The organism is Paenibacillus vortex V453, assembly GCF_000193415.1.
GTDB lineage: Bacteria > Bacillota > Bacilli > Paenibacillales > Paenibacillaceae > Paenibacillus_AQ > Paenibacillus_AQ glucanolyticus.
This window is the reverse complement of the sequence record NZ_ADHJ01000025.1, coordinates 230,686-288,356: the sequence shown is the minus strand read 5'-3', so window position 1 is coordinate 288,356 and position 57,671 is coordinate 230,686. Positions and strand designations below refer to the sequence as shown.

The following is a 57,671-nucleotide window of genomic DNA, read 5'->3' as shown; positions in this document are numbered from 1 at the left end:
CAGCATCCATGAGTTTTGGCTTGTTTGCATCAACCTCAAGTGCAGCTACGGACTACTGGCAAAATTGGACGGATGGCGGCGGTACGGTCAATGCCGTTAATGGGTCCGGCGGCAATTACAGCGTGACCTGGCAAAATACCGGGAATTTCGTAGTCGGTAAAGGCTGGAATACCGGATCTTCAAACCGGACAATTAACTATAATGCCGGTGTCTGGGCGCCGTCCGGCAATGGGTATTTGACCCTTTACGGATGGACCCGGAACTCACTCATCGAATATTACGTTGTGGACAGCTGGGGGACGTATCGGCCTACGGGAACACATAAAGGCACGGTGACGAGTGATGGGGGCACATATGACATCTATACGACAATGAGATACAACGCTCCTTCCATTGACGGGACACAAACGTTTGCCCAGTACTGGAGTGTTCGGCAATCGAAGAGAGCGACCGGCGTCAACTCCAGTATTACGTTCAGCAATCATGTGAATGCATGGGCTAGCAAAGGAATGAATCTGGGAAGCAGCTGGGCCTATCAGGTGTTAGCGACAGAGGGCTATCAGAGCAGCGGCAGCTCCAACGTAACGGTATGGTAACGGGTGCATTGAAGGCAACACAACGAACGATCAGAATTGAAACCGCTTACTCATTCGGTGTTTCAAGCTACCGGTAATGAATTACGCGGATAAATTATGTCATACCAAAGTGGACTTCAACATTGGAGGGCGGCCGATTGGCCGTTCTCCTCCCGTTGTATCCATCGGTCCCGTTGCGCTGGGCAGGGCTAGCGGAATTAACGGGAACAGCGGCCCATGGCTTGCCGGAGCCGAGCAGCAGGCTATCATCGTTTATCATTTTTCCTATCAGGCTTAAAGGAGATATGTCAATGAGAAAGCTATTCATGTTTCTTTTAATAGCAGCAGTGGTTGTGATCAGCGCATGTTCGGAAGAAAAACCTGAATCGAAGAATGATCTTGTATTCGTGGAGGGCGGAACCTTTAAGAACAACAACTCCAATTACGCTGGAGAAGGCATGACCCTATCGAATTTTTATATCGGCAAATATGAGGTCACCCAAAAAGAATGGGCCGAAGTCATGGGCAGTAATCCCTCGGGATTCAAAGGCGACAATTTACCCGTAGAGATGGTGAGCTGGTATGACGCTGTGGAATACTGTAATCAAAGAAGTCTAAAAGAGGGTTTAAATCCGTTTTACAATATAGACAAGAACAAAAAGGACCCGAATAACAACAATGAGAACGATAATATAAAATGGATAGTCACGATCCATGAGGGGGCTAACGGTTACCGATTGCCAACCGAAGCGGAGTGGGAATATGCTGCAGGCGGAGGTCAGGCGAGCAAGGGTTACATATACAGCGGCAGCAATAATGCCGACGAGGTCGCATGGTATTGGAAAAACGCCGGGAACAAACCCTTAACCGGAAATTGGAACTGGCCAGCCATAGAGAACAACCGCAATCAAACCAAATCGATCGGTACCCGGAAACCCAATGAGTTAGGCATTTACGATATGTCTGGCAACGTAAGGGAATGGTGTTGGGAGTGGCATGGCGATTCGGACAGCCGGACCGGCTCCTACCGGCTTGTGAAGGGCGGCGGTTGGATGGGTGACGTCAGCAACAACGAGATATCCTTCCGAGGCAAGTTTGATGCGAATGGCTTCGGTCCTGATCAAGGCCTTCGTGTCGTTCGCGGAGAATAGTCGGAACAAGGCAGACAAAGCATCACTTTTATCTCCAGGAATAAGGGGAACAACGCGCTCAGCGAAGTCTCGTTGGACAAGAGCATATAGGTCTGGGAAGTCGCGCAATTCGCGGCTTTTTTTGTTTTGCGAATCGCAATATCTGCCCCTTTCCATCCTGTGATATAATCTCCTTACATTTTATGAGTTGGTGGGGATGGTGCAGATGATAGAGCAGCAAGTATATGTCCGATTTCCGGAGGAAGCGGACGCCGCAGAATTGACAGACATGTACAATCGCAATCGGGTCTTTTTTGAGAACTTCTCACCAAGCAACCCGGAAGCGTTCTATACAGAGGAGCATCAGCTCCAAATGATTAGGAAAAGTAAGACGGACAGGGAGGAGGACCGGAAATATGACTTCGTGATATGCCGCACCGAGGACGACCGGATTATTGGTAGTATAGGGCTGTCCTTCGTGGTACGGGACCCGCTTCAGAGCTGTATGATCGGATACAGCCTGGACCAGAATCATAACGGCAAGGGTTATATGACAGAAGCCGTAAAACAGGTGGTACGCTATGCCTTCGAGGAGCTTCGGTTTCACCGGATCGTAGGGGAGGCCTCTCCCCGGAATCCCGGCTCCATACGCGTGCTTGAGCATGCAGGGTTCCACAAAGAAGGCATAGCCCGAAGCAACGTGAAGATCAACGGGGTATGGGAGGATCATCAGGTTCTTGCACTTATCAATCCCTCCGAGAGCAGATAGATCAATTGTTTTTCAACGGGTCCGTTTTGAACAATAATTTAGAGGGGATGATGATCGTGGAAGCTAACCAGATGAGGGGTTGGGCTCATGAAGAGGTAATCCATTCATTAGCCAAAGCGTTAAATAATCATTATGTGTTTCCCGATGTTGCTGAAGAAATGGGAAATTACTTGGAGCATAAGTTAGTCGGAAAAGAATATGAAGCGATTAAAAACGCAGAAGCTTTTTGTGAACAAGTCACATATGACCTTCGGGAAATTAGTAAAGACAAGCATTTGAAATTACGATACACGGAACAAGAGAAGTCGGTTGATATGAAGATTAGTGAGAAGGAGCAAAGGGAGGAATATCTCCTGCATGCAAAGCTCGATAATTATGGTTTTCATAGAATTGAACGTCTTGCGGGGAACATTGGTTATATCCATTTGCGAGGTTTTCACGATCCAGAGTTTGCAGGCGAGGCTGCAGTAAATGCAATGAATTTGGTGGCTAACACGGACGCGCTTATCTTTGATTTACGGAATAACGGTGGCGGGAGCCCATCGATGGTTGCCTTTATCACAAGTTATTTGTTTGATTCCGAACCTTTTCACTTAAACAGTTTTTATTCGCGGGCAAACGATGTTATAAGTCAGTCTTGGACGTTATCGTATGTGCCCGGAAAACGGTATGGAAACAAACCTGTTTATGTATTAACGAGCCACAGAACATTCTCTGCTGCGGAAGAGTTTACATATAATCTGAAAAACTTAAAGCGGGCAACCATCATTGGAGAAGTTACCGCAGGAGGAGCCAATCCTGGAGCCGTTCATCAATTAACGAAACACTTTGGTATATTTATCCCGGATGGACGAGCGATTAATCCCGTTACCCAAACCAATTGGGAGGGAATAGGCGTGACGCCGGACGTTGAGACAACTCAACATGAGGCATATGAAACGGCGTATAAACTTGCTCTTAAACACGTAATATCTTTATATCAGGACAGAAACGAATATGGATTTATAGTAAAGGAAGCCGAGAACCAATTGAAGCAGCTGTAAGGAAAATGAATGATCGGCCGGTTATGATAAAAACCTATGCTCCAATTGTTCGGCTAAGGAACGCAGCAAGGGATATGAGGATAAAGTCGCGGAATTCGCGGCTTTTTTTGTTTTAAAGCGTGTTGCACTGATTCGTTCGCGTGACGGATCTAGTCGCGTTCATACGGCAGCACACCGTACAGGCGCAGTATTATATGAGGATTTGGGATTGCCTAATACATACATGACAAGTATAGATCCATAGAAATGCCGATTCAAAAGCGTAAACCAGACTCTATCAAGGTCTGGTTTACGTTTCTTCAGGATCTGTTCGTTTGAGCTTAAAAAAATTAGGGTTGCGATCAAGTGTAACCTCAAGTAAATTGGGAGATACACACCGATTGGAGGGCTGAGCCATAATCATGTTGACCAGATGGTTACGACGAATAACGCCTGAAACCTTTAAACACCGAATCTTGTTTTCCTTTCTGTTGTTTCTCCTCGCGCCGATTGCGCTATTATTCCTCTACAACTTCCGGGAAACGGAAACGATACTCCAGCGGAATGCTTCGGACAGCAACATCAAGCAGCTCGAAGGCATCAAATACGATCTTATCGATTTGATGAGCCTTGTGATGAAAACCGGGATGCTGCTGGAACAGGATTCCGTCCTCCGCCAAGTCATGCAGCAGCCGGAATTATATGATGCTATCCATCGAAAACGAATCGTTGAAAATAAATTTGCAGGTATTGAAAACAGCTTTTTCCTAACAGGAGCTACGGTTTTCTACACTTTAATCGATTTAAAAGGAAACGCTTACACCTCGTATACACCGGTGAGCTCCCTGAATTATGCCGCCATGAGCTCCGAGCCCTGGGTGCAGGAGCTGAAAAGGGCAGGGGGACAGCGTTACATCTGGACATCCGATGATCACACGACGGAGGTCCGAGAGAGGCAGGGCATTCGGATGCTGAGCCTTTACGCATTGCTGCGTGACGATGGATTGAAGCCATTTGCTTACGGACGTTTTAGTATCGATTATGAGGGCTGGTTCGAGGAAAAAACATTCGGCAGACATGGGGAAGGCGCCTATTTCCTGCTGGATGCAAACGGACATACGCTGCTTCAATCGGATTCGGAAGAGGACGTGCCGTCTACCGTGTCATCTACTATTGCAGCAGCCAGTCAGAGCGCGGGAGCGGATTCCTCCTCCCAATCCATTGTGAACAATCATACGATGTATACCTACAGCAAGATTCAAGAGCTGGACGGTTATCTCGTGAAGAAGGTGCCGCTGTCCTTGTTGTTTGAAGAAGTGAACAAACAGAAGCAGAGGTTTTATACCGTTTATGGGGCTATCCTGCTGCTGTTTGTACTCTTGACTTACCTCATTTCTTCAACGGTCACCGGGCCTTTGAAGCTGCTTCAGCGAAAAATGGAGACCACCGTAAAATTGAATTTGAAGACCAAGCTTCCGGAACAGGGTCGGGGTGAATTACTGGCGTTGACCCGAAGCTTCAATTATATGATTGCAGACATCAATAATCTGTTGGAGCGGTTAAAGCTTGAGGAGCGTCAAAAGCAATTTGTCCGGTTTCAGGTGCTGCTTAGTCAGATGAATCCTCATTTTCTGCTGAACACGCTGAACACTATCAAGAGTATCGCGCTGGATAAGGATGAGGATGAGATTTACGAGATTTGTGTTGCGCTTGGCAACATATTGGAAACGACGCTGAATTTGGAGGTTGACCTCATTCTTCTGAAGGACGAAATTGTACTGGTCGAATCCTATATGGATATCCAGCGGAAACGATTCGGGCACGGCATTGAGATTCAGTATGAAGTAAGCGAGGATCTGGAGTATGCGCTGATTCCGAAATTTTGCCTGCAGCCGCTGGTAGAAAATTCGCTGCTCCATGGGTTTGGACAATCCCATCATGAGGGGCAAATCGTCATTTGTGCATCAAGCCGCAATTCGCTGCTTTATTTGGAAGTTGTGGATAATGGCATGGGGATTAAGCGATCGCAGGAGAATCAGTCCAACCGGAAACGAAAAAGCATTGGCCTCCAAAATCTTCGGGAAAGCCTGGAGCTTATGTTTAAGAACCAGCCGACAGGACTTCTGATCGAGTCGACGGACGAAGGAACCAAGGTTGTCATGCATTTCCCGTTATTGCTATCCAAACCCTATTTGAAGGAGGGGAGCGCGCATGTGGCGCACGCTGATCGTTGAAGATGAACAGTACGCGAGAGCAAGCTTACGCAAATTGTTTGTAAAGGCGGATATTCCGTTCGAAATTGTAGGTGAAGCGGTAAACGGTGAGGAGGGTCTGCAATTGATTCGGGAGCTGCAGCCCGATGTTGTCATCTCCGACATTTTTATGCCGCGAATGGATGGCGTCCGATTATTGCAGCTGACGAGGGAGGAAGGTTTCCAGTGCCGGTTTGTCATGCTGACGGCAGTAAGTGAGTTCGAGTATGCCAGGCAAGCGGTGGAGTACGGGGCTTCTGGCTATTTGATGAAGCTTTCTCTGGATTTGAAGGGACTCAAGCAAGCCATGGACAAAGTGGCTGCAGAGCTGACGAGAATGGACAAGCTTCGCCTGGCAGATAAATGGTTCCCGGACAGGACTGCCCAAGAACCGACGGACCACCCGGAGCTGAACCGAATGATCAACTACATTGAAGAGCATTTTGCCGAGGAAGTGACATTAAAGAGACTGGCTGAATTTGTCCGCATGGATGCCAGTTATGTCAGTGATTTATTCAAGAAGAAGACCGGCACCACGCTGACGCACTTTATCCAGAACCGCCGCGTTCAAGCGGCGAAAATGCTGCTGTCCGAAACCGAGAAGACGGTTAGCGAAATCGGCAGAATGGTAGGCTTTGAGAACGACAATTATTTCATCAAAATATTCAAGCGCTGGTGCGGTGTGACCCCAAACGAATACCGGAAAGAACAAAAATTCGTTCTATGAATATCCAAACGCCGTTCATACCCCCAATGCCAGGCAGGTGATAAAGTTAAAGACGTAGGCAATAAGCTTATCATTTTGATGAGGGGGACCACGAGTGAAACGGAGAAAATGGTTGAAGTTAGTTCTAATGACCACTCTGGCAGCTTCGATGCTCAGCGCATGTGGAGGCATTAACAGCAGTAGCAGCAATGAAGGGGCGAATGCAGGATCGGCAAGTGAAGCTTCAGCAGGCAGTTCGGGTGAAAAAATCAACCTCAAGCTTTGGGGAGCGGTTCCTGCTGAAGCAGGTCCTCAAGAGGTGATTGACAACTGGAATAAAGAAAATCCGGACATTCAGGTGGAATACGTCCGCTACGTAAATGATGATCCGGGTAACCTGAAGCTGGATACGGCACTCATCACGGCCCAGGATGCAGACTTGTTCATCAACTATACGATTAACCGCCTGCAAAAACGCGTTGACGCAGGGGTCGCTTTGGACCTCAGCAGCAAAACGGATTACAACATCGATGAGCAAATGGGCCCGGATGCTGCTCAATGGAAAATCGGCGATAAATACTACGGGATTCCTACAAAGAAAAACATGCTGTTCATCTGGCTTAACAAAAACATGCTTGATGAAGCAGGACTTCCGGTTCCTTCCGTCGACTGGACATGGGACGATCTGAGAGAATACGCGAAGAAATTAACAAAAGAGAATGTGTATGGCCTTATGCAGCATGACGCCGCCTTTACCGCTACAATTGATGGCACTATTGCCGGTCTTGGCGTAACGAAGCCGGATGGCACATCCAACTTTGATAACGATCTTTGGAAGCAGCAGCTTCAAACCGTGCATGATATGATGTTCGTGGACAAATCGACACCGGAGTACGGTGAACAAGTAACTAGCAAAATGCCGGTAGATACAAATTTCTTAAAAGGCGAGGCAGCCATGCTGGCCGCAGGGGAATTTATTTTCCGCAATGCCAACAATCAGAAGGAATTTCCACATGATTTCAAGATCGCTTTCGCAACGATTCCGAAAGTAACCGCTGATCAGAAGGATTATAAATATGCTGGCGGACTCGGTGATATGCTCTCCGTCAATGCCAAATCCAAAAATCAGGATGCGGCATGGAAGTTCGCGAAATGGTATGCCGATGGCGGCATGCTGCCAATGGCTAGCGGTGGTCGGATTCCATCCTCGAAGAGTGTGGATAACCAACAGGCGATGGAGCTGCTACTCAAGGGGAATGAGGATAGTTACGATACAGCATCGCTGAATAACGTGGTGTTCGGTCAGTTCCCGTCGTTCCAGCTGAATGTTCCGCAGCAAGCGCTGGATGCCCGCAAGGAAGAATATGAGAAATACTTCCTAAATGAGCAGGATATCGATACAACACTTACAAATATGACCAAACGCCACCAGGACTATATCAAGTAATCGCATATGGTCAATACCCTTAAGAGAGAAGAAGGATCTTCCGCTTCCTTCTTCTCTCTTTGTTGTATCTAGAAAGCTCTAAACAAGAAGAAAGGCGGTGTTTTCTGTGACAAAGAACAGCTGGATTCGGAAACAGGGCTGGGTTGGCTATGCCTTTATTCTGCCTAATATGCTGGGGATTCTGGCATTTTTCATTCTGCCTGCCCTGTTTTCCTTCTTTATGATGTTCACGGACTATCAATTTGCCAATCCGAACTGGACGTTCACGGGATTGGATAATATCAAACGCCTTTTTGGTGATGATCAATTCTATGCCTCGATCAAATATACTGTGATTTTCCTGTTATCCGTTCCGGTTTCACTGGGACTGGCATTCCTTGTAGCGCTTGTGCTTAACCGCAGTGTGTATTTGAAGGGATTGCTCAGGGGTATGTTTTTCCTTCCGTATATCTCTAGCGGCGTTGCTGTTGCTTTTGTCTGGATGCTGTTGTTCCAGCCGTCGCAGGGACCGATCAATGAAGTACTGCGTTGGATCGGTGTCGCCTCTCCTCCAGGATGGTTTGCGGATTCAGGCTCAGCGATGTATGCGATCAACGTTGTACAGATTTGGTTCATGCTTGGCTACAATATGATTATTTACCTTGCGGCGCTGCAGGAAATCTCCACCGAGCAGCTGGAGGCGGCGCGAATCGATGGAGCGGGCGCGTCGACGATTACGTGGAAGATCGTATGGCCGCTCGTTAGTCCGACAACGTTTATGCTGCTGGTTACAGGACTGATCATGACGGTCAAATCCTTCTCCCTGATTCAAGCCATAACGGGCGGCGGACCAAGCGGAAGCACGACAATCCTGTCCTTATTCGTCTACAAAACGGCATTCAGCTACTATGAGATGGGTTATGCGTCAACGATATCCTGGTTTCTGTTCGCGGTTATTCTCGTAATTACCATCATCCAGTGGGTAGGCCAAAAACGCTGGGTTCATTACTAGAGAGGAGCAGGCAGTATGATTGAAATCAAAAAGAACCTCTCCATTAAGCTTTTTGTCACGACAATTCTTATGTTGATTGCCGGATTCTTTATGATTGTCCCTTTCCTATGGATGCTCAGCACCTCGTTCCAAACGCCGAGCGAAGTTTTTCGGCAATGGCTTCCTTCCAGGCTCGACTGGAGTAACCATATCCGAATATGGTCTGGGAACTATAATTTTCTTCCTTATTACTGGAATTCGATTAAAATCGCTGTTATCGGCACGGTTGGCGCCGTATTCATGTCAGCCCTTGCGGCCTACGGCTTCGCGCGTACGGAATTCAAAGGCCGGGATACATTGTTCATGATGTATTTGTCCATGATGATGATTCCCCCTCAAGTCGTATTCGTTCCGAAGTTCATTATGTTTAACTGGCTTCATATTTACAACACCCATTGGGCGCTCATCCTGCCCGCCATGTTCTCGATATTCGGAGTCTTCATGCTTCGCCAGTTTTTCCTCGGGATACCGAAGGAGATTACCGAATCCGCGTTTTTGGACGGAGCCGGCCATTTTCGGATATTCTTCAAGCTGATTCTGCCGTTAGCCAAGCCAGCGATTGCGACGTTTGCCATTATCGACTTCTCCTGGCAATGGAATGATTATGAGAATGCGCTCGTGTTTCTGACAAGTCCGGAGCTCTATACGATTCCGCTTGGCCTGCAAAATTTCGTTCTGGAAAACAACGTTGACTATAATGGCATGATGGCTGCTTCTTCAGCGGCAATCGTTCCTATGATTCTAATATTCCTGATAGGACAGAAATATATCATCCAAGGTATATCGAGTTCGGCAGTTAAAGGCTAATCGAAGGAGGTTCATACATTGAGACAAGAGACAGTAAATTCGCATATAATCGTCATTGGAGGAGGTCTGGCCGGAATTAGCGCCGCAATTGCAGCAGCAAGACTGGGGCAAAAGGTTGCGCTTGTCCATAATCGCCCTGTGCTTGGCGGCAACTCCAGCTCCGAGGTACGCGTATGGGTATGCGGGGCAACCGGGCACGGAGTGAACCGTTATGCCAGGGAGACCGGCATCATGGGAGAACTGTTTATAGAAAACCAATATCGTAACCCGGAAGGCAATCCCTATTTATGGGATGTCACGTTGTTGGATGCCGTCAGAGCCGAGCCGAACCTCACGCTGTTCCTGAATACGGATGTAAGAGAGGTTGAAGCTGTCGGAGAACTGGATAACCGTGTGATTCGCAGCGTCACAGGCTGGATGATGGGATCGGAGCGCGAAATTACGTTCGAAAGCGAGATTTTTCTCGACTGTACAGGCGACGGACTCATTGGTTTTCTTGCAGGAGCAGCATACCGCATCGGGCGTGAAGCCAGGCACGAGTTCTTAGAGGATTGGGCCCCGGAAGTGGCTGACGACATCACGCTCGGCAGCACCTTGCTGTTCTATACTAAAGAAACGGAGAAACCCGTGCGTTTCGTGGCCCCGTCTTTTGCAAAAGATATTACCACAACGTCGATTCCGATCAAACGCGTCATTCGAAGCGGTGACTCCGGCTGTCATTATTGGTGGATTGAATGGGGAGGCGAGCTGGATACGGTCCATGAGAACGAGCGGATCCGGGATGAGTTATGGTCAGTCATTTACGGCATATGGGACTATATCAAGAACTCGGGGGAGTTTGAAGCCGATCATATGACCTTGGAATGGGTCGGATCGATTCCGGGTAAACGCGAATACCGCCGTTTTCTGGGGGATTCCATATTGACGCAGAACGATGTTATTGCGCAGCGTTCGTTCGAAGATAGGGTAGCTTTTGGCGGGTGGTCTATCGATCTTCATCCGCCGCAAGGGATGTATGCAACTGAAAGCGGCTCGAAGCATTTGCATATGGACGGCATTTATCATATTCCATTCGGTTCGCTTTACTCGAGGAACGTAAGCAATCTGCTGTTCGCCGGACGGAATATTAGTGCAACACATGTGGCCTTCGGAACGACGCGCGTCATGGCGACCTGTGCGGTGATGGGCGAAGCAGCCGGCGTTGGTGCCGCATTGTCCGTTATGAAAAGGATCACGCCGCGCGAATTGCGCGAGCGGTACCTGTCTGAGCTCCAGCAAACGATGCTGCGCACCGATGCTTCGATCATCGGTCTGCGTAATGAGGATGTTCATGACTTGGCAAAGAAAGGAGTTGTCAGAGCGTCGAGCACAATGAAGGGCATATGGCTCGATAACGCTGCTCAAGAGTATCGACTCATATCGGACGTTGGATTGTTGTTCCCGGCTGATGGAGAGGTTGAAGGACTCCGTATCCTGGTTACCGCCAGGGAAACCACGCAGTTGAACATCGAGCTGTGGGATACGGGACGCGATGAGAACTATGTGCCTGCAAATCACAGGCAGACTTTGATCATTGAGGTTGCTGCCGGTGAGAAGCAGTGGCTGGATATTCCGGCGGACCGGATGCTGTTTGGCGATAAACCGTGCAATGGATTTGTTATTGTCCGCGCCAATGAGGCAGCAAGTCTCTTTACATCTGAGGTACCCCTCACCGGCGTGCTCGCATTCGAACGCGGGGCCAAGCCGGTAGTCAGCTCCGATCTGGAGGACCATCAGCCGGATCAGCTGGTGATCGAATGGTCGATGAGAGGCCTTGTCCGCAAGCCGTTCTGTTTTGCGGTTGAGACCAGCGCTTATTCGGCTGACAAAGTGGTTAGCGGTTATGTTCGTCCTTATGGAGGTCCGCAGATGTGGGTATCGGAGCCCCTCGTAAACGGCCGGGTAGAATGGGTGGAAGTTGAGCTCCCAGAACGAGCGGATATCCGGGAGATCCATCTTACCTTCAATGATGACGTCAATGAGGATTTGATCAATCTGCATCATCACGAGACGCCGTTCCTGATCATTCCGGAGCTGGTTAAGGCATATGAGCTGCAGGCATATATGGATGGGGAGTGGGTAACGGTTGCCGGTGATAACCATAATCGTACACGCAAAAAGATCCATCGATTTGAGGAGCCGATACCATCGAACCGAATCAGGGTCGTCATCAAGGAAACGAACGGCAGTGAACGAGCAGAAGTAATCGAGATTCGAATATATGAGGATCATAGTATCGAAATGAAGACCTCGTAAGAGCGATCAAGGGTCCGAGAAAGTGGAGCTCGGGTTTCTGTGCGTCCGGTTTAAGAAAATCATGGCCTCTTATCGAAACTCTTGATGAGCTTGCAGTGAAATACGATGCCTCACCGACACAGATTGCTTTGAATGGGATGATACACGCTCAAGGCGAGGGCATATTTGCGATTCCTGGAGCCACTAAAGTGAAACATGCCGAGGAGAATGTCAAAGCTATGAACTTTTCCTTGACGCGAAGTGAAATGGACGAAATTAGTGATGCTTCATGGGCAGTTCTTAAAAAGTAAACCTCGTGTTGCCGTGATCAAATCCTTCCAGAAACGAATAAAAATAACCAGTCGCTGATAAAGTCGAACTGGTTATTTTTGCTGTTATGGATTCATGGTTCATTCATGAAGGTCAGCTCTCGCTGTGGTTATCCGCTGCTTCTGTTAGTTTTGTTTCTAATCCATCGATTCAGCTGTATTATCCGTTGAGATACCAACGCAGGCAGATATGAGAGAATGTTGACGCGACACCAAAGGGTGGCCTATAATCAAAACGACACTAAATGGTGTCGATTGAGTACATTTGTTACATAAGCGCAAAGATCGAAGAGACTTGTAGTTTAATGGATGGGAAACTAACGCCTGTCCCTTGGCAATAATATTATAGGAGAGGGTGTTGTGACCGAGATCAATCAGTTGCGAGACGTGTTTGATGCGATTGCAGATCCAACCAGGCGTCATCTGATTCATCTGCTATCAGAGGCAGAGGAGCTGCCCCTGCATGAGTTGACGCCACAGTTTCAAATGGGCCGTACAGCGGTATCGAAGCATTTGACAATTCTTAAAGAGGCCGGACTGGTGGAGGACCGTAAAGTAGGCAGGGAAACGAGATACAGGCTAAATGCCTCTCCACTGCAAGAGGTTCAAGATTGGGTGGGCTTCTACAACAAGTACTGGAGCACGAATATGCTTCGATTGAAGCAGTTATTAGAGGAGGAAGAAGAATGAGTTTAACTTTATCTATGGATTTTCAGTACACGTCAACAATTGAAAAGGTATGGAGCGCTTTGACCGATCCCAACAAGCTTGCCCAGTGGATTACGGAAAATGATTTTAAACCTGTCGTAGGACATCGTTTTCAGTTTCGTCATCAGCCGTACAATGGATGGGATGGAATTGTTGAAGGAGAAGTAACGATCGTGGATGAACCCCATCGATTGTCTTATATTTGGGCAACCGGGGATGAGCAACACACGGTGAACTGGACCCTGCAGGATTTAGGGGATGGGAAGGTTAACCTTCATCTCGAGCAAATCGGATTCTCCAATGTCCATGGACTTGAAGGCGCTAAGTATGGTTGGAGCGCTTGGACTGTCGAGCTTGAAAAGGTGTTGGCACAATAACTTTGTTTCAGCAGTAGAAAAGAAAAAAACTTGGAGGATATGAAGCATGAACGGCATGAACGAATCTAATCAGGAATATATCGTTATCTCAGGTGCGAGGGAAAACAATCTCAAGAACGTATCCTTGCGTATTCCCAAACGGAAGATCACGATTTTTACCGGGGTATCCGGATCTGGCAAATCCTCGATCGTCTTTGATACGATTGCTGCGGAATCCACACGTTTGTTGAATGAGAACTTCAGCATGTTCATACGTACCTTCCTGCCCCGTGTTCCGCAGCCGGATACGGATGCAATCGAAAATCTGAGCATGGCGGTTATTGTAGATCAGAAGCGGTTGGGCGGGGGCTCCCATTCCACGATGGGCACGATTACCGATATATCTCCCATTCTCCGATTACTCTTTTCCCGAGTGGGTCAGCCCCATGTTGGAGGAGCGAACATGTTCTCCTTTAACGATCCGCAAGGCATGTGTCCAGAGTGTAACGGTATCGGCCGCAAATTAGGCGTAGATATGGGCAAGGCGGTGGACATGTCCAAGTCGCTGAATGAAGGAGCCATCATGCTGCCGGACTATTCAGTGAACGGCTGGGAGTGGAACATGCTTGTGCAGTCGGGAGACTTCGACCCTGGCAAGAAGCTGAGTGATTACTCGGATGAAGAGCTGGAACAGCTGCTGTATGGCAAGGCCAGGAAAGTGAAGATGGATTTCGCCGGTAAGGCAACGAATATAACGGTGGAAGGCGCCATCGAAAAGTTCACTAACAAATACATCAAGCAGGATGTCAAGACCAAGTCCGAGCGGACACAAAAAGCGGTTGCACCCTACATTTCCGAGGGGCCTTGCTCCAGCTGCCACGGTGCGAGACTCAGCCAGGACGCCTTAAGCTGCAGGATCAATGGATATAACATTGCGGAGTTGTCTTCCATGGAGGTCGGACAACTCGTTCGCGTCATTCGGGAGATTGACGATGCGGTCGCCGCACCGGTGGTTAAGTCACTGGGCGAGCGCTTGCAGCATCTGATCGATATCGGGCTTGATTATTTGACTCTGGACCGTGAGACGGATACATTGTCTGGCGGCGAATCACAGCGTGTCAAGATGGTGAAGCACTTAAGCGGCAGTCTCGTAGATGTCACTTACATCTTTGATGAGCCCAGCGTTGGTTTGCACCCTCGTGATGTACACCGCTTGAATGAACTGCTGCAGAAGCTGTGCGACAAAGGCAATACCGTCATTGTTGTTGAACATGATCCCGATGTGATCAAAATCGCGGACCATATCGTCGACGTTGGGCCTCACGCCGGTAGCCGCGGCGGTGCCATCGTGTACGAAGGAAGCTTCCAGGGTCTTCTGGAAGCAGGCACACTGACGGGAACCCATATGAAGCAAGCGCTTAAGCTGAAGCAGGACTGCAGGCAGCCATCCGGCAAGCTGTCCATTAAGGATGCCACACTGCACAACCTGCAGAACGTGAGTGTCGATATTCCTGCCGGGGTACTTACCGTCGTTACGGGTGTCGCCGGTTCAGGCAAAAGCACGCTGATCAACGAAGTATTCCTCAGCCAGCAATCGGATGCGATTGTCATCGACCAATCGGCGGTAGGCGTGTCTACACGCTCGAATCCAGCGACCTATACGGGCATTATGGATGATGTTCGCAAGGCGTTTGCATCCGCGAACAAAGTCAATCAAGGCCTCTTCAGCTTCAACTCCAAGGGGGCATGCGAGAACTGCCAAGGACTGGGTGTCGTGTATACGGATCTAGCGTTCCTTGACAGCGTGAAACTTCCATGTGATGTATGCGGGGGTAAGCGATTCAAGGAAGAGGTGCTGGAGTACAAGCTGAACGGGAAGTCCATTGCCGATGTATTGGAGATGACGGTAGAGCAGGCCTTGGAATTCTTTCAGCTAAAAGAGGTTGTGCGCAAGCTCCAGGCAATGAGTGATGTAGGGCTGAACTATATTACGCTCGGTCAGCCGCTAAGCACCCTTTCGGGCGGTGAATGCCAGCGTATTAAGCTGGCAAGCGAGCTGCATAAGAAGGGCAGTATCTACGTGATGGACGAGCCAACGACTGGGCTGCATATGTCAGATATCGGCCACCTGTTGGAGATCATGAACCGCCTGGTGGATGCCGGCAATACGGTCATTGTCATTGAGCATAACCTCGATGTGATTAGCCAGGCAGATTGGATCATCGACATGGGACCGGACGGAGGCAGCAAGGGTGGTCAGGTGGTATACGAAGGAACTCCTACGGAGATCATCCATGAAGAGCATTCCATTACGGGCAGGTATTTGAGGTAAGGGGGAATGCATAATGGCTTTTTTTAAAGACATGATCTCCGTATTCCGAAAGCGAGAATTGTTATTTATAGAAAGCCTTCGAGAATCGGAAGATGTATATACTTTTTCATTCAAAAAAGATGAGGATTTAACGTGGACGGCAGGGCAGTACGGTTTGTTTAGCATTACACACAAGAAAATCAAAAGCCCAACGAAGCCTTTCAGCATAGCTTCTGCTCCGACGGAGAACGTTGTTAAAATTACGACGCGAATTGGTGATAACCCCAGCGACTTCAAACAAGCGATGTTGGAATTAAAGCCTGGAATGAAAATCAAGATGGGCGGTCCTGTAGGGTCATTTCATTTGGATCAAGAACACCCATCGCTGCTAATTGCAGCCGGTATTGGCATTACGCCTTTTCGAGCAATCCTGCAGCAAATGGCTGCTGGAAGAGACAGAGAGGGTAAACCCGTGCGTGTGCTGTATCTGGACAGTCAGAAGTCACACCTCTTTCGGGATGAGCTCGATGCTCTGGCTAACTCGGCTGCCGTTCAAATATCCTATCTTGAATCCAAGGAAGCATTAGAGCAAGAAATCAATAGGTTTGTTAACCAATATCAGAACCAGGGCAAATACTTTATCGCGGGTCCAAAATCCATGGTTGAGTCGATAACGAATTTGCTGCAAAATAAAAATATCGCGAAGCAAAATATCAAAAAAGATGCGTTTTATGGATTATAACGAATATTTGCATACAGCCTATCGCTATGTATAGAAGATTGACAAAGGGTGACTTCATTGAAGTCACCCTTTTGCTTTAATGGTATTGAACTGATAGCTGCGTGTATCTTCTATTCCACGACGGCTACACTTGCCTTCAGAGGCAGCGTAGCGGACGCCGCGTATCACCTGCGATCAAAGCGGAGATACGTTAGATCACTCATGAGCAAACCTTGATTAGTGAATGACGTTACCTTTATTTACTCAACAGATGCTGCCTTTGCGGATTCCTTTTTTGCAATTCCTTTTGAGGGCGGCATGAAGAGTGTCATAACCAGCGCCAGAACAGCCAATATCATCATAAAATAATAGGCGTCACTCGAACCCAGCATGGTAGAGAGACTGGCGACTTGATCTGGTGATACAAGTTCATTTTGGCTTTTGATGTCTGCTGCATGCTTCAAAGCCTGCGACGTATATATCGTAATAACGACAGCTGTCCCAATGGCACCTGCAATTTGACGAACTGTGTTATTCACAGCCGAACCATGCGTGCCTAATTCTTTGGGTAGTGCGTTTAATCCTGCTGTATTCAGCGGCATCGTAATAAAACTTAAGCCTACTCGTAAAAAGACTGTTCGAATCATTAAATAGGAATAAGAGGTCGAAGCCGTTAAGTCCGTTACAGCCCACATCGAAGGTATAACAAACAATAATCCGATGATAAATAGTGGTTTTGCTCCAAATTTATCGTATAACCTGCCAGTTACCGGTGATAAAAATGCATTGATCACAGCACCCGGCAATAATAACAGGCCTGCCTCAAAAGCAGAATAGCCTCGACTGCTCTGAAGATACAGCGGCAGCAGGATCATGTCCGCGTACATCATCATGGTGACTAATATATTGATGAGTGAGGTTAAGGTAAAGATCTTATTTTTGAACACATCCAAATTCAGCAGCGGGTCCTTTGATTTCATTTGACGCATACAGAACCATGTCGTGAACATAACGCCGATAATTAAGGACAACAGGACTACAGGAGATGCCCATCCTTTGCTCCCGGCATTACTGAAGCCATAGAGGATGAAACCAAATCCGATTGTGGATAAGATGACACTGATGATATCAAGCTTGGCTTTTGCCGCTTGGGATACATTTACCAGATACTTTAATGCCAGTAAAATCACGATGAAGACTAGAGGGGCTAAACCGATAAACAGCCATCTCCAGGATACATATTCAATGATAAATCCAGCTAAGGTCGGGGCAATAGCAGGGGCGAAGATAATGGCAAAGCCGATTAGGCCCATGACGCTGCCCCTTTTTTCAATTGGAAAAACAATCAGTATGACACTCATCATAAGCGGGGTAATGATCGCCGCTCCGGCTGCCTGGATCATGCGTCCCATCAGTAAGACGCTGAAATTTGGTGATACAGCGCAAATCACTGTGCCAATCAATAAAAATAACATAGAGCTGACGAATAACTGCCTCGTCGTAAATCGTCTCATCAAATATGCCGTAACGGGGATTAACACGCCATTCACAAGCATAAAACCCGTTGCAAGCCATTGGACGGTCGTTGCTGAAACCTGAAATACATCCATAAGGTCATTCAGCGCAACATTTAATAATGTTTGGTTCAAGGTCGATAAGAAACAACCTAAAATCAGTATAAATAATAATATCCCTTTTTTTACATTCGGTTTCTTTTGCTGCATTATTGTACTCCTTCCAATCATTGCTTTCTCAACACCATATCGATAAAATAGATAATATCATACCGGAAAAAGAGTGCCTATTTGCAATTTCACTCAATATGTCGACTAATCAACGATGGATCTTGATTCGTTGATAAAATAGAAATTAATCGATAAAGGAGCAGAGAATGACAATCGAAAAAAAAGAAGATCCCAGGGCTGTCCGCTCAAAGAAGCTGTTTAAACAAGCTGCACTATCTCTCCTGATCGAACAACACTCCATCTCACAGCTAACCGTTCAGAAGGTAGCGGATCGCGCTGAATTGAACAGGGCCACGTTCTATCTGCATTTTGAAGACATCCACGATTTAATGTCGATTGTCACGAATGATATTTTTGACGAACTGTCAATAAAATTGGAGCCGTTGGTGAATTCCGAGATCCATGATAATCGGGAGGGCTTGACTGTGTTTTTGGATTATATCTATGAGAACCGGAAATTCTTTGCCGTATTGTTTGAGTATAAGCATTATGAAGGCAGACTGTTCGGCCTATTTAAACAGCTGATAGAAGCCCGAAGGGACAGAGCAAAAAACGAAGGCAGAATCTCAAAAGACTGGGTTTCCATTGAGATTCTCACGGCATCAATCATCGGCATCATCATGTGGTGGATTCGAGAAGGGATTCATTTCAGCTCCGAGCACATTGCAAACCAAATCACGCAATTGTATAAGAAATCGCCAATTACTTAATATGGAAAGAAGTCCCCACGGTAAGTATTTGCTGCTCTTGTAGAAGGAGCAGGCGCATGTCGATGACAGAGGAAATCCTGCTTCAACAGACGATCCAAAAGACCATGTTGATTCATCCTGGATCATTTGGTGTATACGTAGGTATAAATTCTTAACAAACAATTCATCGTGGCGGCGAATCCCGGTGCTGCTCTGGCATTCGTGGTGACCTATATCCCTAGACAGGGGCTGCATTTGGGATCGAAAAAGGGTGGCTTCTATGAGGTCACCCTTTTACTTGAGGTATCTACTTGCATTGCCGAGGGCTGCACTGTGCAGCAGCTTCTCTTTTGTACGAGGACCGGAGTATCATATTTGGATTGAGAGTACAAAATTATGTTATCATGGTAAAACAACGAAAAATAAAAAGCTGAGCTGATACTTGGAGGGAGTAGTCATTAATAACGTCGCATTGAATGAAGCAATGACCATGCTAAAGAAGACGAGCCGAACGTTTTATATACCCATAAGTTATTTGGAATTAGGCTTAAGGGAGGCTGTTGCCTCTGCCTATCTATGCATGCGGGCAATAGATGAAATCGAGGATCATCATGAGCTCTCGAATGAACTGAAGATCGAACTGCTTCGTGGCATTTATGAAACATTTAAATCCCAGGATGATAGAATGGGTGTACCGCAAGCACATATTGTACTATCACCCTATCGGACGGTATTACCGGATGTTACGATGCAGCTGGACGAATGGGCTGCTCTGTGTCCCCCCACCGCAGCTCCAATCGTATATCGTTACACTGCCAAGATGTCGTTACATATGGCTGACTGGGTTCAGCACGGATGGAACATTCATACCGAAGAGGATTTGGACAAATACACCTACAGCGTTGCCGGAATGGTTGGTGAAATGCTGTCAGAGCTCTGGTTATGGTATGATGGAACGCAATCCGATTTAACGAAGGCCATTGCTTTCGGAAGAGGGCTGCAAGCGGTGAATATTCTCCGAAATCGGGAGGAGGATCTTAAACGTGGCGTTGACTTTTATCCTGACGGATGGGGATTCAAGGAAATGCAGCAGTACACTCGGCGCAATTTGCAAACCGCAGACTCTTATGTTGCAGACCTGAAACATGGTCCAGCATTAAAATTTTGCAAGATTCCACTGGCGTTAGCTCACGCTACGGTGAACCTCATCTCCGCAGGTGGAAGCAAATTAACAAGAGATGCCGTTCTGAAAATTGTAAATCGTGTGACAGGATAACATCCCTTGTCGCATCTAGAGAACAAGAAGCCGGAAGCTATGGGTAACGGCTTCTTTTCAGTTTGTTCTGATAAAGAGCCGATGTATGCCGCAAGTGAACCAAAAATGTTATTATGGCTAACCGAGAACTATAGCTTAACGAACAGCGGCAGTCCAGGACGTTCTCGTCTTGACTGCCGCTGTTTTGGGTGGATTCACAGGGTCATCAACAATATCAAGCGGAACAATAGAAGGTAAGTTTGACATGAAGCCAAAAAGGGTCTGAACAAAATAGTTGACATTATTAAACTACAGATGTAGTATTGAATTGTAACTACAGCTGTAGTCTTATTTAAAAAATTATAGCAAAGGAGCATTACAAAAATGAAAGCACCAACAAAAGTGGCAATAGCCGCATTAAGTTGCATTCTATTGCTAGGTTCTTCCGTAAACCTTGGGGCAGAGGCGGCATCCACCAAAGGGGCCCCGAAAAACGTTGTTGGCAAAGCGGCCAAACCAGCCAAGTCCATACCTGCGGAGGACAAAAAGTTTATCGAAAATGAGATCAACCGCGTTAAGGAGTTAACTAAGAATTCAGATGATATGTATGTCTTATATCATAAATACAAGGAACTGAATAGCGGATTCGATCTTAGTTATTGGGGAGGGATTCATCAGTACACCTCATACGAAAACTATTTGAAAAAGGCATCTGCCCTGGAAGGCTCCATCTTGGTGCATCCTTCAAACCTGCCAAAAGGATATAAGTTTTCCAAGGCCAGGATTGAAGGGCCAACGAAAGGAAAGTTCAATGATGAAGTGAGAGCCGAGGGCAAGAAAAGCGGAAAACCTATCTACATGAAAAAGATAGATTGGAAAGAGGCTGTAACTATCCGCCTTGAGTATATAAAAGGGAAAGACACACTGGCCATTTCCAAACATGCATTGGACTCAGAAGGAAGTGCAAAAAAAGGATTTTTTGAAGATGACTTCCCGGCTCATATTTATCCCAAATACGTTTATTGGCATACCGACAAATTCGAATATAGTATTTCAACCTCAACGAATATGCCTAAGAAACAAAAGATCGAAATTCTGAAAGCTGCGGTTAAAGAATAACTTTTTGTGATCCAGTCTATAAGTTTTATGCACAGACTATACGGCTAGTTATTGCATGTAACAGAGAGATAACGTTATTCTCTGCCAAAACGTGTTGACATTACGAAACTACAGATGTAGTATTTATTTCAACTACACATGTAGTCTGAGTAAATTGATTTTGGAGGTTTCATGCATGAATCACATACCACCGATTACCGAAGCAGAACTGGAAATTATGCGCGTCCTATGGACAAACCCGAATTCTCCTTCCAGTCACGTCGTACAGCAGATGACCGAACGAATGGAATGGAGCCCCAATACAACCAGGACGCTCCTCAGTCGATTGGTACAGAAGGAAGCGGCTGGAGCGAAGCCGGGAACGAATTCGAAGCGCACCCAGCTGTTTTATCCTCTCATTAGCGAACAGGAATATCTGCGATCAGAAACCAAATCCTTTATGAAAAAGCTGTATGGCGGAGCTTTACATCCAATGCTGGCTAATTTCTTGAAAGATAAAAAGCTGAATGCGCAGGAAATCGAGGATCTGAAGGCTTTATTTGATGAAAACGGCAGCTGCGGTGAAGCAGAAAAGAGAGATACGTGATGAGTCCTTCCTTGCATGCAAGTCTTTTGTCTGTTTTTGGCTGGGTCCTGCGTGGATCATTCATGGCTGGCATCTTAATTGTTCTTATCCTGGCCCTGCAGTTTCTAATGAAAAACAAGCTTGAATCCAGATGGAAATACTTGCTTTGGATTCCTGTGGTGATCCGCTTGCTGCTTCCTTCGGCACCGGAATCTTCATTAAGCTTATACAATGTTTTTTCTCTGGAGGCTATAGCGCCCGGTATTCATCAGCAAACCCAAGGCTTGTCATTCTGGCATAAATGGTGGAAAGAATCAGGTACCGAGAGCGAAATAGCAGTTCAAGCGGAGCCAACTTTCGTTGCAGAGAGAAATGGCTTCATAAGAGAAGCTGCGGGAGCAACCGATCCGTCTCAACTATTGGTACACTCGCAGGATAGGCCAATGTGGTGGAGTGGGTTCAAGCAATTGAGCTTCACCAATATGCTAATGTTGGCTTGGTTATCCGGTGTTCTGATCCTAACCGTAAAAACAGTATGCGATCAGCTTCGACTAAAACAAGCTCTCCGCACAGGACGTCCTATTGAAACTCCTCGTTTATCATCATTGTTCGATGAAACGAAGCTGCTGTTGGGTGTGAAGCGTAAGGTGCGGTTTGTGGCATCGGAACACATTCCCGGGCCTGCGGTGGTCGGTTTTTATAAACCTGTGGTTGTTATTTCACCTCGTTTGCTTGTTACGTTGAAAAAGGAGCAGATTCAATATATTCTGGCGCATGAGTTCGCCCATATACGGCGCTGGGATGTGGCCATGAACTGGATCATGCACATCGTTCTGATCCTTCATTGGTTTAATCCATTAGTATGGCTCGCCGTACATAGAGCAAGGCAGGATCAGGAAATAGCCTGCGACGCATGTGCCCTGGACCGGCTGAGCCCGCAAAAAAACAATGCATACGGGCAAACGATCATTCATGTGCTGGAGCATTTTTCAGGCAGCCCTCATCAGCCTGGACTTGCTGCCCTGTCTGCGACGCATAAACAATTAAAAAGGAGACTTACCATGATCAAACAATTTCAGAAAAAATCTTATCATATGTCCATCCTCGGGATGACAATGATTCTCGCCCTTGGCAGCGTAACATTGGTTGATGCAAAAGAAAGCGATGCAAAAAGCACAGCGCAAACGGCTTCCGTTCAATCGGAACAGGATTCAAAAGCCGCCCTGAATAAACCATGGAATTATAATCTTCCCGAGCAAATTACGGCTTCTTCGGTGAATCTTGAGAGCTATACTAAAGAACAAGAAAAAGCCTTGAAAAAAGCAACGGAAGCAGCGAAGCTTATACCTGCAGAGGACATAAAGTTTATCGAAAATGAGATCAATCGAATTAAGGAGCTAACGCTGGAGTCCGATGATATGTACGTCTTGTTTCATAAATACAAAGACTTGAACAGCGGATTGGATTTAAGTTATTGGGGAGGGATCCAACAATACACAGCATACGAGGACTACTTGAACAAAGCTGCTGCGCTGGAAGGCTCCATCTTGAAGCACCCTTCAAATCTGCCAGCGGGGTATACATTTTCCAAAGCGAGAATTGAAGGTCCGATCGAAGGAAGATTCATCAATGAAGTCAGAGCCGAAGGTAAGAAGAGCGGTAAACCTATCTATGCAAAAAAGATAGATTGGAAAGAGGCGGCAACCATCCGTCTTGAGTATAGTAACGGGAAAGACGTATTGGCAATTTCCAAATCTACATTAGACTCTGAGGGAAGTACGAAAAAAGGATTCTTTGAAGATGACTTCCCCGCTCATATCTATCCAAAATACGTTTTTTGGCATACCGACAAATTCGAATACAGTATTTCAACCACAACGGATATGCCCAAGAAACAAAAAATTGAAATCCTGAAGGCAGCGGTAAAAGAATAACGATTTTGGTCCATCTATGTAATTCTATATTAGACCCATGCCATTCTGGAAACAGGATGGCATGGGTTCTTTAGACTGCCAAATTGTCCTGAACAAAACATGTTGACATTAGCAAACTAGAATTATAGCATGGATGTAACTACATGCGTAGTTTGAATTGAATTGACTTTGGAGGTTTCATATATGAACCCAATACCACCCATTACGGATGCAGAGCTGGAAATTATGCGCGTCTTGTGGGCAAATTCGGATTGCCCATCCAGTGAAGTCGTAAAACAAATGACGGATCGAATGGGGTGGAGCCCGAATACGACCCGGACGCTTCTCAGCCGTCTGGTGCAGAAGGAAGCAGCGGGTGCGAAGCTGGAAAAGGGCTCAAAACGTACCCAGTTATTTTACCCGATTATCACTGAAGAGGAGTACCTGCGGTCCGAAACCAAATCTTTTATGAAAAAACTGTATGGTGGATCATTAAAGCCGATGCTGGCCAACTTTTTGCAGGATAAAAAGCTAAGCGCACAGGAGATCGCGGATCTGAAAGTTTTATTTGACGAGAACGGGGGAGACGAGGAGACCCAAAAAAAAGGATAACACATAAGCAGGAATTAAAAATTGTGTGATAACGGGTGGGGATATCATGAAATTGGAAAGATTGATCTCGATGATCTACAAGCTGTTAAACCACGAGGTTTTATCCGCCTCCACCTTGGCCGAAGAGTTTCAGGTTTCCCCAAGAACCATCTATAGAGATATCGATGTGATCTGTGCAGCCGGCTTTCCGGTCATATCGTATCAGGGAAACAAAGGTGGATTCGGCATCATCGACGGATTTAAAATGGATAAAAGCTTGCTCGGTTCGTATGATGTCTCTACTTTGATCACGGTGCTCAGCAGCCTCTCCTCGGTATTTGAAGACGGCCGTGCGCAAGGAACCATTGAACGATTGCAAACGATTGAAACGGAGTATCGGTCTTCCAGTTTAGCGGTGGATTTTGAGACCCATCGTACGGATTTTGGAGCACTTCCTGTTTTGCGCACGGCCATTACGAAGCGTAATATCATCCGTTTTGATTACATTAATGGAAAGAATGAACTTACAACCCGTGAGATGGAGCCTGTGAGACTTCATTTTAAATATAGCAATTGGTATATCTATGGTTATTGCATGAAACGGCGAGATTATCGAGAATTCCGGCTATCCCGGATGATGAATTTGTTCTTAACAGAGGAAACCTTTCAGCCGCGTCACGATACGGACGAGATTGGTTTGTCTAATGGGGCAGGGCAAGATCAGGTGGAGGACGTAGTGATCCGAGTGGGAGCTGACGCTTTAGCAGAAGCGATGGATCAGTTTCACCAGGTGGAGAAGCAATTTCATGAAGACGGCAGCATGATCATGCGAATTCCTGTTAACAAGCCTTTGCAAGCACGCTGGCTTTGGTCTATACTGCTGGGTTTTGGCAGCGGCGTCGAAGTCCTTGAACCTTCTGTACTGCGAGAAATTTTAAGAGAAGAGCTCCAGAATACACTTAAACATTATGAAGTATGAAGTCGTATGACAAGCAGTTGACATGCGACTTTTTATATATGCTAAACCACACTATCATTCCATCGTCAAGGAATTCTGGACCGCATTGAATATAATTAACTGTGACCGCAATCCAGACGGCATAATCCAGTTTGATTTTATCAACAAGAGGATTATAATAGGTTTATATAGTTAAACGAATAAACGGAAGGCGGGAGCTATATGAGCCAGAAAACGGAGCATATTGTGCAACAATTCAAAGAATGCATTCCTTTGCTGGACGTGCTGACAGATGAAAAACGCCAAGCCATCATTTTACTGCTTGCGCAGCATAAAGCGGGGCTTAATGTCAATACAATAGCAGAGCACATCAATTTGTCCAGACCTGCCGTCTCTCATCATCTGAAGGTATTGAAGCAGTCGGGTTATGTAAGCTTTGAAAAAAAGAGTGTGGAAAATTACTATGTACTGACTGTTCGCAAACCACTGGATCAGCTCAAATCATTAATTGCGGCCATCGAAGAGTGCACGAGCCTTCCAGACAAGTAAGAGATATTAAGGGCAGCTTGTTTTATCGTCTGATTAGTCCATATGTTTAAACATAACAACATAATAGGAGTGATGTGTGATGAAAGCTATGACAATCGAGAAATACGGAAAAAATGTTCCCTTGCTACTGACAGAAATGCCTGTGCCTCATGTCGGGGAAGAGGATGTGCTGGTGGAAATTTATGCCGCAAGCTTAAATCCCATCGACATTAAAATCAAAGAAGGAAAGGCAAAATTTCTCCTGAACTATGAGTTTCCACTGATCTTGGGAAATGATTTTTCCGGAGTCGTCGTCAAGGTGGGCGAGAAGGTTAAAACATACAAACCTGGAGATGAAGTATACGGCAGACCCCGCAAAAACAGAATCGGGACACTAGCCGAATATATTGCGGTTCATGAAGAGGATATATCTCTGAAGCCACGGAATCTGAGTTTTGAACAGGCGGCTTCCATACCACTGGTCGGGCTTACGACTTACCAAGCCTTTTACGATATATTGAACCTTCAAAAAGGCCAGAAAATATTAATTCACGCAGGATCAGGGGGCGTAGGCACTTTTGCTATCCAGCTTGCTAAACAGATGGGAGCCTATGTTGCGACTACAGCTAGCGAGAAAGGTTACGATTTAGTCAAATCACTTGGTGCCGACCGGATCATTAATTATAGAGAAGAGAAATTCGAAGAACTGCTGTGGGGATATGACGCGGTGTATGATACATTAGGGGGTGAAGTGCTGGAAAAATCTTTTCGAGTCCTCAAACCCAATGGAAGAATCGTATCCATCTCCGGTTGGCCAAACGCAAGATTCGGTAAAGAAGCACAGTTAGGATGGATTAAGACGTTCCTGTTGTCCATGGTTAGTCGTAAGATCACGAGCCTGGAGAAGAAAAGTCACACGAGGTATGATTTTCTCTTTATGAAACCAAGCGGAGCGCAATTACAGCTGATCAGGGAATGGATTGAAGCAGGTCATCTTCATCCTGTGATAGATAAGGTATTTGAATTTAAGAATGCCGCTCAGGCGCTTCAGTATCTTGAAGGCGGAAGTGCCAAAGGAAAGGTTGTTGTTACTGTGAAGGAGTTATAATGGAACAATAGAGCCCTATGGTAATCTAAGTTGTCTTACACACTGTAGAGAACAAGGAGTGGTAGAAATTGGCACGTGTTTTGTTTATCAATGGCGGATCAGAAGGGCATGTCAATCCAACGATTGGAGTTGTGCAGGAGCTTGTGTCGCGCGGGGAAGAAGTTGTGTACTTTTGTGCAGAAGCTTTTCGGGAGCGTATTGAGAAAACGGGGGCTTCGACGCGAACATTCGACGACCAACAATTCATCAAAGCCTTTATCTCAGGTGGAAGAGATTATTTGCTTGAAAGGATCAACGGTCTCTTACTTACGGCGGATATCGTCATACCAAGCGTTCTTGAACAGATCAAGGGAGAACAGTATGACTACATCATTCATGATTCCATGTTTGGTTGCGGGCGTTTGTCTCTCTCAAATTACTTAGGCTTCCAGCCATCAATTCCTGCACCTCATTTGCACAAACCAAAGAATCCTTCGATCACACGCTGAAGCATTTTTTCGAACAGGTTCCTGCTGAAGTTGTTAAACCCATAGAAGATAAATATCAAAGCCTGACGGCAAGTGTGTGCAAAAAATACGGCGTAGAAATACATTCGCCATTTGAAGTGTTTTGTAATCCCGCTCCCCTTACCCTCGTATATACAACCCGAGAGTTTCAATATGAAGGAGAGGCATTCGACCCAACGTATCAATTTGTAGGACCCTCCATTTCTTCGCGATTGAATCAGGAGCCCTTTGACTTTACTGCAATCGAGGGAGGAGAACCCATTTACATTTCACTGGGTACGGTCTTTAACCAGGCGCTGGAATTTTACAAGCTTTGTTTAGAGGCATTTGGGAACACGCGTTACCCGATTGTCATGTCGATTGGACATCAGATCCGTTTATCCGATTTAGGGGAAATCCCGGAAAACTTCATCGTAAAACATTACGTTCCGCAAACTGATGTACTGCAGTACGCCAAATTGTTTATCACACATGGTGGAATGAATAGTGTCCACGAAGGTCTCTATAACGGAGTTCCGTTAATTGTAATTCCACAGAGCGCGGATCAGCCTGTAATCGCAAGGCAAGTGGCTAATGTCGGAGCAGGCATCACCTTATCCATGCAAAGCTTGACCGCAAATGAACTTCGTGAAGCTGCAGATCAAGTGTTAAACAACCTGTCTTTCAAGCAAGCTGCTGAACACATGAGGAACTCGTTTCTAGAATCAGGCGGGTATTATCAAGCAGTGGATGAGATATTCAAATATAAAAGTCAATACAATATCTAAGCTGCCGATGATGGCAGCTTTTTTTTGATTTCACGTGGGCGAATGATTGACGAAATTGTGTATAGTGTATATATTATATATATACGGTATGCATTCAACTTCGACTGTGAGGTGACAGAACATCAACATCATTATATCCAACGCATCCAGCGATCCGATTTACATACAGATTATCAATCAGATTCGACAAAGCATCCTCAGTGGAGAAATGCAGGCAGGGGACAGCCTTCCCTCGATTCGGCAGCTTGCGAAAGACTTGCAGGTTAGTGTAATTACAACGAAGCGCGCCTATGAAGAGCTGGAGAAAGAAGAGCTCATCGACTCCGTTGTAGGCAAGGGCTGCTTCGTATCAGGAGCCAATAAGGATTTTATCAGGGAACAGCGCATGAAGAGACTGGAAGAGAAGATGCTGGAGATCATTCGGGAAAGCAAGGAGTTAACCATGAGTCAACAAGATCTCATCGATCACTTGAACCTATTGTTTGAGGAGGACAACACCCCATGAATGCAATCGAATTGCGCAATTTAACCAAAAAATATCCACTGTTTTCCGTTGATCAGATATCTCTGGACGTGAAACAAGGCTACATTACCGGACTCATCGGTCCGAATGGCGTGGGTAAAAGCACTTTAATCAAGATGATACTCGGCATCGTTCGCCCGGATTCCGGCAGCGTCAAAATATTAGGCAATGATATGCCTGCACATGAGGTCGATATCAAACAGCGTATTGCCATTGTCTCGGATGATTGCTTCTATTATGAGCATCTCACGATATCCGACACCAAGAAAATGATTGCGCCCTTCTATAAGAAATGGAATGACAAGAAATTCAACAACTATCTGGAACAATTCGAGTTGTCACCCAAAAAGAAGATTGCCGACTTGTCCAAGGGGATGAAAATCAAGTTTGCTCTTGCTGTGGCATTATCTCACGCGGCTGAGCTGCTTATCATGGATGAGCCGACCTCTGGTCTGGATCCTGTATTTCGAAGGGAACTGCTGGATCTGCTTGCGGATATGATGCAGGACGAGAGAAACACAATCATCTTCTCGAGCCATATTACGACGGATTTGGATCGTATTGCCGACTATATAACGTTTATTAATCGGGGGAAGATTGTGTTTAACGAAACGAAAGAAGAAGTCATGGAGAGATACGTTATTGTGAAGGGCGACAAGCAGCTGCTGGATTCCGACATTCGAAATCACTTTATCGGGCTTCGTGAGACAGCGGTTAGTTTCGAAGGTTTAGTGGATGACAGGCAGGAGGCGGAACGATTGTTTGGAGGGTATGCTCTGTTGGAGAAGCCATCCTTAGAAGACATCATGTATTTTACCGCCAAAGGAGGACGAATCCATGCTTAATCTGCTTCGTAAAGACTTCATTGCAATCAAAAGCTCACTTTGGACGATCCTCATGTATCTCGCTGTATTCAGCCTCGCTTTTATACCAAGCAGCGAGATATCATTTCATTTCGTTGGAATCTATACAGCTTTCGGAGCGGTTATTCTCGTTACCATGATCGATATCAAAAACAATAACCATCATTTTCTGGTCACACTTCCGATTAGCCGCAAGCATATCGTGCAAGCGAAATACTTAACAGCCATTGTATATACGTTATTTGGAATTCTGGCCTCCTACGGAATTCACTGGATCGTTAGACTTGCTGTCCCACAGCTCAACAAACCGGATAATTCGATTGCAGCTATACTGGTGTCCATGGGAATCGTGCTTGTTCTCATTTCAATCTATATGCCGCTTTTTTATGCGCTGAACAAGAAAGGAGCCGGCATCATTAATGCGGTATTCATGATCGCCCTCATTGTTCTGGCGCAGCCCGCAGCTTTCCTCATGCAGCAGATCAGCGTAAATGGAGGCATTGGCGGTAGGGCATTGCTGTTAATCCCCGTTGGCCTCATCCTGTTATGCATCGGTTCCTATTACTTGACGGTGTATTTGTTTAACCGGAAGGACATATAAGCTCCACGGAAGGTGGCCGTTCAGCATGAATCGGCTGCCTTTTCTGTAGGAAAGAATAGACCGATCAATCCTATTCCAGCAAACAGAATAAAACTAAACGGGTAACTGGTCATCTCTATCAATCTTCCAGCAAAGAAAGAGCCGAGCGCTTGCCCAATGCCCAATGCTAGGAAAGATAAGCTTACTCCCAAAGCTGGTAGGACGCTAAATATTCTTGTTGCCCAAACGATAAACAAACCTGTTAGAAATATATAGGAACTCCCAAATAACGCTGCGGAAAAATAATGAGTCCAATTCAATGGAACCGTAAGAAGAACTATAGAAATAAACAATAAAAATAGAAGGAGGCGGTAAGACCAGGCTAACCCGAGTTTTTGGATAAATCCTCCTGCTGCTCCGCCTACAATACCAGCCACCCCCATTATGATCCAAAAGACCACACTTTCATTTGTTGTCATATTATATTCAACCGTTATATAGCTTCTTGAAAATGTCCAGTAAATGGATGAACTTATACCACTTATGAGGGAAGCTAATAATAAAAACTTCGATTTATTCATGACGGATAGCCAATTCATTTTTTGATCCATAGCTTGTTTCTGGTCATAACGAGATGGAATAGAATAATAATTCCAATACAACACGCCTATAGCGATAATAGCAAAGAAAATATACGATAGTCGCCAATGTTCCGCAAAAAGTAATACAATGGGACCTGTTAAAATGACGCCAAAACTTGTTCCACTGTTTATCCATGTGTTCCCCTGATCAAGCTCTTGTTTGGAGAGTGCACTTTGCGCCGCTTGACTTAATGCGGGGGAGGCCAAGCCACTGCCAATACCAGCGATAAACATGCTAATCACCAGGTGCAGATAAGATTGTGCAGAAGCAATTCCTGACAACCCCAAAACTGCCGTTAGACCCGCAATGACTATTACCTTGTGTTGTCCCAGCTTTTTAATTAAGGCTGCAGAAACAAGCAAAGCGATTGAATATGATAGGTAAGCAGTGGAGCCGACAAGCCCGCTGTCGCTTTCGCTTAATTCTAAAGAATTTGAAATATCGGGAAGAAACAACCCGAAACTTAAACGAGCTAAAGCATACGTTACAGCAATCATGGCCAAGCCCGGAAACACGATTTTCAACACGATACGATCACCTCATAATGTAGATTACCCAAAAATAGATAGAACGATCATTCTATTTTAGATCAAATAAATGACTTAACCACATTAAGAAAATAATTTCTCAACAGAGTAAGCTAATTCTTGAGCGACTGTTTCTACCTCAAATACTTCCGCCAATGCTGTAGCTCCTTCAAATAATAAGACTAGCCGAATAGCTTCTCTTATATCTAACCCTTTTTCTTGAAAAAAGGTTAACAAGTGATTTTTATGTGCTTCTGCAAAACCGACAATTTCACTATTCTCCGACTGCTCCAGAGAAAATTCTTCTTTTGCCCTTAAGAACATACATCCATTTGAATCGTAAGAACGTATCCAGTCCATGTGAGCTTTTGCTAATGCTTGTGCTAATTCAGCGTTTGTTTTTTTGTCCATGGCATCATTTAATGAGTTAAGATATCTTGTTTCTCTTCTTTTTAGTACTTCCAGGATCAAATCTTCTTTGGAATCAAAATGATTGTATAAGGTCATAAGAGCAACACCGGATTGTTTGATGATCTGCTTAAGACCTACAGTATGGAACCCATGTTTATCAAATAAACGTTCGGATTGTTCAAGCAACTGTTCTCGTTTTTTACTCATATGGTATCCCGTCCTTTGGATATAACGATCGCTCTATTTTATCCCAATGTCTTATGTTAAGCAACCATTACAAATGCATATCGAGTCCTTAATAGTAGATAACACCTAAGACGGGGGATTTAATGACAGATACGCTGCCCGTAACATGAGAATTAGAGTTCTCTATGAAACAATAGTTTACATAATAAATGTTATGATCCTATCTCATTCAGCAACCTATATTTCCATATTTATCAAATTCATTATCTGGTTCTACTGGGACCTATATCTTGTTTGCATCGGTCTACCATGAGATACTGTGTAATATAAGTTTCCAACTACAGTTATGATTATGAACGAAGAGGGATCAAGACCAAGACCATGGCAAACGGAAGTTCTGACGTTGTATAATGACGTCATCCAGGTCCGACCGCCGTACAAACCAAGTGAACATGTCATGAAGGGGGACGTATGAAAAAAGCTGACGCCAATCTAATGAAAGAAATCAACTTAAACAATGTTCGTCAAGCCATGAAGTTAGTCGAGACGGCTACCAAACCCCAATTGGCTTCGTTGACCAACCTGAGTGTCGTAACGGTGAATTCCTTGGTTAAAGAACTGCAGGAGCTTGGAGAACTGTTTGAAGACGACACGGTTCCGTCCAATGGAGGAAGACCTGCGTTAACTTATAAATACAATTATGATCATAGCCTTGCTCTTGTGATCTATATAAAGGAGAATGACGGTCAGGAACTGATTTCGGCTACCGTCGTGAACTTAAGAAACGAATCACTGGATAAAAAAGATGTCATCCTGTCCGTGTTCCAACGCAAACGAATGTATCAAATGATCGAGCAATTGGTGGGACTATATCCTTCAATCAAAGTCATCGGCATTGGCATACCCGGGCAGGCCGTGAATGGCGAGATTATGGTCAGCAGCCATCGCGAGCTGATGGGAGTCCGGTTGATCGAGGAGCTGGAAACGCAATTCAAGTTACCCATTATGGTCGAGAATGACGTAAATGCAGCTATTTTCGGATATGCCATGAATCAAGACTTGGAAGAAGACCAGTGCATGCTCGGAATCTACGTCCCCCAATCCTATCCTCCCGGTATGGGCATTTATCTGAACGGAAAGATATTTCGAGGCAAGAATGGCATGTCTGGCGAAGTGAAATATCTCCCGCTCGGCCTGGACTGGGCAGGGGAGATGGACCCAAAGCTATTTATAGACGGAATATGTCGGTTGATTCAAACCGTAAACATTGTATTGGCACCTGACAGAGTGGTGATTTATCAAGATATCGTTGATCCTGAAACCTTGCAAGCAGCGTGGATTGCATTCAACAGGGAACATTGGATGCCGTCGCATCCGGATCTGATCTGGGAACAAACCTTCCAACAGGATTTCGAATCGGGATTACGCAAGCTCACACTGCAAGAGTTAGAGCCAGCCCAGAATAGGAGTGCCAGCCACAGCCCCTGGAATTAGAATCCGGGGGTTTTTCGGAGATAAACGATTGACAAAGGTGCAAAGCTGCAGCATATTAATAAATATACTTTATAAAGATGCTTTATTATTGGAGTGAAAGAGGGTGTACGTTTGGCAACTTGGTTTTTGGTCATTATTTATTTGGCTTTTATTAGCTTGGGACTACCGGATTCCCTGCTGGGGTCGGCTTGGCCGGTTATCTGGCCGGATATCGGTTCTTCCGTAGGCTCTGCCGGCATCATCTCCATGATCATCGCAGGAGGAACCATCGTTTCGAGTCTTGCCAGCGGTTCCATGATTCAACGCTTCGGGACCGGCACCATCACATTGGTCAGTTGTTTTCTGACCGCCGGTGCTTTGCTCGGCTTCTCTATGGCGCCGTCCATGACCTGGTTCGTCGTGATGGCCATCCCTTTGGGTTTAGGCGCAGGTGCTGTGGATGCGGCCTTGAACCATTATGTAGCCGATAACTATAAGGCGCATCACATGAATTGGCTGCACTGTTTCTGGGGAGTCGGGGCCACGATGGGACCGATTATTATGTCCGCTTCCATTGCCGACCATAACTCTTGGAGACCGGGTTATACTGCCGTTGCAGTCATTCAGTTTGCGCTGGTTGTGATTCTCCTTGTTACGCTGCCGCTGTGGAAACGTGTGGCAGCCAAACGTGTTCATGTCGGTCAAAACGATGAGTCCCATGGACGCCTCGATCAGGATACGCCGGCGCCGTCAAGGCTAACACCGACTGCAAAAGCCAACTTGTTCGGCATCCGGGGCGTGAAACCCTCCCTGCTCGCATTTCTATTCTACTGCGGCGTGGAAACCACCGTGGGATTATGGGGAGCGAGTTACCTCGTCGGTACTGGAAATATCACGGCAGAGAAGGCCGCCCTCTGGATATCCCTGTATTACGGGGGCATAACGATAGGAAGGCTGGTCACCGGTTTCATCACGCTGAAAGTGTCCAACCGATGGCTGATTCGTTACGGACAACTTGTTACAATTGTCGGCGGTATCATCTTGCTGCTTCCATTGCCCATTTCCTCTTCGCTGGTCGGCATCATTCTGATCGGACTTGGACTTGCTCCGATTTATCCAGGCCTGCTGCATGAGACGCCAGCCCGATTCGGACGAGAGAATTCCGCCAGGTTGATGGGATTCCAGATGGCCTTTGCTTACACGGGAACAACAACGATACCCCCTTTGTTCGGACTGGTCACGACCCAATTCAGTATCGGATTATTTCCGTACATCGTGCTTGCTTTACTGGTCCTGATGTTCTTGAGTGCCGAGATTGTGAACCGGATTTTGGGTAAACAGGTGCTTGGTACCGGGTAGTTAGAAAGGTTCGAGATGGTTTATAAGCCATTTCGAACCTTTTTTTAAAGACGCTATCGCTGACGATCCGTGATGTGACCATGAAATTCTAATGCAATACATCTAAACCCGCCATTAAAGGCTGCCCAGCCAGGCGGGCTTTTTATCTTCTAGACATGAACAGCAAAGCATGGAATAAGGATAGGATTATAGGACCCGGCACCTAATCGAGAAGTTTTGCGTATTATTTTCCAAATAAGGGTAATAACTCGAAACCATCGAAAGGCGTGATCCAATCGTGAAACCAAGACGCTCCGTATTCTTGAAAATGTCGGTATTCGTCATAGCGTTATCGCTAACAGCGTGCTCAGGAAATGGAACAACGGAATCTGTCGCCACACCTGAAACACCACCACCGGTGAATGAAGAAGTTCCGGCACCTGAGACAGATAACGAACAATCCCCGAAAGAGACGCGTCCCGAGAGTGAAACTTTTGACATCATGACCGGCGAAGGCAACCAGCCGCATTCCGCCAGCTTGCAGCAAGGCGAAGGTTTTTCCTTATATGTGTTTGAGAATTTCGATTTCGATGCTGCGAAGGGACGTCTTTTTCTCACCAGCAATCCGGAATACTATGTAGATATCGAATTGCTGCCAGCCGATTATGATCTAACGGAACTTGAAACGGCAGGCCAGGAGGAATTGAAAGCGTTTGGGGAAGTATCCAATCACAGCGGTGAGCTTGTCGAGCATCCGCTCGGTTCCGCAGAGCTCTACCTTCAAACCTCAAGCGAGGAAGGAATCCGCGATTATATCGTATGGCAGTCAGAGACTGGCGATGCTTTCCTGTTCCGTCTTCGCAATCCAAAAGGCGAAGAGGCTTCGGATTTTGCCGGACCAGTTCTCGTCTCGTTATCTACGGTTCAAATCGATTCATAATGAATGAGGTCAGGCAGCAGGATCTTGGCCAAAGGGATATCCGTTTCTTTAGGAACGGATATCCCTTTTTTATGTTTTACAAAGTCCAAATCTGCAGCCTAGCTCATGCCAATTTGTGTTAAAATCGAAAAATAACAACTGTTCCGTGATGATCGGAGCATCGATATTACCCTTTCATGCTCAGGAGGATTTCAGATATGCAAAAGCGAATTTTGCTCGTTGAAGACGACCATGACATTCATCAGTTGATTGAAAGCCAGCTGCAGCAGGATCATTACCATGTAGATTCGGCACACGACGGGGAGGAAGCCGTTGCTCTTTTTCACAGCGGGAAGTTCGATCTTATATTGCTTGATTTGATGCTCCCCAAGATCAACGGGATGGATTTACTTCGGCATTTCCGGGAGAGCAGCAAGGTTCCCGTCTTAATCATATCTGCGAAAGGCAGCGATCTCGACAAGGCCATGGGCCTTGGATTCGGAGCGGATGATTATATCAGCAAGCCTTTTTCCATGATCGAATTGACCGCAAGGGTTCAGGCTGCTATCCGCAGGGCAACGCTATACGCCGAAACGGACAGTAAATCTGCCGAACCTCCTGTTATTTCGTTTAAGGATTTGATCCTGGATTTGCATTCGTTCTCTGTAAAAGTAAGGGGACACCATGTCCCGCTCACCTCGAAGGAATTTCATATTTTGAAGCTCCTTATGACGAATCACAGCAGGGTATTCACCAAGGAGCAGATCTATCAATTCATTTGGGAAGACGATTATTACGGGAATGAGAACGTGATTAATGTACATATTCGAAGGCTTCGGGAGAAAATCGAAGAGGATCCGTCCACGCCGCAATACATTCGGACGATTTGGGGAATCGGATACAAGATGGGGGACTAGGCCATGATTCTTCTTTTATCCCTCCTTATTGGAGTATTAGCTGCGATCATTGGCTGGCAATGGCATTCCACAAGAAAACGGAGCCATAGCATACTTGAAATTACAAGCACAATCTCCGATATTATGAAACATGATACCGCCGAGAAAGTGCTGGTGCCAACCGACGATGACCACATTAGGCAGCTGCTCATTCAGATCAACCGTCTTCTGGATAATAAACAGAAGATCTTTGCCGATTATGCCAGAACGAAGGACAGCCAAAGGAAAATGATCTCGAACATGTCCCATGATTTGAAGACACCCCTCACGGTCATTCTGGGTTATACGGAGAAGCTGAATCAGAAGCCTACGTTGACAGAGCAAGAGGAGGAGCGAGTCATTCTAAGACTGAACGAAAAAGTAAACAGTCTGATCGCATTGCTGAATCAATTTTTCGACCTGGTCAAAATCGAATCGGAGGACTATGATATCCCGTTAAGCAAAATATCACTTAGCGAGGTTAGCCGGAACAGCGTCCTTGAATTTTACGATCTGCTTGTATCCAGAAATCTTCGTGTTGAGATCGACATTCCCGAACTCCCCTTTTATTTCCTCGGTAACAAAGATGCGCTGCAGCGAATATTAAGCAATTTAATATCGAACTCCATTCGCTATGGAAGCGACGGAGGGGTGTTCGGTTTAACGGTTCGTGAAGAAGGGGAATTCGTAGCGCTTGACGTGTGGGATCATGGCAAAGGAATTGCCGAGATTCATCAGGAGCACGTATTTGAAAGACTCTATACGCTGGACGATGCCAGAAACCCGAATTTTCAAGGAAGTGGGCTGGGACTCAGCATTTCCAAACGTTTAACGGAGGAGATGAATGGATTGATTAGTCTAAGCAGCTCACAGGCTGAGAAAAAGACGACCTTTACTTGCAAGTTTAAGAAATTAACCTATTAAAATCATTCAAGAGATGTTGCTTCGTTGTTCAACGTCTCTTTTTTTATTCCAATCGCAACCGGCTGTTTCATTCTTAAGAAACATGTAAGGAATGGGAAAGGAATATCTTAATTCTTCAGTCTAAGATAAAGGTAACAAAGGAATACACATTGTAATCAAGGTGGTGCATCTTCCATGAATTTCATTATTCAAACTTCCGAACTAACCAAAACGGTGAAAGGAAAATCGATTGTATCCGGAGTTAACCTGAACGTGGGAAAGGGCGAGATTTATGGTCTGCTGGGTCCTAACGGCGCTGGCAAAACAACCATCATGAAAATGCTCACCGGACTCATTCTTCCGACCTCTGGAGCGATTATGTTGTTCGGTAAGCCATTTTCCGAAACTTCGAAAGAAGGATTGAAACGCGTAGGGAGCATCATTGAATACCCGATATTTTTCGAGCATATGACGGCTATGGAAAATCTTGAAATTCACTGCGAATACTTGGGTTATTATGATAAAAAGGCTATTCGTCAAGCGCTGGATTTGGTCCAATTAGCAGAAATCGAAGATAAAAAAGTGAAGGATTTCTCGCTTGGCATGAAGCAGCGCCTTGGCATTGCAAGGGCCGCCATCACCAAGCCGGAACTGATCGTGCTGGATGAACCTACAAACGGACTCGATCCCATCGGCATTAAAAACATGAGGGATTTGATTCGAACGCTGAATCAGGAATACGGCATCACATTTCTGTTGTCGAGCCATATCTTAGGGGAAATCGAGCAGGTTGCGGATCGGATTGGCGTCATACAAGACGGTCAAATGATCGACGAAGTGTCATTGTCGGACATTCGGATGCAGCGAACCGATTATATTGAGCTTCTAACCTCGAACGTGCAAAAATCCTCCTTTTTGTTAGAGCATGAGCTTCGAATTTCCAATATCAAAATCGTACAGGATCAGCGAATCCGAATCTATGATGGCGATATAACGCCAAGTCAAATTACAAAGCTCCTGATTGCGCATGAGATTGAGATCGAGGAGATCCAGAAGCATACCAGCACGCTGGAAGACTATTTCTATCATCAAATTCAAGGGAAGGGGTGAATCCCATATGATGAAGTTAATTGAGCTGGAATGGAAGAAGCTGGAGCGTAAGAAAGTGATAGGCGAAGCCATTACGTACTGGGTCATTCTCATGTTTTTGCCGATCTTTTTTCTCAAAGTGGTCTTTGCCGATATGCCGATGGTTCGTTTTGGCGAGAGTTATACAGCCGCGATGGATCTGATGCTGCCGATGCAGATGGGACTCCTCTTGTTCGGAGCGTCGCTGATCAATCATGTATTCATAGAAGAATATAAGAACAAGACGATAGCCCTATCATTCGGATATCCGCTCAGTCGAAAAAGACTCGTGGTAGCTAAAGTTCTATTTATCGTATTGGGGGTTTTCTTCGGCACGCTGGTATCCTTTGTGCTTAGCGGCATAACGACCTATGCGCTTAATCAGATCATGAATGTCATTCCCGGAACACCAACCGTGGCTGAACTGATGAACTATGCGGTCCGGATGGTCATTCACTCCATTGTCGTTGCGCTTGCCTCGTTGATTCCGTTATTTTGCTTTGGGATATGGAAGAGGGCGGTCATCCCTACAGTCATTTGCGCTATTTTCCTGGCGCAGTTTCCTAATTTCCTCGGAATGATGGGGATTACATTGAACCTGGACTTTCTCTATGCGGTCCTCAGCGTATTAGGTGTAGTAAGCGTCTTGTTGTCTGTTAAATTCGTGAATATACTAGGGGATATATAAATGAGAGGATGTGGCGATATGACGATTGACGTCAAAACAGTATTGCTTCATAACGGAGAAAAGCTGACCTACAGAGAAAGAGCCGGAACTGAACCTCCTCTGTTATTGATACACGGGAATATGGCTTCTTCGGAGTTGTGGGAACCCCTATTAGAGCATGAAGGCATCACCCAGCGTATAATTGCAGCTGATATGCGCGGTTATGGCGAGTCCAGCTATTATCATCCCATAGGTGATATGAAGGATTTTTCTGCAGACCTATTTGATTTCACAGAACAACTCGGTCTGAATGATGTCATGATTATGGGTTGGTCGAATGGGGGAGGAATCGCCATGCAGTTTGCGGCCGATTATCCGGATCGTGTGCGAAAATTGATTCTGTTAGCCTCCATATCGACAAGAGGTTATGCAGCTGTGAATGCGGATGGCGATCGCCTACAGACCAAGGAACAAATTGCTAAAGACCCTGGACTTGCGATGACCTTTCAGGCTAGTCAGGAGAAAAATCAGGACTATTTTGAACAGGCGCTGAATTACTTATTGTTCAATAATCATCAGCCGGATGCCGCAATCCGTACAAATTACATCAAAGCCTGCATGAAGCAACAAAATATGATCGATGTTGCCGATGCCGCCAATCGATTCAATATCAGCTCCTCATCGAACGGTCTTACCAATGGAACAGGAGATCTAAACCGAATTCAATGTCCGGTACTCGTCATCTGGGGCGTTCAGGATTTGATCACCACGCAGCAGATGACAGGGGAAATACTCGAAGACTTTGCAAGCCATGGCAAGTCGGTCCAATATATAACTCTGGACGCGGGTCACTTTCCGCTCATCGATGATTTATATGGATTGGTTGCATCCGTGAATGCGTTTATCGCACTGCCTTAGAAATGAACCTGGGACAACAATCTCCATTGACAGAGATCAATGAAATGATTAAGGTGATGAATAGGACACAGGTTTCATTTATTTTGGAGGATATTTATGAATCAACGTTTTCGAATAACCAGATCCATGCAACAAAACGGTGAAGCTCAAGCGATTTCACTGGAGGAATGCAAACTCTATTTTTCATCTAGAGCTGATTTCACTTATCAGACAGCGTTAACCGTGAAAGGACCAGAGAGCACCATGTCGGTAGAAGGGGATTTCTTCATGTGGAACTTTGAAGGAACGCATATTCCATTCCGACACTATATGGGGGACTTGTATGCAGCCATTACGCGTGAAGAGATCATGCCCGTCATGATCGAGATTGCAACGGATCTGCGTGCAGATATTGTGGAAGGCTGATGGGTTGCAAAATTTCTACGGTGGCTCATTGTTCAAGGCGTCTCTGATCCAATTTCCAGCCGAACAAGCAAATTACTCGAGCCGAATATACGGTGGCTGGTCCGGGCTCTCGGATTGCATTCAATGGATCAGCCTGCCAGCTGTATGAACGTTAAGAGGGTCTGTGGTATTATGAAGCGGTCTCCATTGAGGCAAGCTATGGCTTCCAGCGCTTCCTGGAGGCGGCCAAATTGAACTAAAGGCAGCAAAAAAGCCTTCAACCACCATTCAGTTGGTTGAAGGCTCACTTTTACAAAAGCATGCGAGTCCCATGGACAACTCGCATGCTTTTTTTTGTTCTACCCTTCAAGTTTATAGGGTTGTTCAGCCGCTCGCGGCTTCCATGCGGAAGCCAGGATGACGATAGCACTCCCCAAACCGATCCAGGTAAGCGTGGATACGGCATGATTCCAGTGCAGCCCGTTGCCGAAGAAGAACAGATCTCGAAGACCATCCACCATAAAACGCATCGGCAGCCATGAGTGTACCCAGTCCCGGTAGAAAGGAGACATCATCTCCGGAGCTAAAGCAAGCAGCGGTGCACCAAAGAACAGAATTAAGGCAAAGATGGCAATCCCTTTGATGCCCACAAGGGACATCACGGCGGAAATCATAAGGAAAAAGCTGAAGAAGGTAATGGATAAGAACACTGCTGTATCCGTAAACTGTGGGATATGCAGTCCGATCATGCTGTCAGCGAGCCAAGTTATGCCAAATCCCACCGACTAATGATACAACGGCTCCCATGGCAATCTGGATGGATTTGGCTGCCAAGTTATCTTTGCGGGATGTAATCTTACTCTTGCTGACTGCTAAGAAGAGGACCGCCGCGCTTGCCATACTAGCCATCCAAAGCGGCTGGAAGAGAGAAATCGGGGAATTGCCGTTGGCGCTGTGGGTCCCGATTTCATTGACATTCGTTACCTTCTTGGTAATCGGATTTACCAGGCTGGAAGCCTGCTTCACGGATAGCGTTGCACCTTGGGCATCGAATCCTTCAAGGATCTGCGTGCGGACTTGGTTATTCATGTTATCCACGATGCCGTTCAGGATTTGTCCTGCCATGGTGGAAGCGGCCGTGTTCATGCCTTGATTGATGAAAATTTCAACTTCAGGCGATTCCGGCGCCGGACTGCTTAAGGAAACTTGCTTCGCACTGAAATCAGCAGGTATGACCAGCGCAGCGTAGTAATCCTGGTTATCCAAGCCGGCTTGTAATTCTTCCATACCGTCGACTTTGACCCACTTGACAGCCGGTTCCTCTCCAGATGCGGGCGAAGCGGTCTGCTCGATTGTGTCCAAGAACGTTTGCCAGATATTCCGCTTCGGTTGATTGGGAAGCTCAACTCCTTGATCCTCGTTGACAATGGCCACCGGCAGATTTTTGGGCTTGACTTGAACAGATGGAAATAACGTAAGCGAGAAAATAAAAATGACCACGAATGCCAGGATGGGCGCTACCCATACAAGTTTGTTATTCAAGACTTTCATCAACTTTCACTCCTATCGATGTCGAATGCCATCCATGACGAAAGTGATTGCCTCTTCAATTTCCTCGTCAGGGATGGAATCCATATTGAACAATACAAAACGCGAAATCATAAATCCGCCAATGAAACCGAAAACCAATTTCAATATTTTGTCGACCGGGATGTCGGCGAGTTCACCCCTTTCTTGGAAGGCTTCAATCAATTTCGTCAAGCGCGGTACAATCAGATCGGATACGTAAGGCAGGAATTCGTGCTTCAATTCTTCCTTGTATATGACCTCCTTGATAAGTACCTGAAAGATCTCCTTGTTTCCCCGGATGAATTCGATGCGATTATGAAGAAAGGTCCGCAAGAATCCTTCAAATGTCGAATCCCCATTGCTTATAATCTGATCCAGCGCCTCGTTCGCCATGGAAGGAAAAAATTCCCTAATGTACGGGACGATAAGGGACAACAGCAAATGGTCCTTTGTTCCGTATTGCTTAAAGATACTTGCCTCAGATACCTCGGCGACCTTAGCGATTTCAGCCGTTGAGGTATTGGAATAGCCTTTATCAGCAAACAATGAAATGGCTGCCTCGACAATCCGTTGCTGCTTGACGGTTCGCTTGGTGGAGTGTATGGACAGGATTTCGTTAAACAGGTTGTGCTTGGGCAAAATTCGGTTCACCACTTTCAGTATGTCGATGATAACTTCAGCGAAAAGTAAGTAATCACTCACTTTGCTAATATGGTTTTAACACTGAAGTTGTCGATTTGTCAACAAAAAAAGTGAGTGCTTACTCACTTTTATCTATCATGCCGAACACCTTATCATGTATACTGTAACCAGATGATGATTAGACTCGTTTTGGCATCGAATAAGGAAAGGGCTAGATAAATATGGCAGAGCGTCTACATGGCCAAATGGTTGAAAGAACGCGCCAATTAATTAACATATAAAATCCATGATTTAAATCAATGAACAACGTGCTGATCATCGATCTGTTAACGGGTCCCGAATAACGCCATCGTGCGGTTCATGCACGAAGCCTATTGTATGGCGCAGCAGCTCTGATCTTCTATATGAAATAATGTACATAACAGCAAAAGGTGTTGTTTATCCAGCACATCAGATAATTCTGATCATTGTTGAAGTTTGCTTAAGTGATTATAATGAACTCATATAGAAAAACAACACGTTGTCTATTTGAGTGATGAGCAGAAAGGTGGAGTTTATCATGCCTGTCATCGAAATTGAGCATCTGACTAAGGATTATGGTCATCATCGAGGCATATTCGATGTTTCTTTTAACGTTGAGAAAGGGGATGTATACGGATTTCTAGGTCCCAATGGAGCTGGCAAAACCACAACCATCCGCCATATCATGGGATTTTCCCGTCCGCAGCAGGGACACACCTTAGTCAATGGGCGCAGGAGCTGGGACCATGCAGCAGATATTCAGAAGGAGCTGGGTTATTTACCGGGAGAAATCGCGCTGCCTGAGTCGCTCACCGGGACGCAGTTCATAAAAATGATGGCGGAATTACGCGGGATTACCGATATGACCTACACGCAATCTTTGGTAAAAAAATTTGCGCTCGACCCCTCCGGGAGCCTGAAACGGATGTCGCTTGGCATGAAGCGAAAGCTGGCTATTGTCACGGCGTTCATGCATGACCCAGCCGTGCTTGTGCTTGACGAGCCTACAAGCGGATTGGATCCCATGATGCAGGCTTTATTCATCGAGTTCATTAAGGAACAGAAGGCAAAAGGCAAAACGATATTGATATCGAGCCATATTTTCTCCGAGATTGATGCGACCTGTGACAAGATTTCCATCATTAAGGACGGCCGGTTAATCTCTTCGTTTGTGGCGGATGATTTGCGACATCAAGAATCCAAAACCTATGAAATCGAGTTCAAATCCGAAGTTGAATTCCAGCGTTTTGAACTTGAAGTTAAGGCTGAGCCCGAACTTGAAGTGCTTTCGTTGACGCCTTCCAAGCGGCAGACGATATTACGAATCCGGGATACGGATATCAATCGCTTTATTTCGTTCATTGCTGATTATGACATGAAGTTCTTCTCGGAGATCAAGTTCACTTTGGAGGATTATTTCATGAAGTTTTACGATCGCAACACAAGCCTTAAGGAAGGGGAGTAAACGTATGCCATGCATCGAAATTAACGATCTAACAAAAGACTTTGGCGATGGGAAAGGCTTGTTTAACCTCAACCTGAAGATTGAAAAGGGCGAGGTGTTTGGATTCGTCGGAACGAATGGAGCCGGCAAAACAACGACCATCCGTCATATCATGGGATTCTTGAAACCGGACAGCGGTTCCGTGACTGTTCAGGGGCTGGACTGCTGGGCTGATTCCGCCAAGATCAAAAAGCTGATCGGTTATATTCCTGGGGAGATTGCGTTTCCTGATGCCCCGACGGGGAGCGAGTTTTTAAAGCGGCAAGCAGAGCTGTTGGGTTTGCAAGATATGTCGTACGCAGAGCGTATGATCCAAAAGCTGCAGCTTGATCCGTCAGCCCATTTGAAAAGTATGTCCAAGGGGATGAAACAGAAGACGGCGATTGTCGCCGCATTCATGGCCGACCCGGAAATATTGATTTTGGATGAGCCGACAACGGGCCTGGATCCGCTCATGCGAGCGGAATTCGTAGATATTTTGCAGGAAGAGAAGAAGAGGGGCAAAACCATATTCATGTCGAGTCACATGTTCGAGGAAGTAGAGCATACGTGTGACAAAGTCGCCTTAATCAAGGAGGGAAAGCTGATTGCCGTCAAGCCGACGGTCGAGGTCAAGCACAATGAGAACAAAGTCTATAAATTGGAGTTCCTTCAGCAGGAGGATTACAAGCGCTTCTTGTCAGAGCCCTTTCAGATCACGGAGAAACGGGAGAATCAGAATCAAGTGCTTATCGAAATCCATGATCGTGACATCCAAATGTTATTTCGTACATTGAGAGGTTATTCCGTGAAATTTATATCCGAGAAGAAGTTTACGCTTGCGGATTATTTTAATGGCTTATATGAGGAGGAAAGCGCCCATGCTTAGCAAACCGATCTTCAAACAAACGCTTAAGGCCAATTTTAAGTTATGGTTTATCTTCACACTCATCATGACCGCGCTTCATATCGTACTGATTGCCGTATTTAATCCAAGCACCTTATCGGACATGTCGAACATGGTGAAGGATACTCCACTTGCAAATCTGCTCGGAGAAGCGACATTCCTTGGCATGCTGTCCAAAACCTTCTATGGCATACAAGGGGTGCTTCTGCCGATTGTGTTCATCATTATGACCGCTAACAGTCTCATCGCTTCGCAGGTGGACCGAGGTTCCATGGCATACTTGCTGTCGACGCCGACCAAGAGAAGCACCGTTGTCTTGACTCAAGCTGCTTACCTGATCCTGTCCCTGATCCTGATGATTCTCATCGTGACACTGGCAGGTCTGGTTTCCATCTCGGTATTTCAGGCTGACATTCAAGTAGATACGACAAATTATCTCATGCTAAACCTGGGCTTGTTTCTGCTGATGTTTGCAACCAGCGGGATTTCGTTCTTTTTCTCCTGCGTATTCAATCTCTCCAAGAACTCACTGGCTTGGGGGGCCGGCCTCCCGATGGCTTTTTTCCTCCTGAAATTGATGGGAGATGTCGATAGCAGCCTGGAGGGTCTGAAATACGTATCCATGAATTCGCTATTTGATACTTCCGCGATTATAGATGGCGGCAATGTTGCGGTTCCGTTCGCTGTGTTGGCGGTTATCGGGATTGCACTGTATCTGTTCGGAATGCGTGTATTCAAGGAAAAGGATTTGCCGTTGTAAGATCGTATACAGAGTTAGCAGCCGCTGCAAATGCGGCTTTTTTGCTTTTGGGTGTGTAAACATTCCACGAGAGCAGCTTTTTTACATGGTAATAACTGTAAGGAGTGGCATGCTGCCCTATCGTTAAGTTATGATTCTCTCTATATCATGGTATCATTTGAAATACGCGATTTGTGAAAGGAGGCCCATACGAGTGAAGTCTACTACTTCGGATCGTGTAAAAATCCCGCCGGGATTTTGGGAAGGATTACGTCAATTGGGAATCACTTCTCACGACGTGGTTCGCTCAGCAGGGCTGCCGTTAACCGTTATAACTGACCCTATCGTTACAAGCGCCCAGTATTTCGCAATTTGGCATGCGTATTCCGATCTCATGGGCGACACGGCCAAGGGAATCGTCGAGCTTGCCACCGTATTTGAAACAGCGCAGTATCCACCGACCGTCTTAGCGCCTTATCACGCACGTGATTTCCGCGACGCCTTACAACGAATGTCACGGTACAAGCAAATGTGTCCCCCTGAAGGCTTGCGCATCATCGAGGAGGACGAGTATTGCTTAATCGAGTTGGAATGGCGGCATACCGAGCAAAGTGGTCCCCCCGTGTTAGTGGGAATCACATTGGCATGTCTTCTGGAGCTCGGCCGGAGGGGGACAGGCCAACCATTGACGGCACAGTTGGTCGAATTTTCGAACGACATGGGTGATGTAGAAGCCCTTGAAGCGTACTTCGGCTGCCCCATACGGACAGGTGCAGCATGCAACCGATTGACACTGCATCGAAGGGATTTGGATATCCCTTTTGCTTCATACAATGAAGAGCTGTTAGAGATCTTGACCCCGGTATTGGACCGAACGCTTGATGAACAGCAGCGCAGCTGCTCCATTACAGAGCGGGTCAAATGGATCAATGAAACGCAATCTGACCGGAGGGCGGGCAGATGTTCAAGCCGTCGCGAGAGAGCTTGGCGTGAGTGATCGAACCTTGCAGCGCAGGCTGATGAAGGCGAACACGAATTTTAAGCACCTGTTGGCACAAGCAAGACATGAGTCGGCCTTGGAGTACTTGAAAGACCCTTCGCTTGATATTAAGGAAGTAGCATTCCTGATTGGATATGAAGACCAGAACTCATTCTATCGCGCCTTTCGAAACTGGGAAGGGGAGACTCCCTCAAGTTGGCGTGTGAAGCAAGAAGATTGGCGTCATGCGCTAGTTACCGAATCATCCTGACAAGATAATATTATCAATACCCGGAGCACAAGACTGTTTCCATTATGACTATGAAGCAGCTTGCCGTGAATGATAAATTGAAGGAGATTTGAAGCAATGGAAATGGGATTAAATCATAAAACAGCATTAGTTACGGGATCAACAAAAGGCATCGGAAAAGCCATTGCCATGGAGCTTGCAAAAGAAGGCGTGCATGTACTAATCAATGGGCGAAATGAGGATGAGGTGGAACGAACGGTACATGAAATAAAGTCTAATTATCCGGCGACCTCTCCTCAACCCGCTGCTGCCGATATGGTGGACATAGAGCAAAGAGAGGCTTTATTCCTGAAATACCCTCATGTAGATTTGCTGGTCAACAATATGGGAATGTATGAAATTATGCAGTATGAGGACGTGGGCGATGAGGTGTGGGAGAAATACTTCCGTACGAACGTTCTTGCCGCCAACGCATTATCTAAATTTTATTTGCCTCAAATGCTGAAAAATAACGATGGCCGCGTGATCTTTATTGCAAGCGAAGAAGCCTTGATGCCTTCAGGACAAATGCCACAATATGCAATGACCAAGTCCATGCTCCTGTCCTTATCGAAAAGCTTGTCCAAATTAACGATCGGTTCGGAAGTTACAGTCAATACGATCTTACCGGGACCGACACTCTCTGAAAATGTACAGCAGATTATTGAGGGAATATATCCAAATGAAGATTTGACTTTCTCGGAAAAAGAGAAAAGATTTATGAAAACAAACCTGCCTCAATCTAGAAATCCAGCGATTTATCAAGCCTTCTGAAATAGGCAGGCTGGCCGCATTTATATGTAGTCCTTATGCATCCGCATTTAAAGGATCTCCAATTCGCATGGATGGGGGAATGATACCGACTATTTTTTAACAACAGCTGGCGGGTTCATGGTAATTGAAAAAAAAGGGTGACTTCCTAGTGGAAGTCACCCTTTGCATGTTAGAGAGCGGCTGGCTGCATCACTTTATTCATGACGGATGACTGCGCGAGCGCAGCAGCTTCCAGCGCTTGTATTGATAATAGATCGTGCAGCCAACGCAATAACCCATGACGGCTACAATGGCCGCTACAGCTACCATAGCGGATGCAGCATACGCAGCCACTTGCCATCCCAACAAATAAGCTGCGGCTGAGATGCCAAGCAAAATGACCGCGATAGATTGATTGAATCGAGCCAGTTCCTCGGCCTGCCCTTCCGATTTCTTCAGCCTTTCTCTGCCAATAACAGCCTTGGCCAGCTGAATGAACAGATTGCCCTTGGCACCTGCCAGTAAAGGAATCACCTGTATCAGGAATAGAATGTAAATAAACCAGGGTTGTTGAAACACGAATGATAAAAGAACGAACAGCACGATTCCGATTTGGTTCGCTTTTACAAGCGGAAGCGGAATTTCTTTCATCAGGAACACCTCATTTTCCGTAAATGTTAATCTTATTAATCAGACTAGTTTACTATGATTAGAATGTAGCATGGGCTTTATCGGTTGTCAATGCATCGCATATTGGACATGTTTCCCCATAGAAAGAAAATTGCTACAACGGCGTAAGACAAGCTTTTTACTTCAATAGGATTATAGTATGCTATCCATATAAAGGAGGAGAGGTAGTATATGGTAAAAGAACTGATAGTCGGAGACGCCATTAATGAGCTGGCTGCTACGCGGCGCATCCTTGATCGGTTACCCGAGGAGCATATGCGTTGGAGGCCTCACGCGAAGTCGATGACGCTTGGCGGGCTTGCCACGCACCTGGCAAATCACGATTTTTCTTTATCTGGAATTCGATCTTTCGACCACACCGCTTCGGCTAAAGCCTCTGGAGAGCCGCAAAGACGTGCTGGAGCAATTCGACGCAAACGTCATCAAGCTTGAGCAGCTGTTAGCCGAATGCGACGAGAAATCCCTTGGCGAGGAATGGATCTTGCGCAATGGTGACCATATCATCCTGCGTCAACCGCGGGCAATCGCGCTTCGCACCTTCGGATTAAGCCACATGGTCCACCACCGGGCGCAGCTCGGCGTTTATTATCGGTTACTAGATATTCCGGTACCGGGACTTTACGGCCCATCGGCCGACGAGGAAGGCATATGACCCAAACCGCACCGTAATGTCGCAGGGTACCGGCATGACATAAGGCAATCTTGTCTCAAAGATATAAATTAGCATGCAATCGGGGAGAGGAGAACAAATATATTTGCAAATCGGAGCCCAATCATATATTATGGACATTGCGGGTCTGTAATGAAGATCCGATGAAGGGAGTAGTGAAACATGCAGTTTTCCAAAAGCACAGATTATGCACTCCACGCCTTAATTCATTTGGGGCTCTCGGAGCGCAATAACAATATCGGAATCAAGGAATTATCTGCGACGCTTGGCGTTTCGGAAACCTACTTATCCAAGATCATGTCCAAGCTGAGGCAAGATGGAATTGTACGCGCTGTGCCAGGGGTAAATGGCGGTTATGAACTTGCAAAGTCGCCTGAACAGATTACTTTTCTGGATGTTATTCAAGTGATTGAAGGAAGACAGCATTTGTTCGAATGCTCGAATACCAGTTCGCGGCAGCATGAGGTGTTAGCAGAAGTCGAGGATGATCAAGGGGATTCGATACGTCCAAGAAAGAACGGATGCTTGGTTGAAAAAGTGATGCTTGGCGCCGAACAGCATATGCACCAATATTTGCGGGAGTATACGATACAGTATGTACTTGATGAGGCGTCCAAGCATTGCAACCATGCTCAAAACAAGAAGTAATACACTTCTTGTGCTTTTATTATGGATAATATAGATCCGCAATAAAATACTTGTCAGTCTTCGTAGCAAAAATAAATCTATCGAAATGAGGAACAAACATGAATCATTTTTTTTAACGAAGCCACTTGGGAAAAAGAATGGAAAGACCGTGGAGCTGCCATCTTGGAGAAAATGAAAAGGGCCGGAATCGAGCCATTCAGAGACTTTGATCATAAGGCCAGGACGTTCAACGAGCAGTCGTTTAATGAAGAGGGAAGGAAGAGAACCAAGCGAATCATGAACTGGCTTGAGGGGCAAGGCGTCCAATTCGAGAATGCTTCTGTGCTGGATATTGGAGCTGCCTCGGGAGTGTTCTCGGTGCCGTTTGCGGAGCGGGGTGCTCATGTAACCGCGGTAGAGTCCTCCATTCCCTTGGTGGAACTGCTGACAGAAAATTTCGCCAAGTTCCCCGATGACAAAGTGAAGATCATTCCCGAACGGTTTGAAGATATTGACGTGCAGGAGAGAGGCTGGAGCCAAGCCTTCGATCTCGTATTTGTCTCCATGTGTCCTGTCATTCTGGATTGGGGGAGCGTGGAGAAGATACTCGATTGTGCCAGTCAGTATTGTTACATCAGCATGCCGGTTGGTTCCACGGAGCTCAGTTTGATTCACGAAATTTGGCCACTTGTCACCGGGCAGTCCTTCAGAACAAAACATACGGAAATGGGGTATTTGCTTCATCTGCTCTATCTCAAAGGTTACGCCTACGAATCCCTTATTACCCGGGAAACAAAAACGATGGAATACTCAAGGGATGAGGCATTACAGGAAATGATGGTATGGCTTCGCAGACACGATCTGCCTGCAGATGATCGGAATCGGAAAATCGTAGCAGACTATTTGGATCAGGCGTATCCATCCGGTAAAGTGACTGTCCAGCAGAGCGGCCGTTATGGCAAGGTGCTGATTCGATTGCAGGATCAGAACATGTACACAAGAGATTGATCACACAAGTGTGAAAAGTCAAGTGACGCCTACCCGAGGGTAGGCGTTTTATATTAATATTGCACATAGGTGAGCACGGAAGGGGCGTGTCGCCCCCTCCATATACAGTCCTGCCAAAGCATTTGCCGTTGCGCTCAAAAAACGTTTGCTTTTTCCCTTAATCCTTCAGAATCTTCATTGTTTTCAGCGTCTCTAGCGTCAATTGTTTGGCGGTTGCACCGCTCTCGGCCACATTGGTAGCGAAAACCCACGTGTTCCTATCCGTCTCGACATAACCCACATACCAGCCAAGCCCCATATCGGAGAGCCTTGAGCCTGTTTTTCCATGAATCGTATACTCGTCTTGTTCGTCATCAATCATGATCCGTTTGACGGTCTTCATCGTTTTCTTCTGAAAAGGCAGATCCTCCTCAACCAGCCGCTCGATAAAATCCGCCTGTTCTATGGCCGAAATCTTCAAGCTGCTGTCCAGCCAGAATGTATCGATTCCTCCCGAGATGTCACGGTTTCCATAGTTGATTCGATTCAGGTAGTGCTGCATCGGAACTTGGCCGACATCGCGAGCCATGGCTTGATAATACCAAATGGCTGAATCCCTCATAGCCGAAGCGAGCGAATGATCCCGGTTCCAGACCGGAAAATCTCTTACGATACCGTCCCATCTCTTCACATCATATTCGTCGGCAACCGCCTTTACTTCCAGTCCAATGAGGGCATTTGCCACTTTGAAGCTTGATTCCGGCGTAAACCGCTGTTGGCTTCTCCCGGGATTGAATTGATAGACTTGATCGGTCTTCAAGTTCTTGAGGACAAGTGTTCCTTGAGTGTCGTGAAATATGTGCTGCAATTCAAGCGGGCGGACGCCAGGCTTGGCATCAGCACTCGGCGAATAGGCAAACAAACCAACAAGCGTAACGAGTACAACCATCAAATGGGATAAACGGCGTAACTTTTTCATCTGTAACACATCTGCATCACTCCTGCACATCCATTTTTTCGGGAAGGGTTTCAATGGCCATCGAACAGAATCATTTCCCAGCATCAAATGCATTTTGATACTATTAGTCTATGGATACAGGTACGGCAAGTAAATCTTGTTATCTACGGTTTGTGCCTGTACAGATTGAAGAAGAGAAGAGGGGGACACTTATGATCTATGCAGAGGTCATGTTGCATATTGAAATGCTAATGGACACCGGAGAGTTAATACCGGGCAAGAAGCTGCCATCCATTCGGTCGCTGGCCAAGCGGCTCGATTGCAGTGTCAATACCATCATCAAAGCGTATTCCGAATTAGAGAAGAAACATAAAATCTATTCCGTCTCGAAGAGCGGTTATTATGTCGTGGAGCAGGTTCCCTCCCGCCATTCAGGCGCGGCTAACACAGGAGCCATTGATTTTCTCTCGGCTGGTCCAGACAAGAAAGCCATGCCTTACCGGGATTATCAGCACTGCATCAATCAAGCCATCGAAGTGTATAAAGAGGAGATGTTCACCTACTCCGAGATCCAGGGGCTGCCTTCACTGCGAGTGGAACTGGCACGTCATCTGCGGGAACTGCAGGTGTTTACCGTACCCGAACGAGTCTGCGTTGTATCCGGATCCCAGCAAGCTATTCATCTATTGATTTCACTCCCGTTCCCCAATAACAAAAAGAACATCTGCGTCGAACAGCCTACGCATCTGAGTATGATCGAATCGATTAAATATCAGGAGGCCACGGCATACGGAATTGAGATTACGGCGAATGGACTCGACATGGACCGGCTGGAGCATCTGTTCAAATGGAATGACATTAAATTTTTTTACACCGTGACCCGATATCATAATCCGACCGGCTACAGCTACTCGAACAAGGAGCGACGGAAAATCGTGGAGCTGGCACAAAAATACGACGTTTATATCATCGAAGACGATTACCTGGGCGACCTGGACCCCGACATGCAGCAGGACCCAATGTTCGCTTACGATCCGTCAGGAAGGGTCATCTATATCAAGAGTTTCTCCAAAGTGATGCTGCCTGGTTTAAGATTGGGGCTTGCGGTAATTCCGGACTTCATACGAGATTCATTCTTAAGCGCGAAGTTCGCTTCGGATTTGCATACACCGGTTCTGACGCAAGGTGCACTGGAAATCTATTTGAAGAGCGGCATGTTCAAGGCTCATATTCAGCGCATGAGATCGATCTACACCAGAAAAGCAGCTTTACTGCAAAAAGCCTATCAGGAACTGCTGCCGCCAAGCGCCGCCTATTCGGGTTCGCTTTCGGGATTCTATTCGACGATTCGATTGCCGAATCCGTTAAAAGCCAAGACGTTCATCGAGCATTTGAAGCAGGAAAACGTACATGTAGATGACGCCCGAAAAATGTATTTGTCCGATTTTGTACAAGATTCGGTCATTCGCTTGAGTGTATCGCAGGTGGAGGAGGCGTATATCGAGTCGGGTGTCCAAACCATAGCTCGCGTGATGAAAGAGCTCATCAACACAACGCCTCAAGTTAAATTTATTTAACAGGGCGGGTAAGCTGGATCGTCATTGTTGTGGATTCAGGACAGAGATCTCGGAATACTGCTTGGCCATCCGGACATCATCTGTACGGGTACAGAGTCGGAAAACAAACGTTTCTGCGGCATGGCAATAGAAGTATACTCTACAATACAACAGGCGTTGTGATGTCATTATATTGTTGGACAAGGAAAGCGAGGTGTCGCCAGTAGATTTTTTATGGTTCGAGCGGTGGGGTGTTTATGCACTGATTGGAGGTTATCTGGTGTGGGCTTACTGGACCCGTAAACCAACCAAAGCGAAGGTGCTCCCTTTATGGGGGCTGTTGATTGGAAGTGTGGTTATTCAGGCTGCTGCTGCTTCACTTCTATGGTTCGTTCTTCTGTTTCCGATTACCGAGGCCGTACTATGGAGCTTGACCGCAGTTACGTTGGTTGAGGCCATCCTTGCCCTTTACCGAAAACAGCATGTTAAATGGGTGACGTTATTCATTCTCGTGCTTGTGTGTGTGTCTCTGCTCATATTGTTACTAAGGGCTATGTAGAATCTTCTCCAAGAGATTCGCGGCTCCTCCAGATGTTGCCGGGGAGCAGTAAGAAAGGATGATTGAATTGCAATATCTCTTCGATGTCCATCCAGACCATCCTCATGTGCGGCAATTGTGCATGGCTGACCCTCTGCTCGGAGAGTTGGTCCAACGGATCGGTCACATCCAGGTCCCCTATGAGCCGGATGGCTTCACCTACATAACGAGAACGTTGGTTGGTCAACAGCTTTCGATTAAAGCTGCCAGAACCATCTTTCTCAGAGTAGAACAAGTTTGCGGCACAATTACAGCTGACGCTATCCTAGCTGCAGCAGAAGAGAGCTTGCGCTCAGCGGGATTATCGCGGAATAAGCTAGGCTATATTCGAAACGCTGCGGAACAAACGAAGTTGGGAGCGCTTCATTTTCCATCGTTAGCCGATCTGGATGATGATGAGGTCGTTCGTCAGTTGACCCTGGTGAAGGGAATCGGTCGGTGGACCGCGGAGATGTTCCTCATTTTTCACTTGGGAAGACAAGATGTCCTATCTTTCGGCGATCATGGCCTTAAACGTGCTTCGGAATGGTTGTATGCAGCTGAAGCAAGCGAAGGCCGCTCTCCATTGCACCGGAAACAAGCAGAGTGGAAGCCTTATTCTACGATTGCATCCTTATATCTGTGGGAAGCTATTAACGCTGGCTTAGTGCAATCCGGGCCGTTTTTAACGCAATTTAAAAATACTCCATGACCAGACACCGACTAATAAAAAGTGATGGGGGTTTTATTGTTGAACAGTTCATTTGGCGATAACTTCAATTCCGAGATACAACCCTTTCAAATCCATGTTTCTCAGGACATCTTGGATGACTTGCAGAACCGATTGGCTAAGACGAGATGGCCCGATCAAGCAGAGAATGCGGGCTGGAGGATGGGGAGTAATCTTGATTATTTGAAAGATTTTGTAGAGTATTGGCAATATCAATACGATTGGAGAAAGAATGAAGAGGAACTGAATGCATATAACCATTTTACAACCGAAATCGAGGGCACGAAACTGCACTTTATTCATGAGCCAAGCTCAAATCCGGATTCAATTCCCATCCTGCTGATACATGGTTGGCCGGATTCATTTTACCGATACCATAAAGTGATTCCAGTGTTAAAAGAAAATTTTCACGTCGTTGTTCCTTCGATTCCAGGTACGGGATTTTCCGAGGGGAATTCTCTGGCCTTTGATCAAATCGCAGATCTGTTCGCGACCTTAATGACTGCTAAACTCGGATACACCCAGTTTATCTCTGCGGGCGGCGATATGGGCTCAATTGTGAGTTTGTCTTTAGCCAATCGTCACCCAGAGGCTCTTCTAGGTATGCACTTGACGGATGTCGGTTATCCCGACCACAACACGGATTTTGCGAGTCTGACTCCTCCGGAACAGGAATTTGCGGCTTTTATTCAGGGATGGTGGATGAAGGAAGGCGCATTCAATATGATCCAATCCACAAAACCACAAAGTTTGTCCTATGGGTTTAATGACTCGCCCGTTGGTTTGGCGGCATGGATTATGGGCAGTATTACGATGTCCTCGACGGGGGAGGAGATTGAAGAACGGTTTAATCGTGACGAGCTCCTGACTAATATTATGATCTATTGGGTAACCGAGACGATTGGCTCTTCCATGCGCATTTATTATGCAGAATCGCAGGCAGCACATTCTAAAGAATCATACGGGAAAAGTGAAGTTCCAGCAGGTGTGGCACACTGTCCATGGGATGCTCCTCTTCCGAAGGAATGGGCGGCACGGAAAACAAACCTTATTCATTTTTCAGATTTAGAAAAGGGCGGTCATTATACAGCCTGGGAGGCTCCGGAAGTCTGGGTCAAGGATTTCCGCGATTTTGTACAGAGATTGACTTCGATGCAAGTACGGATATATTAGACAGCGAAAGCCCCTTTGGAGGCTTTTCCCTTTTATAGATTCCATAAATTTGAATAATGAAGAGCTAAGTACATCAGTTGGGAAAAAGCCTTCATTAGGATAATGTTACATATTTCCCTTAAGAAGTGGCAGAACAGAATGAGCGAATTTATTTTCACTATTTACAAACCGATGGTCGGTATTTATAATGAATTCATAAATTGGATTGTTGAGAGGTTGTCATTCTTCGGATGATTCCTAATGGAGGAGGTTTACTAAACCATATGGAACCACTAATCGTTCTTATTGGTGTCACCATGGTCATTTTCGTGGCGGGTGCTGCGGGGGTGAAGCGACTGCGTCCTTGGCCAGTTGCACTTCGGGGCGGAGTCGCAGCCATGTTTATGTTAACAGGCACGGTTCATTTCGTATGGATGCGGGAAGAGCTCATCAGCATGGTGCCGACTTTTCTGCCCAATCCCGGGTTTATCGTGACACTTACCGGATTGCTGGAGTGGGCAGGAGCTATAGGTGTTCTATGGCTGCCGACTGTACCCTGGGCCGCTGGGGGACTCTCGCTTCTGCTGCTTATCATGTTCCCTGCAAATATTCACTACGCCCTCTCAGGCCTCGCAACCAAACCGGAAGATGCAATATTTCCACGCACTCTGATGCAAATCGTCTTCCTGTCCGCGAGCCTTACTATCATGCTTTACTATTCCCGCCAACGATCAGTACGGCGGCGAAGCCTCAATGAAACCAACAACACTCCAAAGTCCGTTCACAACTGAGTTCTACCATTCCCGTATTGGGTCAACAGCCCCGTAATATCAACCTTTGCAACAGGATATCATGAAGACTTCGAGTGGTGGATGGCTGTCTCGATATAAGCTTTCAAAGCCTTGATGAACGTGCGCATGGCGTATCCGACATATCTATCGCTCCGGTAGATCAGACAAATGTCCTGAGAAGGCGTAGGATTCTTCAGGTGCACGACTTTTATATCTGGATGTTGAAGATTATCCAGTAGAAGCCGAGGCAGCACACAAGCGCCAACTCCGCTCTGTACCATCTGGATGAGGGAGGACAACGTTGTTGTCACCATATGCGGCTGCAGAGTAAACCCGTTGTTTATGCAAAAGCCATCGATCAGCTTGCGGCATTGATGGTCGGGTGGGAACATAACCATCTTCAAGGTATGCAGCCTGTTCAAGGCAATGAAGTTCTCTGTGGCAAGAGGATCATGCCTGCTTACCGCCAGTGAAAACTCCTCATGGAACAAGGGGATTGACGTGAGACGTTCATCCACAACGGGGCCGATGGTTACGCCGACATCGATGCTCCGATCCAGAACCTGTTCTGTTACTTTTGTCGTTTCCAGAAGAGACAGCGAGATGGTCGGGTAGGTCTGATGGAAGTTCAGCAGCAAGGCATTAAACATGAGATCCGCATCGCCGGGCAAGACGCCGATGGATAGCGATCCGCCTTGCATCTGCTTCAGGTCAGCAATGGCGTCGCTCGCTTGCTGCAGATGCGTGAACACAACTGCACCATGCTCACGAAGAATCGCTCCGGCATCTGTAAGGACAATGGTTTTGCCCACGCGATCGAACAACAGAACCCCTAATTCTTCTTCCAATCTCCTTATTTGCTGGCTGATGTTGGGTGCGCTGACTCCCATTTTATCAGCCGCTCTCGTGAAGTGAAGCTCCTCGCATATGGCCATAAAATACTGTAGCTGCTTTAACTCCATAACTCACACCT

54 protein-coding genes and 5 pseudogenes (1 of these 59 running past the window's edge) are annotated in these 57,671 nt (G+C 46.3%); 51 read left to right on the top strand and 8 right to left on the bottom strand.

Annotated features, from left to right (window positions below; genetic code table 11):
• The 16 genes from PVOR_RS16255 to PVOR_RS16180 form a co-directional block, all read left to right on the top strand.
• Positions 1-596: the 3' portion of a glycoside hydrolase family 11 protein gene (locus PVOR_RS16255; RefSeq protein WP_006210467.1), read on the top strand. It extends 40 nt beyond the left edge of the window; the window shows 596 of its 636 coding nt (coding positions 41-636); its start codon lies off the left edge, out of view; its stop codon occupies positions 594-596.
• Between the two features lie 76 nt (positions 597-672).
• Complete coding sequence (locus PVOR_RS16250; RefSeq protein WP_006210464.1) at positions 673-873, top strand: hypothetical protein; 201 nt, start codon at positions 673-675, stop codon at positions 871-873.
• A gap of 13 nt (positions 874-886) precedes the next feature.
• Positions 887-1,726: a formylglycine-generating enzyme family protein gene (locus tag PVOR_RS16245; RefSeq protein WP_006210463.1), complete on the top strand. Its 840-nt coding sequence runs from the start codon at positions 887-889 to the stop codon at positions 1,724-1,726.
• 205 nt (positions 1,727-1,931) lie between these two features.
• Positions 1,932-2,474 (top strand): GNAT family N-acetyltransferase, encoded by a 543-nt coding sequence (locus PVOR_RS16240; protein ID WP_082834471.1) that lies wholly within the window; start codon positions 1,932-1,934, stop codon positions 2,472-2,474.
• A gap of 26 nt (positions 2,475-2,500) precedes the next feature.
• A complete protein-coding gene (locus PVOR_RS16235; protein WP_160164004.1) occupies positions 2,501-3,517 on the top strand; it encodes a S41 family peptidase in 1,017 nt (338 codons plus the stop codon).
• Between the two features lie 401 nt (positions 3,518-3,918).
• Positions 3,919-5,730, top strand: a complete 1,812-nt coding sequence (locus PVOR_RS16230) for a cache domain-containing sensor histidine kinase (protein ID WP_006210460.1) — start codon at positions 3,919-3,921, stop codon at positions 5,728-5,730.
• Positions 5,708-6,475 carry a response regulator transcription factor gene (locus tag PVOR_RS16225; protein ID WP_006210459.1) on the top strand — a complete coding sequence of 256 codons (768 nt, stop codon included), beginning with the start codon at positions 5,708-5,710 and terminating at the stop codon, positions 6,473-6,475. The genes PVOR_RS16230 and PVOR_RS16225 overlap by 23 nt, the downstream gene beginning before the upstream one ends.
• Positions 6,476-6,569: 94 nt before the next feature.
• Entirely contained in the window at positions 6,570-7,901 is a 1,332-nt protein-coding gene (locus PVOR_RS16220; RefSeq protein ID WP_040680670.1) for an ABC transporter substrate-binding protein, read from the top strand.
• A gap of 106 nt (positions 7,902-8,007) precedes the next feature.
• On the top strand, positions 8,008-8,892 hold the full coding sequence (locus tag PVOR_RS16215; protein ID WP_006210456.1) for a carbohydrate ABC transporter permease: 885 nt from the start codon (positions 8,008-8,010) through the stop codon (positions 8,890-8,892).
• Between the two features lie 15 nt (positions 8,893-8,907).
• On the top strand, positions 8,908-9,738 hold the full coding sequence (locus PVOR_RS16210; RefSeq protein WP_006210455.1) for a carbohydrate ABC transporter permease: 831 nt from the start codon (positions 8,908-8,910) through the stop codon (positions 9,736-9,738).
• 18 nt (positions 9,739-9,756) lie between these two features.
• On the top strand, positions 9,757-12,033 hold the full coding sequence (locus tag PVOR_RS16205) for an FAD-dependent oxidoreductase (protein WP_006210454.1): 2,277 nt from the start codon (positions 9,757-9,759) through the stop codon (positions 12,031-12,033).
• 5 nt (positions 12,034-12,038) lie between these two features.
• Positions 12,039-12,323: an aldo/keto reductase gene (locus tag PVOR_RS16200; protein ID WP_083811696.1), complete on the top strand. Its 285-nt coding sequence runs from the start codon at positions 12,039-12,041 to the stop codon at positions 12,321-12,323.
• Between the two features lie 378 nt (positions 12,324-12,701).
• Complete coding sequence (locus PVOR_RS16195) at positions 12,702-13,031, top strand: ArsR/SmtB family transcription factor (protein ID WP_006210451.1); 330 nt, start codon at positions 12,702-12,704, stop codon at positions 13,029-13,031.
• The gene (locus tag PVOR_RS16190) at positions 13,028-13,426 is read left to right on the top strand and encodes an SRPBCC family protein (RefSeq protein WP_006210449.1); all 399 of its coding nucleotides are present in this window, start codon (positions 13,028-13,030) and stop codon (positions 13,424-13,426) included. Before PVOR_RS16195 ends, PVOR_RS16190 begins: the two co-directional genes overlap by 4 nt.
• Positions 13,427-13,481: 55 nt before the next feature.
• Positions 13,482-15,737 carry an ATP-binding cassette domain-containing protein gene (locus PVOR_RS16185; protein ID WP_006210448.1) on the top strand — a complete coding sequence of 752 codons (2,256 nt, stop codon included), beginning with the start codon at positions 13,482-13,484 and terminating at the stop codon, positions 15,735-15,737.
• A 13-nt stretch (positions 15,738-15,750) separates the two neighbouring features.
• Positions 15,751-16,458, top strand: a complete 708-nt coding sequence (locus PVOR_RS16180) for an FAD-dependent oxidoreductase (protein ID WP_006210447.1) — start codon at positions 15,751-15,753, stop codon at positions 16,456-16,458.
• A 239-nt stretch (positions 16,459-16,697) separates the two neighbouring features.
• On the opposite strand, the gene PVOR_RS16175 is transcribed toward PVOR_RS16180, so the two are convergent.
• Positions 16,698-18,161 carry a DHA2 family efflux MFS transporter permease subunit gene (locus PVOR_RS16175; protein ID WP_006210446.1) on the bottom strand — a complete coding sequence of 488 codons (1,464 nt, stop codon included), beginning with the start codon at positions 18,159-18,161 and terminating at the stop codon, positions 16,698-16,700.
• A 167-nt stretch (positions 18,162-18,328) separates the two neighbouring features.
• Between PVOR_RS16175 and PVOR_RS16170 the strand changes: the two genes are divergently transcribed.
• The 13 genes and pseudogenes from PVOR_RS16170 (at position 18,329) to PVOR_RS16110 (ending at position 30,168) form a co-directional block, all read left to right on the top strand.
• Positions 18,329-18,892, top strand: a complete 564-nt coding sequence (locus tag PVOR_RS16170) for a TetR/AcrR family transcriptional regulator (RefSeq protein ID WP_006210444.1) — start codon at positions 18,329-18,331, stop codon at positions 18,890-18,892.
• 421 nt (positions 18,893-19,313) lie between these two features.
• A complete protein-coding gene (locus PVOR_RS16165; RefSeq protein WP_083811695.1) occupies positions 19,314-20,147 on the top strand; it encodes a squalene/phytoene synthase family protein in 834 nt (277 codons plus the stop codon).
• A gap of 363 nt (positions 20,148-20,510) precedes the next feature.
• Positions 20,511-21,245, top strand: coding sequence for a hypothetical protein (locus PVOR_RS16160; RefSeq protein WP_006210439.1), 735 nt, complete (start codon positions 20,511-20,513; stop codon positions 21,243-21,245).
• 175 nt (positions 21,246-21,420) lie between these two features.
• Positions 21,421-21,831, top strand: a complete 411-nt coding sequence (locus tag PVOR_RS16155; RefSeq protein ID WP_006210436.1) for a BlaI/MecI/CopY family transcriptional regulator — start codon at positions 21,421-21,423, stop codon at positions 21,829-21,831.
• Entirely contained in the window at positions 21,831-23,744 is a 1,914-nt protein-coding gene (locus tag PVOR_RS16150; RefSeq protein WP_006210435.1) for a M56 family metallopeptidase, read from the top strand. Before PVOR_RS16155 ends, PVOR_RS16150 begins: the two co-directional genes overlap by 1 nt.
• 183 nt (positions 23,745-23,927) lie before the next feature.
• Positions 23,928-24,335, top strand: a complete 408-nt coding sequence (locus tag PVOR_RS16145) for a BlaI/MecI/CopY family transcriptional regulator (protein WP_006210434.1) — start codon at positions 23,928-23,930, stop codon at positions 24,333-24,335.
• Between the two features lie 46 nt (positions 24,336-24,381).
• Positions 24,382-25,293 (top strand): helix-turn-helix transcriptional regulator, encoded by a 912-nt coding sequence (locus PVOR_RS16140; protein WP_006210433.1) that lies wholly within the window; start codon positions 24,382-24,384, stop codon positions 25,291-25,293.
• 201 nt (positions 25,294-25,494) lie between these two features.
• On the top strand, positions 25,495-25,821 hold the full coding sequence (locus PVOR_RS16135) for an ArsR/SmtB family transcription factor (RefSeq protein ID WP_006210432.1): 327 nt from the start codon (positions 25,495-25,497) through the stop codon (positions 25,819-25,821).
• Positions 25,822-25,900: 79 nt separating this feature from the next.
• Positions 25,901-26,908 carry an NADP-dependent oxidoreductase gene (locus tag PVOR_RS16130; RefSeq protein WP_006210431.1) on the top strand — a complete coding sequence of 336 codons (1,008 nt, stop codon included), beginning with the start codon at positions 25,901-25,903 and terminating at the stop codon, positions 26,906-26,908.
• Positions 26,909-26,976: 68 nt separating this feature from the next.
• Positions 26,977-28,181, top strand: a pseudogene (locus tag PVOR_RS16125) (macrolide family glycosyltransferase).
• 121 nt (positions 28,182-28,302) lie between these two features.
• Complete coding sequence (locus PVOR_RS16120) at positions 28,303-28,686, top strand: GntR family transcriptional regulator (RefSeq protein WP_040680669.1); 384 nt, start codon at positions 28,303-28,305, stop codon at positions 28,684-28,686.
• Positions 28,683-29,549 carry an ABC transporter ATP-binding protein gene (locus tag PVOR_RS16115; protein ID WP_006210429.1) on the top strand — a complete coding sequence of 289 codons (867 nt, stop codon included), beginning with the start codon at positions 28,683-28,685 and terminating at the stop codon, positions 29,547-29,549. Before PVOR_RS16120 ends, PVOR_RS16115 begins: the two co-directional genes overlap by 4 nt.
• Positions 29,542-30,168: an ABC-2 transporter permease gene (locus PVOR_RS16110; RefSeq protein ID WP_006210428.1), complete on the top strand. Its 627-nt coding sequence runs from the start codon at positions 29,542-29,544 to the stop codon at positions 30,166-30,168. The genes PVOR_RS16115 and PVOR_RS16110 overlap by 8 nt, the downstream gene beginning before the upstream one ends.
• A 20-nt stretch (positions 30,169-30,188) precedes the next feature.
• Here PVOR_RS16110 and PVOR_RS16105 read toward each other — a convergent pair whose 3' ends face one another.
• Positions 30,189-31,316, bottom strand: coding sequence for an MFS transporter (locus tag PVOR_RS16105; protein WP_006210426.1), 1,128 nt, complete (start codon positions 31,314-31,316; stop codon positions 30,189-30,191).
• Between the two features lie 84 nt (positions 31,317-31,400).
• On the bottom strand, positions 31,401-31,934 hold the full coding sequence (locus tag PVOR_RS16100) for a TetR/AcrR family transcriptional regulator (protein WP_006210425.1): 534 nt from the start codon (positions 31,932-31,934) through the stop codon (positions 31,401-31,403).
• 450 nt (positions 31,935-32,384) lie between these two features.
• Here PVOR_RS16100 and PVOR_RS16095 point away from each other — a divergent pair, with 450 nt between their 5' ends.
• The 9 genes from PVOR_RS16095 (at position 32,385) to PVOR_RS16055 (ending at position 40,599) form a co-directional block, all read left to right on the top strand.
• Complete coding sequence (locus PVOR_RS16095; RefSeq protein WP_006210424.1) at positions 32,385-33,407, top strand: ROK family protein; 1,023 nt, start codon at positions 32,385-32,387, stop codon at positions 33,405-33,407.
• Between the two features lie 111 nt (positions 33,408-33,518).
• Positions 33,519-34,745: an MFS transporter gene (locus tag PVOR_RS16090; protein WP_006210423.1), complete on the top strand. Its 1,227-nt coding sequence runs from the start codon at positions 33,519-33,521 to the stop codon at positions 34,743-34,745.
• Between the two features lie 277 nt (positions 34,746-35,022).
• Complete coding sequence (locus PVOR_RS16085; RefSeq protein ID WP_006210422.1) at positions 35,023-35,664, top strand: hypothetical protein; 642 nt, start codon at positions 35,023-35,025, stop codon at positions 35,662-35,664.
• Positions 35,665-35,861: 197 nt separating this feature from the next.
• Positions 35,862-36,560: a response regulator transcription factor gene (locus PVOR_RS16080; RefSeq protein WP_006210421.1), complete on the top strand. Its 699-nt coding sequence runs from the start codon at positions 35,862-35,864 to the stop codon at positions 36,558-36,560.
• A gap of 3 nt (positions 36,561-36,563) precedes the next feature.
• Positions 36,564-37,502, top strand: a complete 939-nt coding sequence (locus tag PVOR_RS16075; protein WP_006210420.1) for a sensor histidine kinase — start codon at positions 36,564-36,566, stop codon at positions 37,500-37,502.
• A gap of 174 nt (positions 37,503-37,676) precedes the next feature.
• On the top strand, positions 37,677-38,591 hold the full coding sequence (locus PVOR_RS16070; RefSeq protein ID WP_006210419.1) for an ABC transporter ATP-binding protein: 915 nt from the start codon (positions 37,677-37,679) through the stop codon (positions 38,589-38,591).
• Positions 38,592-38,598: 7 nt separating this feature from the next.
• Positions 38,599-39,297, top strand: a complete 699-nt coding sequence (locus tag PVOR_RS16065) for an ABC transporter permease (RefSeq protein WP_006210418.1) — start codon at positions 38,599-38,601, stop codon at positions 39,295-39,297.
• Between the two features lie 18 nt (positions 39,298-39,315).
• On the top strand, positions 39,316-40,194 hold the full coding sequence (phaZ, locus tag PVOR_RS16060) for an intracellular short-chain-length polyhydroxyalkanoate depolymerase (protein WP_006210417.1): 879 nt from the start codon (positions 39,316-39,318) through the stop codon (positions 40,192-40,194).
• Between the two features lie 96 nt (positions 40,195-40,290).
• Positions 40,291-40,599, top strand: coding sequence for a hypothetical protein (locus PVOR_RS16055; protein ID WP_006210416.1), 309 nt, complete (start codon positions 40,291-40,293; stop codon positions 40,597-40,599).
• Positions 40,600-40,937: 338 nt separating this feature from the next.
• On the opposite strand, the pseudogene PVOR_RS16050 reads toward PVOR_RS16055, so the two are convergent.
• Positions 40,938-42,129, bottom strand: a pseudogene (locus tag PVOR_RS16050) (YhgE/Pip domain-containing protein).
• Positions 42,130-42,141: 12 nt separating this feature from the next.
• Positions 42,142-42,798 carry a TetR/AcrR family transcriptional regulator gene (locus PVOR_RS16045; RefSeq protein ID WP_234972971.1) on the bottom strand — a complete coding sequence of 219 codons (657 nt, stop codon included), beginning with the start codon at positions 42,796-42,798 and terminating at the stop codon, positions 42,142-42,144.
• Positions 42,799-43,348: 550 nt separating this feature from the next.
• Here PVOR_RS16045 and PVOR_RS16040 point away from each other — a divergent pair.
• The 5 genes and pseudogenes from PVOR_RS16040 (at position 43,349) to PVOR_RS16020 (ending at position 48,081) form a co-directional block, all read left to right on the top strand.
• The gene (locus PVOR_RS16040; RefSeq protein ID WP_006210412.1) at positions 43,349-44,275 is read left to right on the top strand and encodes an ABC transporter ATP-binding protein; all 927 of its coding nucleotides are present in this window, start codon (positions 43,349-43,351) and stop codon (positions 44,273-44,275) included.
• 4 nt (positions 44,276-44,279) lie between these two features.
• Positions 44,280-45,182 carry an ABC transporter ATP-binding protein gene (locus PVOR_RS16035; protein WP_006210409.1) on the top strand — a complete coding sequence of 301 codons (903 nt, stop codon included), beginning with the start codon at positions 44,280-44,282 and terminating at the stop codon, positions 45,180-45,182.
• Positions 45,175-45,960, top strand: coding sequence for an ABC transporter permease subunit (locus PVOR_RS16030; protein ID WP_006210407.1), 786 nt, complete (start codon positions 45,175-45,177; stop codon positions 45,958-45,960). The genes PVOR_RS16035 and PVOR_RS16030 overlap by 8 nt, the downstream gene beginning before the upstream one ends.
• Before the next feature lie 193 nt (positions 45,961-46,153).
• A pseudogene (locus PVOR_RS16025) lies at positions 46,154-47,189 on the top strand (AraC family transcriptional regulator ligand-binding domain-containing protein).
• Positions 47,190-47,285: 96 nt separating this feature from the next.
• Positions 47,286-48,081: pseudogene (locus PVOR_RS16020) on the top strand (SDR family NAD(P)-dependent oxidoreductase).
• A gap of 98 nt (positions 48,082-48,179) precedes the next feature.
• Here the strand turns inward: PVOR_RS16020 and PVOR_RS16015 are convergent.
• Entirely contained in the window at positions 48,180-48,611 is a 432-nt protein-coding gene (locus PVOR_RS16015) for a DUF4395 domain-containing protein (protein ID WP_006210405.1), read from the bottom strand.
• Between the two features lie 210 nt (positions 48,612-48,821).
• Between PVOR_RS16015 and PVOR_RS16010 the strand changes: the two are divergent.
• From PVOR_RS16010 to PVOR_RS16000, 3 genes and pseudogenes are all read left to right on the top strand, one after another.
• Positions 48,822-49,302, top strand: a pseudogene (locus PVOR_RS16010) (DinB family protein).
• A gap of 180 nt (positions 49,303-49,482) precedes the next feature.
• Positions 49,483-49,968 (top strand): RrF2 family transcriptional regulator, encoded by a 486-nt coding sequence (locus PVOR_RS16005; protein ID WP_006210403.1) that lies wholly within the window; start codon positions 49,483-49,485, stop codon positions 49,966-49,968.
• A 162-nt stretch (positions 49,969-50,130) separates the two neighbouring features.
• A complete protein-coding gene (locus tag PVOR_RS16000; RefSeq protein ID WP_006210402.1) occupies positions 50,131-50,955 on the top strand; it encodes a class I SAM-dependent methyltransferase in 825 nt (274 codons plus the stop codon).
• A 157-nt stretch (positions 50,956-51,112) separates the two neighbouring features.
• Here PVOR_RS16000 and blaOXA read toward each other — a convergent pair whose 3' ends face one another.
• Complete coding sequence (blaOXA, locus tag PVOR_RS15995; protein ID WP_040680694.1) at positions 51,113-51,913, bottom strand: class D beta-lactamase; 801 nt, start codon at positions 51,911-51,913, stop codon at positions 51,113-51,115.
• Positions 51,914-52,104: 191 nt separating this feature from the next.
• Here blaOXA and PVOR_RS15990 point away from each other — a divergent pair, with 191 nt between their 5' ends.
• From PVOR_RS15990 to PVOR_RS15970, 5 genes are all read left to right on the top strand, one after another.
• Complete coding sequence (locus tag PVOR_RS15990; RefSeq protein ID WP_006210400.1) at positions 52,105-53,469, top strand: aminotransferase-like domain-containing protein; 1,365 nt, start codon at positions 52,105-52,107, stop codon at positions 53,467-53,469.
• A gap of 175 nt (positions 53,470-53,644) precedes the next feature.
• Positions 53,645-54,007, top strand: a complete 363-nt coding sequence (locus PVOR_RS15985; protein ID WP_155984581.1) for a hypothetical protein — start codon at positions 53,645-53,647, stop codon at positions 54,005-54,007.
• Between the two features lie 58 nt (positions 54,008-54,065).
• Positions 54,066-54,737 (top strand): DNA-3-methyladenine glycosylase family protein, encoded by a 672-nt coding sequence (locus PVOR_RS15980; RefSeq protein WP_006210396.1) that lies wholly within the window; start codon positions 54,066-54,068, stop codon positions 54,735-54,737.
• A 39-nt stretch (positions 54,738-54,776) separates the two neighbouring features.
• Entirely contained in the window at positions 54,777-55,928 is a 1,152-nt protein-coding gene (locus PVOR_RS15975; protein ID WP_006210395.1) for an epoxide hydrolase family protein, read from the top strand.
• A 263-nt stretch (positions 55,929-56,191) separates the two neighbouring features.
• On the top strand, positions 56,192-56,698 hold the full coding sequence (locus PVOR_RS15970) for a DoxX family protein (protein WP_006210394.1): 507 nt from the start codon (positions 56,192-56,194) through the stop codon (positions 56,696-56,698).
• A 59-nt stretch (positions 56,699-56,757) separates the two neighbouring features.
• Here PVOR_RS15970 and PVOR_RS15965 read toward each other — a convergent pair whose 3' ends face one another.
• Entirely contained in the window at positions 56,758-57,660 is a 903-nt protein-coding gene (locus PVOR_RS15965; RefSeq protein ID WP_006210393.1) for a LysR family transcriptional regulator, read from the bottom strand.
• Between the last annotated feature and the right edge of the window lie 11 nt (positions 57,661-57,671).

Bases quoted from the DNA above. Each gene is read 5' to 3' on its own strand.
- blaOXA (WP_040680694.1), bottom strand. From the start codon at position 51,913: ATGAAAAAGTTACGCCGTTTATCCCATTTGATGGTTGTACTCGTTACG.
- PVOR_RS15980 (WP_006210396.1), top strand. From the start codon at position 54,066: ATGATTGAATTGCAATATCTCTTCGATGTCCATCCAGACCATCCTCAT.
- PVOR_RS16185 (WP_006210448.1), top strand. From the start codon at position 13,482: ATGAACGAATCTAATCAGGAATATATCGTTATCTCAGGTGCGAGGGAA.
- PVOR_RS16115 (WP_006210429.1), top strand. From the start codon at position 28,683: ATGAATGCAATCGAATTGCGCAATTTAACCAAAAAATATCCACTGTTT.
- PVOR_RS16075 (WP_006210420.1), top strand. From the start codon at position 36,564: ATGATTCTTCTTTTATCCCTCCTTATTGGAGTATTAGCTGCGATCATT.
- PVOR_RS15990 (WP_006210400.1), top strand. From the start codon at position 52,105: ATGATCTATGCAGAGGTCATGTTGCATATTGAAATGCTAATGGACACC.
- PVOR_RS16055 (WP_006210416.1), top strand. From the start codon at position 40,291: ATGAATCAACGTTTTCGAATAACCAGATCCATGCAACAAAACGGTGAA.
- PVOR_RS16065 (WP_006210418.1), top strand. From the start codon at position 38,599: ATGATGAAGTTAATTGAGCTGGAATGGAAGAAGCTGGAGCGTAAGAAA.
- PVOR_RS16040 (WP_006210412.1), top strand. From the start codon at position 43,349: ATGCCTGTCATCGAAATTGAGCATCTGACTAAGGATTATGGTCATCAT.
- PVOR_RS16210 (WP_006210455.1), top strand. From the start codon at position 8,908: ATGATTGAAATCAAAAAGAACCTCTCCATTAAGCTTTTTGTCACGACA.
- PVOR_RS16030 (WP_006210407.1), top strand. From the start codon at position 45,175: ATGCTTAGCAAACCGATCTTCAAACAAACGCTTAAGGCCAATTTTAAG.
- PVOR_RS16225 (WP_006210459.1), top strand. From the start codon at position 5,708: ATGTGGCGCACGCTGATCGTTGAAGATGAACAGTACGCGAGAGCAAGC.
- PVOR_RS16245 (WP_006210463.1), top strand. From the start codon at position 887: ATGAGAAAGCTATTCATGTTTCTTTTAATAGCAGCAGTGGTTGTGATC.
- PVOR_RS15970 (WP_006210394.1), top strand. From the start codon at position 56,192: ATGGAACCACTAATCGTTCTTATTGGTGTCACCATGGTCATTTTCGTG.
- PVOR_RS16150 (WP_006210435.1), top strand. From the start codon at position 21,831: ATGAGTCCTTCCTTGCATGCAAGTCTTTTGTCTGTTTTTGGCTGGGTC.
- PVOR_RS16070 (WP_006210419.1), top strand. From the start codon at position 37,677: ATGAATTTCATTATTCAAACTTCCGAACTAACCAAAACGGTGAAAGGA.
- PVOR_RS16190 (WP_006210449.1), top strand. From the start codon at position 13,028: ATGAGTTTAACTTTATCTATGGATTTTCAGTACACGTCAACAATTGAA.
- PVOR_RS16080 (WP_006210421.1), top strand. From the start codon at position 35,862: ATGCAAAAGCGAATTTTGCTCGTTGAAGACGACCATGACATTCATCAG.
- PVOR_RS16005 (WP_006210403.1), top strand. From the start codon at position 49,483: ATGCAGTTTTCCAAAAGCACAGATTATGCACTCCACGCCTTAATTCAT.
- PVOR_RS15965 (WP_006210393.1), bottom strand. From the start codon at position 57,660: ATGGAGTTAAAGCAGCTACAGTATTTTATGGCCATATGCGAGGAGCTT.
- PVOR_RS16135 (WP_006210432.1), top strand. From the start codon at position 25,495: ATGAGCCAGAAAACGGAGCATATTGTGCAACAATTCAAAGAATGCATT.
- PVOR_RS16095 (WP_006210424.1), top strand. From the start codon at position 32,385: ATGAAAAAAGCTGACGCCAATCTAATGAAAGAAATCAACTTAAACAAT.
- PVOR_RS16160 (WP_006210439.1), top strand. From the start codon at position 20,511: ATGAAAGCACCAACAAAAGTGGCAATAGCCGCATTAAGTTGCATTCTA.
- PVOR_RS16145 (WP_006210434.1), top strand. From the start codon at position 23,928: ATGAACCCAATACCACCCATTACGGATGCAGAGCTGGAAATTATGCGC.
- PVOR_RS16140 (WP_006210433.1), top strand. From the start codon at position 24,382: ATGAAATTGGAAAGATTGATCTCGATGATCTACAAGCTGTTAAACCAC.
- PVOR_RS16015 (WP_006210405.1), bottom strand. From the start codon at position 48,611: ATGAAAGAAATTCCGCTTCCGCTTGTAAAAGCGAACCAAATCGGAATC.
- PVOR_RS16180 (WP_006210447.1), top strand. From the start codon at position 15,751: ATGGCTTTTTTTAAAGACATGATCTCCGTATTCCGAAAGCGAGAATTG.
- PVOR_RS16230 (WP_006210460.1), top strand. From the start codon at position 3,919: ATGTTGACCAGATGGTTACGACGAATAACGCCTGAAACCTTTAAACAC.
- PVOR_RS16250 (WP_006210464.1), top strand. From the start codon at position 673: ATGAATTACGCGGATAAATTATGTCATACCAAAGTGGACTTCAACATT.
- PVOR_RS16240 (WP_082834471.1), top strand. From the start codon at position 1,932: ATGATAGAGCAGCAAGTATATGTCCGATTTCCGGAGGAAGCGGACGCC.
- PVOR_RS16170 (WP_006210444.1), top strand. From the start codon at position 18,329: ATGACAATCGAAAAAAAAGAAGATCCCAGGGCTGTCCGCTCAAAGAAG.
- PVOR_RS16175 (WP_006210446.1), bottom strand. From the start codon at position 18,161: ATGCAGCAAAAGAAACCGAATGTAAAAAAAGGGATATTATTATTTATA.
- PVOR_RS16110 (WP_006210428.1), top strand. From the start codon at position 29,542: ATGCTTAATCTGCTTCGTAAAGACTTCATTGCAATCAAAAGCTCACTT.
- PVOR_RS16130 (WP_006210431.1), top strand. From the start codon at position 25,901: ATGAAAGCTATGACAATCGAGAAATACGGAAAAAATGTTCCCTTGCTA.
- PVOR_RS16100 (WP_006210425.1), bottom strand. From the start codon at position 31,934: ATGAGTAAAAAACGAGAACAGTTGCTTGAACAATCCGAACGTTTATTT.
- PVOR_RS16035 (WP_006210409.1), top strand. From the start codon at position 44,280: ATGCCATGCATCGAAATTAACGATCTAACAAAAGACTTTGGCGATGGG.
- PVOR_RS16155 (WP_006210436.1), top strand. From the start codon at position 21,421: ATGAATCACATACCACCGATTACCGAAGCAGAACTGGAAATTATGCGC.
- phaZ (WP_006210417.1), top strand. From the start codon at position 39,316: ATGACGATTGACGTCAAAACAGTATTGCTTCATAACGGAGAAAAGCTG.